Origin of the sequence: Actinopolyspora xinjiangensis (assembly GCF_900104475.1) — a bacterium.
GTDB lineage: Bacteria > Actinomycetota > Actinomycetes > Mycobacteriales > Pseudonocardiaceae > Actinopolyspora > Actinopolyspora xinjiangensis.
Genome location: NZ_FNJR01000008.1, coordinates 113,298 through 170,968, shown reverse-complemented (window position 1 = coordinate 170,968; position 57,671 = coordinate 113,298). Strand labels below are relative to the sequence as shown.

Annotated in this window: 36 protein-coding genes (1 of these 36 only partly in view); 19 read left to right on the top strand and 17 right to left on the bottom strand. The window is 69.1% G+C overall.

The window, feature by feature from the left end; all coding sequences use genetic code 11:
* Together BLQ75_RS13710 and BLQ75_RS13705 are read right to left on the bottom strand one after the other, a co-directional pair.
* A protein-coding gene (locus tag BLQ75_RS13710) for a DUF6049 family protein (protein WP_092602299.1) crosses the window boundary here: on the bottom strand, positions 1–1,768 show its 5' portion. It extends 665 nt beyond the left edge of the window; only the first 1,768 of its 2,433 coding nucleotides appear in the window; it begins with the start codon at positions 1,766–1,768; its stop codon lies beyond the left edge, outside the window.
* Positions 1,765–2,298 carry an NUDIX hydrolase gene (locus tag BLQ75_RS13705; RefSeq protein WP_092602467.1) on the bottom strand — a complete coding sequence of 178 codons (534 nt, stop codon included), beginning with the start codon at positions 2,296–2,298 and terminating at the stop codon, positions 1,765–1,767. Before BLQ75_RS13705 ends, BLQ75_RS13710 begins: the two co-directional genes overlap by 4 nt.
* A gap of 281 nt (positions 2,299–2,579) precedes the next feature.
* Here BLQ75_RS13705 and BLQ75_RS13700 point away from each other — a divergent pair, with 281 nt between their 5' ends.
* The 3 genes from BLQ75_RS13700 (at position 2,580) to BLQ75_RS13690 (ending at position 5,281) form a co-directional block, all read left to right on the top strand.
* On the top strand, positions 2,580–4,031 hold the full coding sequence (locus BLQ75_RS13700) for a CCA tRNA nucleotidyltransferase (RefSeq protein WP_425286456.1): 1,452 nt from the start codon (positions 2,580–2,582) through the stop codon (positions 4,029–4,031).
* 133 nt (positions 4,032–4,164) lie between these two features.
* Positions 4,165–4,572, top strand: coding sequence for a MarR family winged helix-turn-helix transcriptional regulator (locus BLQ75_RS13695; RefSeq protein ID WP_211481360.1), 408 nt, complete (start codon positions 4,165–4,167; stop codon positions 4,570–4,572).
* Between the two features lie 136 nt (positions 4,573–4,708).
* Complete coding sequence (locus BLQ75_RS13690; RefSeq protein ID WP_092602295.1) at positions 4,709–5,281, top strand: YqgE/AlgH family protein; 573 nt, start codon at positions 4,709–4,711, stop codon at positions 5,279–5,281.
* Positions 5,282–5,310: 29 nt separating this feature from the next.
* Here the strand turns inward: BLQ75_RS13690 and BLQ75_RS13685 are convergent, their stop codons facing one another.
* A complete protein-coding gene (locus BLQ75_RS13685; RefSeq protein ID WP_092602293.1) occupies positions 5,311–5,844 on the bottom strand; it encodes an SdpI family protein in 534 nt (177 codons plus the stop codon).
* A gap of 427 nt (positions 5,845–6,271) precedes the next feature.
* On the opposite strand from BLQ75_RS13685, the gene BLQ75_RS13680 reads away from it, so the two are divergent.
* A complete protein-coding gene (locus BLQ75_RS13680; protein WP_092602291.1) occupies positions 6,272–9,184 on the top strand; it encodes a leucine--tRNA ligase in 2,913 nt (970 codons plus the stop codon).
* A 464-nt stretch (positions 9,185–9,648) separates the two neighbouring features.
* Entirely contained in the window at positions 9,649–11,523 is a 1,875-nt protein-coding gene (locus BLQ75_RS13675; RefSeq protein WP_092602289.1) for a DUF262 domain-containing protein, read from the top strand.
* Positions 11,524–11,692: 169 nt separating this feature from the next.
* On the opposite strand, the gene BLQ75_RS13670 is transcribed toward BLQ75_RS13675, so the two are convergent.
* The 3 genes from BLQ75_RS13670 to BLQ75_RS13660 form a co-directional block, all read right to left on the bottom strand.
* Positions 11,693–15,727, bottom strand: coding sequence for an Eco57I restriction-modification methylase domain-containing protein (locus BLQ75_RS13670; RefSeq protein ID WP_092602286.1), 4,035 nt, complete (start codon positions 15,725–15,727; stop codon positions 11,693–11,695).
* On the bottom strand, positions 15,724–18,564 hold the full coding sequence (locus tag BLQ75_RS13665; protein WP_092602284.1) for a helicase-related protein: 2,841 nt from the start codon (positions 18,562–18,564) through the stop codon (positions 15,724–15,726). Before BLQ75_RS13665 ends, BLQ75_RS13670 begins: the two co-directional genes overlap by 4 nt.
* Before the next feature lie 76 nt (positions 18,565–18,640).
* Positions 18,641–23,857 (bottom strand): DEAD/DEAH box helicase, encoded by a 5,217-nt coding sequence (locus BLQ75_RS13660; RefSeq protein ID WP_092602282.1) that lies wholly within the window; start codon positions 23,855–23,857, stop codon positions 18,641–18,643.
* Positions 23,858–24,244: 387 nt separating this feature from the next.
* Here BLQ75_RS13660 and BLQ75_RS23485 point away from each other — a divergent pair, with 387 nt between their 5' ends.
* Together BLQ75_RS23485 and BLQ75_RS13650 are read left to right on the top strand one after the other, a co-directional pair.
* Positions 24,245–24,742: a calcium-binding protein gene (locus tag BLQ75_RS23485; RefSeq protein WP_170837483.1), complete on the top strand. Its 498-nt coding sequence runs from the start codon at positions 24,245–24,247 to the stop codon at positions 24,740–24,742.
* 403 nt (positions 24,743–25,145) lie between these two features.
* On the top strand, positions 25,146–27,110 hold the full coding sequence (locus BLQ75_RS13650) for an acyl-CoA dehydrogenase family protein (protein WP_092602278.1): 1,965 nt from the start codon (positions 25,146–25,148) through the stop codon (positions 27,108–27,110).
* Between the two features lie 148 nt (positions 27,111–27,258).
* Here BLQ75_RS13650 and BLQ75_RS13645 read toward each other — a convergent pair whose 3' ends face one another.
* Complete coding sequence (locus BLQ75_RS13645; protein ID WP_092602276.1) at positions 27,259–28,017, bottom strand: TetR/AcrR family transcriptional regulator; 759 nt, start codon at positions 28,015–28,017, stop codon at positions 27,259–27,261.
* Between the two features lie 150 nt (positions 28,018–28,167).
* On the opposite strand from BLQ75_RS13645, the gene BLQ75_RS23480 reads away from it, so the two are divergent.
* The 5 genes from BLQ75_RS23480 to ptsP all read left to right on the top strand — a co-directional run bounded on the left by BLQ75_RS23480 (position 28,168) and on the right by ptsP (position 33,572).
* Positions 28,168–28,344, top strand: a complete 177-nt coding sequence (locus BLQ75_RS23480; RefSeq protein WP_170837465.1) for a hypothetical protein — start codon at positions 28,168–28,170, stop codon at positions 28,342–28,344.
* A gap of 215 nt (positions 28,345–28,559) precedes the next feature.
* Entirely contained in the window at positions 28,560–28,955 is a 396-nt protein-coding gene (locus BLQ75_RS13640) for a glutaredoxin family protein (protein WP_092602463.1), read from the top strand.
* Positions 28,956–28,992: 37 nt separating this feature from the next.
* Positions 28,993–29,562, top strand: coding sequence for an IS607 family transposase (locus BLQ75_RS13635; protein WP_092602274.1), 570 nt, complete (start codon positions 28,993–28,995; stop codon positions 29,560–29,562).
* Positions 29,559–30,938, top strand: a complete 1,380-nt coding sequence (gene tnpB, locus BLQ75_RS13630) for an IS607 family element RNA-guided endonuclease TnpB (protein ID WP_092602272.1) — start codon at positions 29,559–29,561, stop codon at positions 30,936–30,938. Before BLQ75_RS13635 ends, tnpB begins: the two co-directional genes overlap by 4 nt.
* Before the next feature lie 996 nt (positions 30,939–31,934).
* Positions 31,935–33,572 carry a phosphoenolpyruvate--protein phosphotransferase gene (ptsP, locus tag BLQ75_RS13625; RefSeq protein WP_092602270.1) on the top strand — a complete coding sequence of 546 codons (1,638 nt, stop codon included), beginning with the start codon at positions 31,935–31,937 and terminating at the stop codon, positions 33,570–33,572.
* 672 nt (positions 33,573–34,244) lie between these two features.
* Here the strand turns inward: ptsP and BLQ75_RS13620 are convergent.
* Together BLQ75_RS13620 and macS are read right to left on the bottom strand one after the other, a co-directional pair.
* A complete protein-coding gene (locus BLQ75_RS13620) occupies positions 34,245–34,922 on the bottom strand; it encodes a response regulator (RefSeq protein WP_092602268.1) in 678 nt (225 codons plus the stop codon).
* A gap of 227 nt (positions 34,923–35,149) precedes the next feature.
* Entirely contained in the window at positions 35,150–36,394 is a 1,245-nt protein-coding gene (gene macS, locus BLQ75_RS13615; RefSeq protein ID WP_092602266.1) for a MacS family sensor histidine kinase, read from the bottom strand.
* A gap of 497 nt (positions 36,395–36,891) precedes the next feature.
* Between macS and BLQ75_RS13610 the strand changes: the two genes are divergently transcribed.
* Entirely contained in the window at positions 36,892–38,088 is a 1,197-nt protein-coding gene (locus BLQ75_RS13610; protein ID WP_092602264.1) for a GGDEF domain-containing protein, read from the top strand.
* Positions 38,089–38,190: 102 nt separating this feature from the next.
* Here BLQ75_RS13610 and BLQ75_RS13605 read toward each other — a convergent pair whose 3' ends face one another.
* On the bottom strand, positions 38,191–39,333 hold the full coding sequence (locus BLQ75_RS13605; protein WP_092602262.1) for an AI-2E family transporter: 1,143 nt from the start codon (positions 39,331–39,333) through the stop codon (positions 38,191–38,193).
* A 328-nt stretch (positions 39,334–39,661) separates the two neighbouring features.
* Between BLQ75_RS13605 and BLQ75_RS13595 the strand changes: the two genes are divergently transcribed.
* On the top strand, positions 39,662–40,828 hold the full coding sequence (locus tag BLQ75_RS13595) for a hypothetical protein (RefSeq protein WP_092602258.1): 1,167 nt from the start codon (positions 39,662–39,664) through the stop codon (positions 40,826–40,828).
* Positions 40,829–41,048: 220 nt separating this feature from the next.
* Positions 41,049–42,530 (top strand): hypothetical protein, encoded by a 1,482-nt coding sequence (locus BLQ75_RS13590; protein WP_139182982.1) that lies wholly within the window; start codon positions 41,049–41,051, stop codon positions 42,528–42,530.
* Positions 42,531–42,744: 214 nt separating this feature from the next.
* Here BLQ75_RS13590 and BLQ75_RS13585 read toward each other — a convergent pair whose 3' ends face one another.
* Positions 42,745–44,061 (bottom strand): glycosyltransferase 87 family protein, encoded by a 1,317-nt coding sequence (locus tag BLQ75_RS13585; RefSeq protein ID WP_211481359.1) that lies wholly within the window; start codon positions 44,059–44,061, stop codon positions 42,745–42,747.
* Between the two features lie 543 nt (positions 44,062–44,604).
* Between BLQ75_RS13585 and BLQ75_RS13580 the strand changes: the two genes are divergently transcribed.
* Positions 44,605–45,396 (top strand): GGDEF domain-containing protein, encoded by a 792-nt coding sequence (locus BLQ75_RS13580; RefSeq protein ID WP_170837481.1) that lies wholly within the window; start codon positions 44,605–44,607, stop codon positions 45,394–45,396.
* Positions 45,397–45,566: 170 nt separating this feature from the next.
* On the opposite strand, the gene BLQ75_RS13575 is transcribed toward BLQ75_RS13580, so the two are convergent.
* A complete protein-coding gene (locus tag BLQ75_RS13575) occupies positions 45,567–47,741 on the bottom strand; it encodes a putative bifunctional diguanylate cyclase/phosphodiesterase (protein ID WP_170837480.1) in 2,175 nt (724 codons plus the stop codon).
* A 355-nt stretch (positions 47,742–48,096) separates the two neighbouring features.
* Between BLQ75_RS13575 and BLQ75_RS13570 the strand changes: the two genes are divergently transcribed.
* Positions 48,097–48,915 (top strand): lysozyme, encoded by an 819-nt coding sequence (locus BLQ75_RS13570; protein ID WP_092602250.1) that lies wholly within the window; start codon positions 48,097–48,099, stop codon positions 48,913–48,915.
* A 114-nt stretch (positions 48,916–49,029) separates the two neighbouring features.
* Here BLQ75_RS13570 and purL read toward each other — a convergent pair whose 3' ends face one another.
* From purL to BLQ75_RS13545, 5 genes are all read right to left on the bottom strand, one after another.
* Entirely contained in the window at positions 49,030–51,363 is a 2,334-nt protein-coding gene (purL, locus tag BLQ75_RS13565; RefSeq protein WP_092602248.1) for a phosphoribosylformylglycinamidine synthase subunit PurL, read from the bottom strand.
* A complete protein-coding gene (gene purQ, locus BLQ75_RS13560; protein ID WP_092602246.1) occupies positions 51,360–52,046 on the bottom strand; it encodes a phosphoribosylformylglycinamidine synthase subunit PurQ in 687 nt (228 codons plus the stop codon). Before purQ ends, purL begins: the two co-directional genes overlap by 4 nt.
* The gene (gene purS, locus BLQ75_RS13555; RefSeq protein WP_043569682.1) at positions 52,043–52,282 is read right to left on the bottom strand and encodes a phosphoribosylformylglycinamidine synthase subunit PurS; all 240 of its coding nucleotides are present in this window, start codon (positions 52,280–52,282) and stop codon (positions 52,043–52,045) included. Before purS ends, purQ begins: the two co-directional genes overlap by 4 nt.
* Positions 52,283–52,409: 127 nt before the next feature.
* Entirely contained in the window at positions 52,410–53,273 is an 864-nt protein-coding gene (locus BLQ75_RS13550; RefSeq protein WP_092602244.1) for a MaoC family dehydratase, read from the bottom strand.
* A 310-nt stretch (positions 53,274–53,583) separates the two neighbouring features.
* Entirely contained in the window at positions 53,584–54,921 is a 1,338-nt protein-coding gene (locus BLQ75_RS13545) for a 3-oxoacyl-ACP reductase (RefSeq protein ID WP_092602459.1), read from the bottom strand.
* A 315-nt stretch (positions 54,922–55,236) separates the two neighbouring features.
* Here BLQ75_RS13545 and BLQ75_RS13540 point away from each other — a divergent pair, with 315 nt between their 5' ends.
* Positions 55,237–56,514: an acetyl-CoA C-acetyltransferase gene (locus BLQ75_RS13540; RefSeq protein WP_092602242.1), complete on the top strand. Its 1,278-nt coding sequence runs from the start codon at positions 55,237–55,239 to the stop codon at positions 56,512–56,514.
* A gap of 709 nt (positions 56,515–57,223) precedes the next feature.
* Positions 57,224–57,439 carry a hypothetical protein gene (locus BLQ75_RS13535; protein ID WP_092602240.1) on the top strand — a complete coding sequence of 72 codons (216 nt, stop codon included), beginning with the start codon at positions 57,224–57,226 and terminating at the stop codon, positions 57,437–57,439.
* Positions 57,440–57,671: the final 232 nt, after the last annotated feature.

Here is a 57,671-nt window from a genome sequence, read left to right as displayed (position 1 = left end):
ACGCTCCCCGCAGCAGACCGTTGCGCAGCGGGGTGGTCACGCTGGCCGGGGCGACGTTCTTCGCGGGCTCACGCGCGGCCGCGCGGTAGAGCTCGCCCACCCGGTAGTTCTGGGCCGCCAGCTTCCGGAGAATCCGCTGCGGGATCTCGTCGGCGGCGCTGCCCGCCGGATAGGTGATCGCCGCCCGCGGGGGGCTCTCGGTGTCGCCGGTGGTTTTCTCCCCCGCGCCGACCGAGCCCTCTTGCCCGGCCGAGCCGTCGGAACGGGGCAGGGCGGTCGGCTGTACGAAACCGGCCTGGCGCAGTGTCCTCAGTCCGGTGAGGAAGTCGCGCAACTCGCCCTCGTCAGGGTTCCACCGGCGGGGAGGAGCCACGATCGTGGTGCCGGGCACCGCCGCGGCCCGGGAGCGGAACGTCAGGCTCGCCAACCCGTCCATCACCGAGGGCGTGGCGTCCCCCAGTGGGGCGAGCCGGGTGGAGTTGGCCGCGCTCCGCGCGCGCATCGGGTTGAGCGCGTCGGTCAGCAGGGGGTCGATCACTCTGGCTGTCGGCGTGTGGTCCGGGGCTCCGGTGCGCAGCTCCACCGGTCGCAGCGAACCGTCGGTACTCGCCAGCGAGTCGGGGTGCATCAGCACCGTGTCCACCGTTGTGCTCGCCAGCTGGGTGGCGGCCGATTCGTCCAGCGCGCCGTCCACCGGCCAGAGGACGTCCTCGCGGACGTCGGTCCCCAGTTCGCGGCTCACCGCTTCAGATCCGTCGAGTGCTCCCTCGATCAGGTCGGGCAGCCCGGCTCGCCCGAGCGCCACCACGTCCGCGTCGCTGTAGGGCAGCGAGATCACACAGCGCCCCTCGGTCACCGTGCGCAGCTTGTCCAGCCATTCGCGGGCCGCTTGTGAACCGGTGCCCCGTACCGTGCCGCCGTCGTCCTGCCGCACGCGGTAGCCCTCGACCATGGCTCTGGCCGTGACGACGAGGTCCGGGTCCACCGCGAAGCACAGCCCTCTGCTCAGCGGCTCGTCGGCGGGAACCTCCTCGGAGACCGCCTGGACCAGGCCGAACAACCTGCCTCCCGGGGCGAGGGACTCGGCGAGCCGGTCGTCGGTGAGGATGGTGGGTCTGCCCGGCAACCGCTGCTGGACCATGCGCGGGTAGTCGACCAGCGGGATCAGGGTGGTCACGGGGGTGGGTTCCTGCGGTGCCTCCGGGGAACCGCCGGGTGGTGACAGCACCGGAAGCATGAACCGCGTGGAGCCGACCCGGGCCCGTCGCCCCTGGGCGAGATCACCGTTGACGTTGAGCAGCAGCGGATAGATCCCCGGTGCCTCGATCCGTAACGATCGATAGTCGGTGCCAGTCAGCTTCACCCGGAGTTCGAACTCCGTGCGCGCACCGGGCGGCAGCGTCGTGGCCACCGGTTCGAACCTGGTCCGCGCGGCGGCGGTCACAGCGCGATCCCGCAACGCCTTGATCACGCTGGCGTGGGTGGCGCGTGCCTTGCCGCGCTGCAACCGCATCTCGAGGTCGCGAAGTGTGCGGTCGCCTGTGTTGTGGACGGTTCCGCTGATCGTCAGTTCGTTCGGCGAGCTCCCCCGCACCATCAGGGGGGTGACCGAGGAAACGGCTATCTCGACCCGGTCGGCGGTGCGTGCCGCGGCAGCCGGGGTGGCCGGGGGGACGAGGGCCAGCAACAGCGAGCTGACCGCCGCGAGGAGGGCGAGACGTAACCAGGTCCCCGTCGGCCTGAGGGCGTGACCGGCGCGCCGAGTCATCCGTGCTCCGTCCCGATGCCGAACTCCGCGTCGCCCGGGCCGGGCCCGAACATCGCGATCGCGTGCTGGACGAGCCTGCGCTCGTCGTCGTAGGCCAGAGCCCTGTCCAGCTCACCAAGCGGCATCCAAGCCACCTCGGTGACCTCCACGTCCTCGTCGGAGAGGTCGCCGCCCACGGCAACCAGCAGGAAGTGGTGCACGGTCTTGTGCACCCGCCGGTTGTCGGCGACGAACCAGTAGTCGATCGTCCCGATCGGTCGGATTACCCGTCCGATGATGCCTGTCTCCTCGGAGACCTCCCGCACGGCGGTCTCCTCCGGCGTTTCGCCGGTCTCGATGTGGCCCTTTGGCAGCGACCACAGCAACCGTCCCCGTCGGTCCGACCGGCCGATGACGGCGGCGTTGTCCCACCCGCTGTCGACGACCAACCCACCGGCCGAGGTCTCGTCCACCGTCCGCAGTCCGCGCCGCCGCCGCGGACCCCGACGCTTCGATCGGGAGCCGCCGGAGCGACCGGGCGGAGGGGGCATGTAGCCGATGGTAATGCGACCGGACGGGTAACCGTCGTTCTCGGAACCCGTCGTGGCGCGGTCCATCCGCCGTGGTGCCTACTCACCCGTCCGGACTACTGATGACGCGATCATAATAATGATCATGACTTCGAGCACACTCCGGTTCGGCGCTGATCACCCGCGTGCGGTGACCGCCGTGGTCGCTTCGTCCGGGGCCGATACCCTGGACGGCCGTGTCCCCTTCCGTTTACGACGCCGCCGGCTCCCAGGACTCCGCCGCGCAGGCCGACACCCCGGACGTGAGTGCCGCGCGGACGGCACAGCACAACGTGGTGCGGGAGTTGTCACGGCTGGCACCGACCGCCCGCGAACTCGCCGAGCTGTTCGCCGCCGAGGGATGCTCCCTGTACATCGTCGGCGGCAGTGTGCGCGACGCCCTGCTGGGGCGACTCGGCGGTGACCTCGACTTCACCACCGAGGCGCGCCCGGAGCGGGTGCGGCGGCTGCTGGCGGACTGGGCCGAGACCGTGTGGGACACCGGGATCGAGTTCGGCACTCTGGGCGCCTACCGGCACGGCGTCACGGTGGAGATCACGACGTTCCGGGCGGACACCTACGACCGCTCCAGCCGCAACCCCGAGGTGGTCTTCGGCGACTCGATCTCCGGTGACCTGCTGCGCCGGGACTTCACCGTCAACGCGATGGCCGTCGAGCTCTCCACCGGTGAGTTCGTCGATCCGCACGGCGGACTGCGCGACGCCGTGGAGCAGCGACTGGACACCCCCGCCCCGCCGGAGGAGTCCTTCGCGGACGACCCGCTGCGGATGCTGCGGGCCGCCAGGTTCGCGGCGCAGCTGGGGTTCGAGCCGACCGAGCGGGTGCTCGACGCGATGCGCCGGATGGCCGCCGAGATCGAGCGCATCACCCCGGAGCGGGTGCAGGCCGAGCTCTCCAAGCTGCTCTGTGGCAGGCACCCCAGGCGGGGAGTGGAACTGCTGGTCGACACCGGCCTGGCCGACCACGTGCTGCCCGAGTTGCCCGCGATGCGGCTGGAGATCGACGAACACCATCAGCACAAGGACGTTTATTTTCACTCACTGGTAGTACTGGATCAGGCGGTCGACCTGGAACGGGCCGACGACCCGGACGGTGAGCCGGACCTGGTGCTGCGACTGGCCGCGCTGCTGCACGACATCGGCAAGCCGGCCACGCGCCGCTTCGAGCCGGGAGGTGGGGTGAGCTTTCACCACCACGAGGTCGTCGGCGCCAAGATGACCCGCAAGCGGCTCCGCGCGCTGCGGTACTCCAAGGAGATCGTTTCCGACGTCTCCGACCTGGTCTACCTGCACCTGCGCTTCCACGGCTACGGCGAGGGGAACTGGACCGACTCGGCGGTCCGCCGCTACGTCAACGACGCGGGGCACCTGCTGCCGAAGCTGCACAAGCTCGTCCGCGCCGACTGCACCACCCGCAACAAGCGCAAGGCACGGGCGCTGCAGCGCTCCTACGACGACCTGGAAGCACGGATCCAGCGCATCGCCGAGGAGGAGGATCTGGCCAGAGTCCGGCCCGACCTGGACGGCAACGAGATCATCCGGCTGCTGGGTATCGAACCCGGGCCGCTCGTCGGGCAGGCGTGGCGTCACCTGAAGGAGGTCCGGCTGGACCAGGGGCCGCTGGAGCGCGAGGACGCGATCGCCGAGCTACACCGCTGGGCCCGCGAGCAGGGGATCGAGCCTCCGGAACAGTAGACGGCATTATTAGTCGGCACGAGTACTCGGTAATCGTGCTCACTGCTACCGTCGAGTTCTCGCGGAATCGTCGCTTCGACGGGCGGCACTAGGATTCGGACCACACCGGTAACCGACCCGGAAGTGACCCCAAGTGGAGCTCGACAAACCCGTCTTCCACCTGATGCGCCGGGTGATGCAGGAGCACGCCGCGTACTGGCAGACCCACCTGCCCCGGCTGACCAAGGTCCAGTACGCGGTGCTCAGCGAGACCGAACGGACTCCCGGCATCGAGCAGAGCCAGCTCGGCCACCACGCGGCCATCGACAAGGCCACTCTGGCCTCGTTGCTGACGCGCATGGAACAGCGCGGTCTGATCAGCCGTACCGTCGACCCGGCGGATCGGCGCCGCCGCCTCGTGGAGCTGACCGACCAGGGGCGCACCGAACTGCGCGCCAGTGCTCCGGTGGCCGAAGCAGTGGACAGCGAGCTGCTCGACAGGATCAGCGACTCGGAGCGCCGGGAGCTGCACCGTATCCTGGGCAAAATGTCCGCCGACTGATCGGAACCCGTTCCGGCCGCCTCACCCGGCATCGGCCGGGCACCGGAGCGTGCGGACGCGCCCGGCGAGCGGTGTTCCCGCACTCCCCTAGGTGACGGAGCTCCCGCACACCTCCCGCTAGTGAGATCATGGGTGAGTGGGATCCGACGCGGATGTGAAACCGGGGACGCTGCTGGTCGCGGCGCCCACTCTGCAGGACGACAACTTCCGCCGGGCGGTGGTCTTCGTCATTCACCATCACGAGGAGGGGACCCTCGGCGTGGTGCTCAACCGGCCCAGCGAGATACCGGTGCACGACGTGCTGCCCAAGTGGAGTGAACTCGCCAGTGAACCGCCGTCGCTCTTCGTCGGCGGACCCGTCGAGCAGCGCACAGCTATCTGCCTCGCCGCGCTGCGGACCGGTGTGGACGCCGAGGAGTTCACCGGCGTGGTCGGCGTGAACGGGCCGGTGGGGCTGGTGGACCTCGACGGTGATCCGGACGAGCTGGCCGGCCAAGCGCGGGGGATGCGCTTCTTCGCGGGCTACGCCGGCTGGGGCAGGCAACAACTGGCCGGTGAGATCGAGCGGGGCGACTGGCACGTGTTCCCCGCCCTGCCGGAAGACGTGATCGCGCCGCCCGACGCGAACCTCTGGGCCAGGGTGCTGCGCAGGCAGGGGCCACCGCTGGCGTTTCTGGCCACACATCCCGGGGACGTCCAGCTCAACTGACCGGGCGCTCCGGAGCGGTGGAGGTGGACTCACGCTCCGCCCGAGGCGGCGGGACTCCCGTTACCACCGGGCCCGCCGGGTGGCGCGGTCGCCGTGGCCGCGAAACATCCGCCCGCGGCCGAGCACAGTCCGGCGGCGGCACAGCCGCCCCCGCCACTCGCCGGGGGGACGTCCTTCCCGGACGCGGTGGAGCAGACGGCACAGCCCGACGGTTCGGGTGCGGCGGCCGCCGCGCGTCCGCCGAGCACTCCTCCCGCCACGAGCAGCACCAGGGCGCCGAACACACCGATCCCCGTGATCAGCCAACCCGTGCCGGTGCCTCCCAGCACGGCCAGGCAGCCTCCCACCACCACGGCGATCGCGCCCGAGGCGAGGATCGGCGGGGCGGCCACCCGGTTGGCGAGGCGGAAGGTCTCGTCGTCCCGCAGCGCCGCCGGAGTCCGCACTCCCACGTAGCGGTTGCGGGGCAGGGTGCCGCGCAACCCGAGCCAACCGAGGGCCAGCGCGGCGCACCCGGCGGCGATCACGACGGCACACACGATGATCAACGATGCAAGTGCCACCCCGCCAGCCTACGACTCGGTCCTCGTGGTCTCCGGGCAGCACCGCCGAGGGGTGGGTGGGAGCACATCGCGAGCGGGTAGGTCGCCTCACACGGGAGGCGGTGCTCTGCTCTCGCGGCCCGCGGCCCGCGGCCCTCGCCGCGACCGCGAGACGGGGGCGTCTCGCGGCGTTTCCCGGTGCCACCCGGCGCTCCTCCGGGGTTCCCACCCCGGACACCGCGCTTTACGCTCCGGTTATGCTGTGGGTCGTGGCCACCGCCCGACTGCTTACGAAGCCGCGCTGAGGCGAGTCGATCCTCGGCGCGGCAACCCCTCATGCCCGGTCAGGGATGAGGGGTTTTTAGTTTCCGGGGCGGCACACCGACGGGTCGCCCGGAGCGTTACCCGGCGATTCGCCGGCGACGGACTAGGGAAGGAAACGCACACGATGAGTGGCGCGGAACGGAACTCACAGGGCACGGACGGTGCGGGCGACGACACGCCCCCGTTCCGGTACACCGCGGGCATCGCGGGGGAGATCGAGCGCACCTGGCAGCGGCGCTGGGAGGAGCTCGGCAGCTACCACGCCGCCAACCCGGTGGGGCCGTTGCGCGGGGAGGACGCCGCGTCCGAGAAGCTGTTCGTGCAGGACATGTTCCCCTACCCCTCGGGGGCCGGACTGCACGTGGGGCACCCCCTCGGTTTCATCGGCAGTGACGTCTACGCGCGCTACCACCGGATGCTGGGGCGCAACGTGCTGCACACCATGGGGTTCGACGCCTTCGGGCTCCCCGCCGAGCAGTACGCGGTGCAGACCGGTACGCACCCCCGGACCACCACCGAGAACAACATCGAGCGCTACCTGACGCAGATCCGCAGGCTCGGGCTCGGCCACGACGAGCGCCGCCGGGTCGCCACCACCGACGTCGAGTTCTACAAGTGGACGCAGTGGATCTTCCTGCGGATCTTCCACGCCTGGTACGACACCGAAGCCGATCAGGGCAGGGGGCGTGCTCGCCCGATCAGCGAGCTCGAAGCGGAGTTCGCCTCCGGTGAGCGCGCCACGCCGGAGGGCACCCCGTGGGAGGAGCTCACCCGGCAGCGACAGCGCGAGATCATCGACTCCTACCGGCTGGCCTACCTCTCCGAGGCGCCGGTGAACTGGTGCCCCGGCCTGGGCACCGTGGTCGCCAACGAGGAGGTCACCGCCGAGGGGCTCAGCGAGCGCGGCGACTTCCCGGTGTTCCGCCGCAACCTCAAGCAGTGGATGATGCGGATCACCGCCTACGCCGACCGGCTGGTCGACGATCTGGACCGGCTGGAATGGCCGGACAAGGTCAAGACCATGCAGCGCAACTGGATCGGCCGTTCCCAGGGCGCCGACGTGCGCTTCGCGCTGGAGGGCCGGGACGAGACGGTCGAGGTGTTCACCACCAGGCCGGACACCCTGTTCGGTGCCACCTACATGGTGCTCGCTCCGGAGCACCCGCTGGTCGACGAGATCCTCGCGGCCCCCGAGGGATTCGGCGAGTGGCAGTCCGGAACCGACCCGCGCTGGACCGGCGGGTACTCGGGTCCGGCCGAGGCGGTCGCCGAGTACCGGCGGTTCGCCGCGGCGAAGTCCGAACTGGACCGGCAGGAGAACAAGGACAAGACCGGCGTGTTCACCGGTCTGCACGCGGTCAACCCGGTCAACGGTGAGCGCGTCCCGGTGTTCACCGCCGACTACGTGCTGCTGAGCTACGGGACCGGCGCGATCATGGCCGTTCCCGCCCAGGACCAGCGGGACTGGGAGTTCGCCACCGAGTTCGGGCTGCCCATCGTGCGCACCGTCGAGCCCCCCGCCGATTTCGACGGCGAGGCATACACCGGCGACGGCCCCGCGATCAACTCCTCCTCGGAGACCACGGGGCTGAGCCTCGACGGCCTCTCCGTCGACGACGCCAAGCGCAAGGTCGTCTCCTGGCTGGAGCAGCACGGCCACGGCAAGGGAAGCGTGCAGTACAAGCTGCGCGACTGGCTGTTCGCGCGGCAGCGCTACTGGGGCGAGCCGTTCCCGATCGTCTACGACACCGACGGAACCCCCCTGGGACTGCCGGAGGACCAGCTGCCGGTGGAGCTGCCGGAGGTGGCCGAGTACTCCCCGCGCACCTACGACCCCGACGACGCGGACAGCAGGCCCGAGCCGCCGCTGTCCAAGGCCACCGACTGGGCCGAGGTGGAGCTCGACCTCGGCGACGGGCTCAAGCACTACCACCGCGACACCAACGTGATGCCCCAGTGGGCCGGTTCGTGCTGGTACCAGCTGCGCTACATCGACCCGGACAACGAGGAGCGGTTCGTCGATCCGGAGAACGAGCGGTACTGGATGGGGCCGCGCCCCGACCGGCACGGCGCGAACGATCCGGGTGGCCTGGACCTCTACGTCGGCGGGGTGGAGCACGCCGTGCTGCACCTGCTCTACGCCCGGTTCTGGCAGAAGGTGCTCTACGACCTGGGGTACGTCTCGGCCGAGGAGCCGTACCGGCGGTTGTACAACCAGGGCTACATCCAGGCCTATGCCTACACCGACTCGCGCGGGGTCTACGTGCCCGCCGAGGAGGTCGTCGAGCGGGACGGCAGGTACTTCCACGGCGACGAGGAGGTCAACCGCGAGTACGGCAAGATGGGCAAGAGCCTGAAGAACTCGGTGTCTCCCGAGGAGATGGCCGACGCCTACGGCGTGGACACGCTGCGGCTCTACGAGATGTCCATGGGTCCGTTGGACGCCTCCCGGCCGTGGGCCACCAAGGACGTGGTCGGCTCGCACCGGTTCCTGCAGCGGCTGTGGCGCAACGTCGTCGACGAGTGGACCGGGCTGTCGCGGGTCACCGAGGAGGAGCCCGACGTCGAGATGCTGCGTGCGCTGCACAAGACCATCGCCGGGGTCCGTGAGGACTACGACGGGTTGCAGTTCAACACCGCCGTGGCCAAGCTGATCGAGCTCAACAACCGGGTGACCAAGACCTACTCGGGCGCGGCCGGTCCGCCGCGCGCGGTGATGGAGCCGATGGTGCTGCTGGTTGCTCCACTGACCCCGCACCTGGCCGAGGAGCTGTGGTACCGGCTGGGGCACGAGCGGAGTCTGGTGCACGGACCGTTCCCGGAGGCGGACGAGCAGTACCTGGTCGATGACACGATCGAGTACCCGATCCAGTTCAACGGCAAGGTGCGCTCCAGGATGACCGTATCGGCGACCGCGGAGCAGGACGAGATCCGAGCCGCCGCGCTGGCCGACAGCAGGGTCGTCGAACTGCTGGGCGGTGCGGAGCCGCGCAAGGTGATCGTCGTCCCCGGGCGGCTGGTCAACGTGGTCGGCTGACCGTTCGGCTGATTGGCCGGTTGAGATCCGGTTCCGGTGTCCGGTCGCGCGGGCGGGGTGAGTCCGCTGTGGACCGGTGAGAGCGCGTGCGGCCCCGGTTCCGCCGTTTCGGCGGGGCCGGGGCCGTTCTCGTGCGCGGTGGGGTGCGGCCGTACGGGACGCCAAGGTTCGTGGGGTCGGGTATCTCGCGGTTTCCGGTTCGCCGCCGGAGGTTGGGCGTCGGTCGGCGGTGTCGTACTCGGTGGTGTCGGGAGTGTGGCGGGATCGTCCCGGAGCGCCGCCCGTGTGGTCGGGTCGCTGATACTTTCGAACGACGTTGGTTTCCCGAAGTCCGATCGAGGTCGTCCCCCCGCTGAGACGGAAAGTCCCGCGACTCCCCGTCGCGAGGGCCGAGGCGGCGAAGAGGATCACGACGCAGCGGCCGCCGACCGGACGACGCGCCTGCCTGCCGACGAGGGAGAAGCATGAGCATCACGCCGCACTACCGCACGATCAGAGAGCTGCTGCAGTCCCGTTCCTTCGCGATCGACGAGTACCAGCGGGAGTACAAGTGGGATCGGGAGAACCTCGAAGAACTGGTGAGCGATCTGCAGAACAGGTTCTCGACGTTCTACCGCACCGGCGACACACCGCGGGACGCCAGTGGTTACGGCGACTACTTCCTCGGTTCGATCATCGTGACCAAGCGCGGCAACAAGAGCTACCTGGTCGATGGCCAGCAGCGGGTCACGTCCCTGACGTTGCTGCTCATCCACCTGTACCGGCAGGCACAGGAGCGCGGTCTCAGGGTGACTTCCACGGTGGAGCCGTTGATCTTCTCCGACGACTACGGCGAACCGAAGTTCAACCTCGACATCGCCGAGCGCGTTCCGGTGCTCAAGGCGTTGTTCGAGGGTGAGGACTACGACGCCGAGGGCAAGGACGAGTCGATCCAGACGATCGTCGCCCGGTACAACGACCTCGTGTCGATCGATCCGGCGGGCGAGCTCGGTGACGGACTGGAACCGTTCGTCTACTGGCTGATCGGCAATGTCGGCCTGATCGAGATCGTGACCGAGACCGACGCGCACGCGTACTCGATCTTCGAGACTATGAACGACCGGGGGAAACCACTGAGCCCGGTGGACATGCTGAAGGCGTATCTGCTGGGGGCGGTGGAGGACGCGGACGAGCGGGCGAACGCGAACCGCGTCTGGAAGAGGACTCTGCTGGACCTGACTTCCTGGGAACCCGATCCCGACGCCGAACGCGACGCCACCTTCGTCAAGGCGTGGCTGCGTGCCAAGTACGCCGAGTCGATCCGGGAGCGTCGTGCGGGTGCCATCGACCGCGACTGGGAACTGATCGGCTCCACGTTCCACCGCTGGGTCCGGGACAACACCGACCGCGTCGGCATAGGCGACGCGAAGCGCAACCTAGCCCTGATGACCAGCGATATGCCGTTCTTCGCACGGGCTTACCGGAAGGTGTTGGAGGCCTCGCGCGACTACACCCCCGGCCTCGAGCCGGTGTTCTACAACGCGCACAACGAGTTCACCTGGCAGAACACCGTCCTCCTCGCACCGCTGCGGGTCGGTGACGACGACGAGACCGTGCGCCGCAAGCTCGCGGCGACCGCGACCTACCTCGACATCTGGGTGATGCGCCGTGCCGCCAACTACATCCGGATCAATTATTCGAGCGTTAACTACGCCATGTGGTTGCTGTGCCGCGACATCCGGGGTATGTCGTTGCCGGAGCTGATCGACACCCTGCGTTCGAAGCTGGATCAGGACGAGGCCGACGTGTCGTTCGACGGGAGTTCGAGCCGCTACCGGCACGGCATCGCGGGACTCGGGCTGAACCAGTTCAGCAAGCGCTACATCTACCACCTGCTGGCCCGGTTGACTGCCTACACCGAGCGGGAGGCGGGGAAGCCCGACCGCTTCGCCGAACTGGTGGACCGGAACCTGAGGAACCCGTGGGACATCGAGCACATCTGGCCCGACGACTACGAGCTCTACGCCGAGGAGTTCCCGACTCGCGAGGACTTCGACCTGTGGCGTAACCATGTCGCAGGTCTGGTGCTGCTGCCCGCCGATGTGAACCGCAGCTACCAGGACAAGCCGTTCGAGCGGAAGGCGCCGCACTACGCGAAGCAGAACCTCTACGCGGCGAGCCTGACCAGCGCGGCCTACCAGCATCAGCCCCGGTTCAACTCCTTCGTGGAGCGGTCCGGCCTGCCGTTCCGGCCTTACGAACGGTTCGGCAAGGCCGAGCACGAGGAGCGGAGCAAGCTGGTCCGGGCCCTGGTCGATCGAATCTGGGATCCGGCCCGCCTGGAGGACTACCGGCCCTGAGCGGTGTCTGAAGAATGCGCGGGCCGGTCCGCTCGGCTGATTCCCGAAGCTCACCCGATGCGGTGGTTCCGGTCGCGGGCAGAACCGGGACGGCCCGATCCGGAGGGAAATCCGGGGGCCGTCCCGGTTCGTCCGGGCGGCTCGTGCGGGGCACGGCGGCCGTGGCGGCTCAGTGGGCGCGGGCCGGGTGGCGCGGGCCCCGACCCGGCGGTGGGTCCAGCACGGTCTCGTAGGGCTCGCCGGTTCGGATGGCCTCGGCCATCGCGTCGTAGATCTCCAGGATCAACCGCTTGGTGCGGAACTCGCCGTGGGCCTGCTCGTCCTTGCGGCGCACGATCGGAAAGGTCTCCATGATGTAGTCCACATCGTCCCGCTCGACGCCGTACAGGTGGAAGTACGCCGCGTCCAGCTCGGCACGCAGCAGTTCGCGCCGCTGCTCGTCCCACCGGAACGGCGGGCCCTCATCACCCAGGTCCGCGGCGAACGGCGCCATGTCCCAGGCGGTGTAGGTGAGTTCGAGGACGTTTCTACTCACCCAGGAGCACACGTCCGTCTTCTGATTCCAAGGCGAATATTCGTGGTAGTCAGACGGAGGAAGTACAGGGAGTTGCTGGTACACAAAATAGTTGAGGTGTGTTCCTCCGACTTTAAGTCTAGCCGGATAGTCCAGTGCAAACGCGGTTAAGTTTGCTTGCAGGCAAGCAATAGTGCGAGCGTCTTCCTGGTTTGCGAGCATGATGGGAAGGTTGTTTCCCACCGCTCTCAGTGGGAAAGAGGTAGCGATGGTGGTCCGTTCGTCGGTACTGCGGCAGATGTCGCGCCAGCCGAGGAGCCAGCCGCGGTCCCACTTGCCAGCCAGACGCTTGTCCACCTCCTGGCGGGCCACCCAGTAACGCGGCATGGGAGCGAACTCGGGATCCCGCTTCTCCGCGAGCTCCACGTCGCGCGTCGAATCACCCTCGTAGGTCGCCCAGCGGTGGTCGTAGTGGTGGATCATCTTGGCTTCGTAGAGCGGCAGCATCCGGTCTTCGCCGCGCACGAAGACGTTGCCGTCGAGCTGCCAACCGTCGGCTTCCAGCTCCTCGCGGGTGTGGAACAGGTGCGAGTCGTTGGACATGTGGAACATGGTCGAGAACGACACCCCCCAGGGGTTGCCCTCCGGGGAGTTCTCGTCGACCAGCACCGGAACCCGCTTGTAGATGCCCAGGGTGATCTCGGCGTCCCTGCGGGAGCGGAACACCGGCAGCGTGCCCGTGTTCGGATTCAGCAGCGTGATCTCGTCCGGCTTCAGCGCGAACCGCACATCCGGCTTGTCCAGATCCGCCACCTCGTGGGCGAAGAAGGCGAAGTCCGCGGCCTCCTCCCGCACCTGCCGCCCGCTCATCGTCAGCAGGCAGAACTTGAATCGGCTGTCCACATCGGCGAAGAGCTTGTTGCGATTCTCGAAGTCGTACAGCGAGGCGATGCCGGCGCTTTCCACCAGATCCCGGAAGAAGTACTGGGTGGTGGCATCGGTGGCGATCCCGGTGGGCAGCACCACCCCGGTACGCCCCCGCCCCGAGATGATCGTCCGGTCGTTCTCCGCGAACACCTGGTAGGTGTTCACGTCCCCGCGCCCGGTCAGCGGATAGCGCCCGGAATCGCGCAACAACCGGCTCGTACCGTCCGCGCGGCGACACGCGGCGAGATACTCCTCGTGGAGCTTGCGATCGGCGAGCTCGGAGCTCTCGGCCAGCGCGTCGATGAGCTTCTTGCGCTGATTGGCGTTCGGGGCCTTGGCGATCTCCGCGTCACGCGGCGCGAAGAACTCCTGCTCCTGCAGCTTCACCCGATCCCACGGCGGATTGCCCAGCACGCAGGAGAAGCCGCCGCTCCAGCCGGTCTCCGGATTGTCCGGGGCCTCCCGCTCCGGCACGCGGAAGATGTGCGGGAACTCCAGATGCCAGTGGAAGAAGCCGTACTCGGCGGCCAGCCGCCGCACCTCCTCGGCGGTGGCCGAAGTGAGCAGGTTCTGCTCCTGTTCGCCGAGCCCTTGCAGCTTTCCCTGGGTGACCACTCGATCCCAGGTTTCGGAGGTCTTGTGCTGCACGAACGCGGCACACCAGGCGTCGGCGGGCAGCTTGTCCCGCTCGCGGTGCCGCTTTTCCAGGTTCTCCAGCCGCCGCCGCTGCTCGCGCACCTGCCCGAGCTCGTCCGGCACCGCCGAGGTGACCCGCGAGGTCTCCCGTGCCAGCTCGGTGTTGCGCAGCGGCACACCGCTGCTGAACAGATCGACGTGCCCCGAGTGGTCCTTCTTGTTCTGATTCAGCAGATTCTTGACGATCTGCTTGTCATCGCCGTCCAGCGCCTTGAACGCCGCGTTGGGCACCCCCTCGGCCAGCAACCTCGGCGTGGTTCCCAACAGCGAGTTGCCCACCCGGATGTTGGCGTCCAGGAACGACAGCGGCTTGCCCGGCTCCATCGCCGCCAGCCACAACGCCACCTTGGCCAACTCGGCGGCCATCGGATTCACGTCCACCCCGTGGATGCACCGGGCCACCACCCGGCGCAGCGCCCGCCGCACCACGTCCGGCGAAGGTTCGTCCTCCTCGCTTTCCACCGCCGCCAGTCGCTTGGCGATCCGCCGCGCTGCCGCCACCAGGAAGTGCCCCGAACCACAAGCCGGATCGCACACCGTCACGTTCAACAGCGCCTCAGCCGGGTCGGCCGCCTGCTGCGCCTCGTCCAGCACCGGATCCAACGTGCTGTCCAGCAGCCGCTGGATCAGCGCGTCCGGCGTGTAGTAGGAACCGGTGGTCTTGCGTTCGTTACCGGCGGCGGCCTCCAGCGTGAACGTGTTGTCCGCCGGATCGTGCTGCGGATGCAGCTCCAGCAGCGACTCGTAGACGCTGCCCAACTCCTCGGCCCCCAGATTGCGGAAATCCACCATCCTGCGGACATCGCCGTCCCGATCCTGGAACAGCGACAGCGAACGAACCACCGCCAACAGGTCCTCATTGGCCAGCGCGGCGCGCGGCAACCCGGCCGCGCCGCCTACGGCGGCCGAACCCTCGATCGGCTCGTCGTTGCCGTCGAGATCGAACAGCCCACCCAGGCCGTACAACCCCAGTTCGGGCCTGCCGCCCTCGCGCCCCAACCCGTCGAAGACCAGCCGCACCTGCTGCCAACGATCCCCGTGCCGATCGCCGCGCCGCCTGCGGGCCAGCTCGCGCAGCCGTGCCGAGGAGAAGAACTCCTGATAGCGCTGCCGCACGGTCGTATCGGCATCGGGATCCAGCAGCGCACCGCGGTCCTCGGCGACGAACCAGAACAGCATCCGGTAGGCCAGCCGCAGCAGTGCGTGGTTGTAGCTCATTCGGGAGAGCTCGCCGGAAGCCAGCTTGGAACGCAGCAACCTGTTGTCCGGATGGCGCAGCAGTCCGGTCCCCAACGTCTCCAGAGCGTGCTCCACGCCCTCGCGCAGCCGCTCACGCACCCGGCTGCCCTGCTCCTCGGCGAGCTCGCGCCAACGCTCCAGCCAGCAGGACGCCGGGCCGACAGCCGCGTCGCGCACCTCGAAGCGGGACTGGTGAACCAGCAGGTAAAGCAGCACGAAATCGCTGAACAGCTCACCGTCGAACATGGCCTCCAGATCGAACTCCACGTAGGCGGAGCCGACCAGCGAAGTGGAGTCCCGCAGCAGCCGCAGCCGCCGACCGTTGGACAACACCGCCCACAGGTGCTCGTCCGAGGCGTTCAACAGCTCCTGCACCATCGACTGCGGAGCGGAAGCGGCCGCACCCGCCTGGCCTTTGGTGCGGCGGTCCAGATCCACCCCCCAGCCGAGCAGATGCAGCGGCACGTTCTCCCAGCTGTGGCTGACCGGGAACGCGCGCTCGCCCACGGTCAACCCGCCGCTGGGGGTACTGGGCACCCTGCCGAACTCCAACTCGCGCAGCAGCACCAGCAGCCAGCGCTCCCTGGTGATGCCGGTGGTCGGCGCGTTCTCCCCCGCGCGGTCCAGCTCGGCCTTGAACGCGGACCAGACGCCGGTGAGGTACTCCCACTTGCGGGAGGCGTCCCGGCGCACCGACTCGCCCGGCAGCAGGTGGTAGTCGGTCGGGTCGACGCCGGGAAGATCGGTCCCCTCGACCATCCGGCCGAACAGATCGGCGGGTAGCAGCCCGCCCGCGACGCGTACGGAAGTGAACGAGGGCGAACTCACTGGGCGCCTCCTGACGTATCCGGGAGGTAGACGTAAACGCCGAGCACATCGGCGGGTTTGTGGGCGGTGACGGTGACCTGGCGGCGCACCCGCCTGCCCGCGGCCTCGCGTACCCGCAGGTGCGACTCACGCAGCCGCGCGGCGAGCTCGTCGGCCTTCTCGTCCAGGGTGGGTTCCAGCCCCGGAAGCCCGTCCAACGAGCGGCGCAGGAACTCCCTGGCCTGATCCGGCGGGATGTTGCCGCTGGGCTCGGCCGCGAGCAGCTCGGAGACCTCCTGCTCGGTGAGCCACTCGGGCTCGTCCGGGCGACCCCGGAAAGCCAGCACCTGCGCGTCCTCGGCCACCAGCGGACGCGGCCCGTCCCTGCCCGGCAGGGTGAGATGGAACCGGAACCGCGTCAGCAGCATGGTGGTCCGCTTGGCCACGGCACGGGTGCGCTGCACTCCGCAGCGGCTCGCGGGCCGCTTGTCCGCTGCCAGCAGCGGATCGAGCGCGGAATCCAGCACGTAACGGGCGATGGCGGCCACGTTCGGATCGGTGCGATCCAGGTGTGCGTCACCCGGGGGGATCGGCACGTCCTCGTGGAAAACCAGCGGTTCGCGACGCCCGCGGGACAGGTTCTCACGCAGCCCCACCGGCAGCGGTCCGGTGGTGGCGGTGAACCCGTCGGCGGTGTCGGTCACGCTCGAATCGAGCTCCCGCAGCGACCGCCACACCAGCCGCCGCACTTCCCCGCGGTCGCCCAGCCCGGCGCGGATCTCGGCGAGCTCGCGGGAGACTTCCTCCGGACGGATGGTGCGTTGGGCGTACTTGGTGGGGGACTGGCGTTCCTGCTCGACCGCGCTGTCCCACCGCTGGTTCAGCCCGGCGCGGCTGTCCTCGGCGATGCCCTCCAGCGTGAGCTGCTCCGGATCGCCCCGCCGCAGCAGCACACCCTCCAGCAGCGCCTCCACCACCTGGTCGGTGCCGTCCGGAACCGGGACGGACACCCCCAGCGCCTTGCGGATGCGCTCGTGCTTGCGGATCAGCACGTCCAGCACCACCCCGTCGACACCGTTGTCGCTGCCGTACAAGGTGACCGCGCGCACCACGTCGCGGCGCTGGCCGAACCGGTCCACTCGGCCCTCGCGCTGCTCGTGGCGGGTGGGGTTCCACGCGAGGTCGTAGTGCACCACCGCGTCGAACACCTCCTGCAGGTTCACGCCCTCCGAGAGGCAGTCGGTGGCGATCAGCACCGGACGGTGCTCACCGTGCGCCAGCCGCTCCACCCGCGCCTCACGCTCCTCCGGAGGCAGCGTGCCGGTCACGCAGCGCACGTCCGTCTTGGCCGGAAGCAGCGGGGCGAGATACTCGGCCACGTACTCGGCGGTGTCGATGAACCGGCAGAACACGATGGGGGTGTAGCCCTCGGCGAGCAGCGAACGCACCGTGCTCAGCACCGCAGCGAGCTTGCTGTCCCGTTCGGGTCCCTGGAGCTTCTCGGCCGTGCGGGCCATGTCCAGCAGCCGCCGCCGGTGGGGATCATCGGACTCGTCGGTGTCGTCGGCACCGGGCGTGATGTCGGCGGCCTCCAGCCCCGCGTCCTCGTGGGCCACGTCCAGCACGGCCGTGCGCCCCAGCGCATCCGCCTCGTCCGGGGTGTTCGCGTCGGCGTTGCGAGCCCTGGTGCGCAGCGTGGCCGCGGCGGCCCGCGGCGAAGAGGCCAGGGCACGCAGCAGCGCCAGCGCCGACCAGTACCGCACCCGCTGCCGCACGTTCCCGGAACCGCTGTCGTGTACCACCTCGCGGGCGTAATCCAACACCCGGTCGAACAGCGCGCGGTACTCCCCGGTCAGCGAGTAGGGCTCCTCCCTGGACTGCCGATCGCTGGGGAACGGGGTCTCCTCGTCCAGGAAACGGCGGATGTCACCACGGCGGCGCTGTACGAAATACCGAGCCAGCCGCTCCCGGTTCTCCGGTGACTCCAGATCGAGCTCGGCCAGCTCCGGATCCAGCAGCCCGATCAGGTTGCGAAACCGCTCCTCCTTGCCGCTGTGCGGGGTGGCCGTGGCCAGCACCAGATGCCGCGAGCTGTCCGCCGCCAGCCCTCGCACCAGCTCGTAGCGCTGGGTGGTGCCGGTGTTGCCCTGGCCGTCATCGGTCACGCAGGTGTGCGCCTCGTCGACGATCACCAGATCCGGGCAGGAACGCACGAACTCGTCCCTGCGGCGCTGGGACTTGACGAAATCGGTGGACACCACCACGTTCGGGTACTTGCCGAACAGCGATTCGGTGGTCAGCAGACCGCGTTCCAGCCGGGTGACCGTGCTGGGCAGCACCAGCTCCGCCTCGATGCCCATCTTCTCGTGCAGCTCGCGCTGCCACTGCTCCGCCAGCGCCGGACTGCACAGCACCGCCACCCCGCGTGCCTCGCCCTGGGCCAATAGCTCGGCGGCGATCATCCCGGCCTCGACCGTTTTGCCGATACCCACATCATCGGCGATCAGCAGCCGAGTGACCTCCTGGCGCAGCGCCATCAACAGCGGAACCAGCTGGTAGGGCCGCGGTTCCACCGCCAGCGAAGCCAGCGAACGCAACGGCCCGGCCGTCGAGTGGAACCCGGCGCGCAAGGCGGTGCGCAGCAGCCCCGCGCTGGCCGCGTCCCCGGCCTCCTCCGGCGTGGGGTACGGGAAACTGGCGGGCTCGACCGTCTCCAGCTCGGGAAGCACCGCCGTGCGGTCGGTGTCCGAACCTCCCAGCGGGCGCAGCACCAGGAAGTCCGGCTCGGACTCCGGCAGCACCACCCACTCGCGGCCCCGCGCGGACACGAGCGAGCCCGCATCGAAGGTCGTGGTCACGCGATTCCTCCTGTCGATCTGCCCGCACGGGTCGACCCACCCCGTGCGGAAGTTTCGGAACGCGGTCGCGGCGGCACTACCGGTGCTCGCCGAACACGCTCGGATGGCGCCGCACCGTCTCGGCCCAGTCCTCGTCGTGGCGCACCCGCACGACGTGCCAGCCCAGGTCGAACAGGCGTTCCTCGGCTTCCTCGTCCCGCTCGGCGGTACGCCCGTTGTCGTGCACCGGGCCGTCCACGAAGACCGCGACGCTGCCGCTGGACAGATGGTAGACGAAATCCGGTCGGGTCTCGGCCGCCTCCACCAGGGGCTGTGCCTCGTCCGGCACCCGCAGCTCCCGCTGATCCAGCCAGTGCAGGAACTCCCGTTCCAGCTCGCTGTCGCAGGCCTCCACGAGCCGACGCAGCTGCTCGGTGCGGTCGCGTCCCCCGGACCCGCGCGTCACCCACGCGGCGCGCAGCTTGCGCAGCTGGTCCCGGATCGCGTGGCGGTCGATGTCGCTGTGCACTCCCTGGTTGGAGTAGGACAGCAGGCAGTCGTAGCAGGCCAGCTCGCAGGCCTCCGGGAAGTACTCGGAAGTGCCCAGATCCGCCCCGGTCTCCGGGTCGAAGTGCATCAGCTTCAGCGCCGTCTCGGCGACCCTGGACAACGCGTTCGGCTCGTCCACCAGCCGCCGCAGCACCCCGGCGCCGCCCTCGGCGCTTTCCACCAGCAGCGCACGCCCCCGGTGCTCGTCGTCCGGCAGCAACTCGGCATCCAACTCCGAGTCCTCCAGCTGGAACGTTCGCTCGATGCCGCGTTCCAGGGCCACCATCAGGCTGGTGGCGGTCTTGCGCCGCACCTCGACGGGCAGCCGCAGCACCAGGATGTTGCGGTGATCCTCCACGTAGGGGATGACCTTCTGCCTGGTCACGGCGTCGTCGGTGGAGGACAGCTCGTTCTCGTCGGGAGTTCGCTCGGCCTTCTTGCTGTCGGACAACCACTTGCCGGTGACCGGGTCCAGCCAGTACCCGGTGTCGCTGCGGTCCTTGCGCCGCGCCCGGCCGTAGTTGGTCACCCGGACCGTGGCCGTGTCCCCGTAGGACAGTTCCAGCGCCCGCTCGTTCCCGATGCCCGCGACGGCGTCGATGCGACCGGGCTGGCCACCGTGCTCGTTGAAGCGGTACGAAGTGTGCAGCTCGAAACCGGCGCGCCTGCGCTCCTCCTCGTCGGAGGAGATGCGCTCCCGCCTGCGGGTGTAGACGGTCTGCAACCGCAGCAGCCCCGAAGTGACCGCCCCGAGCTGCCTTCCGCAGGCGTCGCAGACGTCCGTGCCGACATCGCGCTCGTGCAGGTAGCCGCAGCCTCCGCAGAAGCGGGCCTGCCTGGTGTCCAGGGCGTTGCTGCCCGCGCTGGTCGGCGGGGTTTGCACACTGGTCACCTGGTAGCGCGCGCCCTCGTGGTATATGAGCGCACCCGGGCCGAACTCGCGGACCGCGAGGAAGCGCGGACGCTGGAGGTACTCGCCGCCGGTGCTCGCGCCGTGCCTGCCCGGGATGTAGGCCGCCAGCGGCAACCGCGGGAAGGAATACCCCGGCAGGAACCCCTCGGATGCGAGGTAGCGGTACGGGGAGAAGTCGCTCTGCCCGGCGTCGCCCTCCTCGTTGAGCAGCAGCCGTAGCTGGGTCTCCGCGTCCCGCCGCCGCGAGGCGGCGTTGTTGCGCTTCTTCTTGTTCGCCGACTGGTCCCCGACGATCTCGTGCTGCTTCGCCCGCTCGTGCAGCGCCGAACGGTACAGGTCACGCCACCGGTCGCAGGCCCGGTCGAAATTGCGCGGGGCATCCCGCACCACCTGCTGGATCCAGTTGTCGTGCCACCACGAGGTGGTGCGTAGCTGAGGCAGCAGATCCGCGACCAGCCGCTGGGCCTGGGCCACGGCCCGTCGCTGCGCCCCGCCGTCCGAGATAGTCGAGCGCACCTCGTCGAGTAGCTCCAGCGAGGGCTCGTCGCCGTCGAGATCCAGCAACCCCCCGAGCGAGCCCTGCATCCCCTGCCCGGTCTCGGCGAGCCAGATGGCGTGTACGTGGGAACGCAGCAGCTCCTCGTTGGTGAGGTCCAGCCGGGGCGGGGCGACCGAGCCCGCCACCATCTGCTTGCTGTTCCGGAAGTAGTACTGGTCGTGCGCGTTGCCCGGGGCGCAGTAGGTCACCACCAGCGCGGGCTGGCCCGAACGTCCGGCACGACCACTGCGCTGGGCGTAGTTCGCCGGGGTCGGCGGAACGTTGCGCATGCCCACCGCGTTGAGGCTGGCGATGTCGATGCCCAGCTCCATGGTCGGCGAGCAGTACAGCAGCTGCAGCTTGCCGCTGCGGAACTCCTTCTCGCGCTCCTCGCGGAGATCCGCGGGCACCTGGGCGGTGTGCTCCCGGGCCCGCAGGCCCTCGAAGGTGGCGGACTCGCCGCTGTAGAGATCCCGGAAGAACGGGTTGACCCGCGGGCCCCGACCGTCCCGGGTGTTCCGGCGCAGCGGATCGCTCGCCCCGCTGTGCCCGTCGCCCAGCTGCCAGAGGATCCTGCCCGACTTCAACCGGTACCCCGGCACCCCCGACTCCTTCGGGGAGACCGCCTGCAGGAGCACACCGGCGTTGTGCAGCTGTTCCAGCAGGTCCTCGATGACCCGCTGCGCACCGTCCACGTCCAACCGCTCCGCCAGCCCGGGGAACTGATTGTCCCTGCGGAGGAAGCGGCCGAACGCGCCGCGGCCGGACAGGTACAGCTCCTCCCGCTTGTTCCTCCGGGCGCTGGGACCGGGGTAGGCGGTGCCGACGACCGGAGGGTTCTCGTTCTCGGAAAGCGCCCACGGGTCGGACAGGTTCTGGTCGCTGAGCCGTTTGATCTTCTCGAAGCCCTGCTCGGTGAGCGGAGGAGCATCCACCGCCAGCACGCGACGCAACTCGTCCAGCAGGATCCGGCACAGCGACGCGCGGTGCTCCGGGGTGTCCTCCCGCAGCGCCGGATGGCAATCGCTCCAGCGTTCCTCCTGCGCGGCCAGCTCGTCCACCCCGTCGTAGTCGACGCGCAGCAGCCCGGTCTGCTCCAGATTCGGCATGGTCACCCGCCAGCCGCGCTCCAGATCCAGATACAACCGGTACTCGAGCACCGCGCGCAGGGCGCCCCAGGCCTTCTGGCGCAGCTTGGGCGGGGCCTGCGGATCCTCGGCGAAGTCCGACAGCTCCACCCCCAGGGTTTCGCTGACCCGGTGGGCGACCTCGTCGTAGGTGATCACGCCGTCCTCGGCCTCGACCAGCGCGCGGTACAGCGCAGCACGCAGCTGGGTGACCTGGGCGAAATCGTTGAGGTGGCCGGCCTGCAGGCTGGCGTCCTGCCGATTGTCCACGAAGGTCAGCAGCTTGCGCGACTCTTCGCGGAACTCGGGGTCGTCGACCTGCCGCAGGCTGCGCACCACGCTGGAACTGACCACCGACATCGCCGAGCTGCGCCCCTCCGCGCTCAACGTGGCCAGCTTGGCGAAGTCCTGGTTGCGGGTCTGCTCGTAGGTGACCTTGCAGCGCAGGCAGAACTGGAACGGGCTGGGCACGTAGGCGGCGCGCAACCCCTGGTCCCGCGTGGTCTCGGTGCCGTCGACATCCACGTGCACGCTGTGCGGCAGGTACTTCTCGCGGCTGCTGATCAGCGTGGGGACGCCGTCCGCGGAGGTGGTCAGCCAGGAATCCGGCACCCTGCTGTCGGCGAGCACCCGGTCGCGGGTCTCCGGCCAGGTGTGTTCCGGATCATCGGTGATGAAGAGGTAGCCGCTGGCCGCGTCCCCGCCGCCTGCGTCGTTGTGCTGCCTGCTCCGGTACCGGACGGTGCCGTCGTCGTCCTTCTCCCTGGCGACGCTCAGGTATTCCTGGCCGCACTCGCGGCAGAACGCCAGCGACACCAGCGCCTTATCGGGAGCCTCCGGAACCACCTGCTGGTAACGGCTGGTGATGTAGCGCTGCTCGGGAGATTCGATGCTGACGTAGACGTTGTCGCCTTTGGACAGGAACTGGTGGATCCGGAAGGCGAAGGCGGGACGCCCGGTTTCCGGATCACGCACTCGGGTGACCTGCTCCAGCGTGTCCCGAATGGCCCGCCCGCAGCTTTCCTCGTCGAGACCGGTGTCCTTGGCCAGGCGGGAGACGGCTTCGGTGACCGTCCGCGGATCCCGGCGCGTCAGGCGCTTCGTGCCCCACTCCTCTTCCACGCCGAAGAAGGACTCCAGCCAGCCCACGAGCGGGTCGTTGACCACCGACTCGTAGTTCGCCGCGGGGAGTAACGAGTTCGCCACCCGCGCGCGCAGCTCCAAGCGTTCCGGATTCGTCTCGCGCGTGGCGCGCCGCAGCGTCTCGGTGATGATCCGTTCGGGAGAAATGTCCGTGCTGAACAGCCGGGAAGCGACCTCGGCCACGTCCGCGCGCTGCCGCTGGTGGTCCTCTTCGGTGGACATGGTCGCCGAGGTGCCCACGCACTGCAGGTTCTCGGCCGAGCAGGAGTCCCGCAGCCTGCGGGTCAGCAACGCGACGTCGGCGCCCTGCCTGCCCCGGTAGGTGTGCAGCTCGTCCAGCACCAGGAAGCGTAGCCCCCGCGCGGCCTGGGTGAGATGCTTCCGCTCGTTGGGGCGGGTGAGCAGCAGCTCCAACATCATGTAGTTGGTGAGCAGAATGTCCGGCGGGTTCTCGAAGACCCTGCGGCGCTCTTCGTCGGAGTTCTGACCGGTGTACTGCTCGAAAGTGACCGGCTCCCCGTTCTCCGGGTAGCCGTGCTTGAGGAACTTCGCCAGCTCCTCGCGCTGGCTGTTGACCAGCGCGTTCATCGGGTAGACCACGATCGCCTTGATGCCGCTCCTGGCGCCCTCGTTGTCGCGCATCCGCAGCACCCGGTCGACCACCGGGATTATGTAGCCGAGGCTCTTGCCGGAGCCGGTTCCGGTGGTGAGTACGTAACTGTCCCCCTCGGCCGCGGTTCGGATGGCGTCCAGCTGGTGCTGGTGCAGCCGCAGCTCCCGCTCGCCCGGATCGTCGACGGAGTTCTTGATCCGGAAGATGTTCGCGCACTCCGGATGCAGCGTGCCGTCGCGCACCAGATCGGAGATCGAACCACCGTGCGCGAAGTTCGGGTTCAACGACAGCCACGGGTCGGGCCACTGCTCCCCCGAGTCCATGCGGCGCGTGACGTGCTCGTTGAGTCGCCGGTCCCGCGGGTTCACGAAACTCGATGTGTACTGGCGGTAGTCCTGGATGAGTTTCTCACGAACCCCGAAGACGTCCATGCCTGTCAGTCCTGTTCCGAAACGACCCCGTCGCCGTCGTCCCGAGAGATGTGTCCGGACGAGGCGAGACCCCAGCGTAGTGAGGCCATTACCTTCCGCGGGGTTCCTATCACGGTGGTCCGACATCGGGGCCGCGTTCGAGGAATCGTCGTTGAACCGTTGCCTGCCCGATCGAGGGGGATGTGGTTACGGCCGGTGTCGCTCGTGTGTCACTCGTGCGGGGTGGTGGAGGTCGAGCGCGCCGGTTCGCGAACTTTTTTCGATCTCGACTCAACCCGCTCCGGATCTTGTGCGTCACCGGGGGTGAAATACGGAAAGCGACGAACCGTGCGATCGGTCCCGGGGCTAGCGGAGAGCCGATCGCACGGCCGAAAGGAGCGAACCGCTTTGCGCACCACTCGCACGAGAACCGGCCTGACCGGACTGGTTGGCACCGGAATCGCCGCGGCTGCTCTGGTGGTCGGCGCGCCGTTGGCCGCGGCCGCGCCTGCCCAGGACCAGCCTACCCTCTCGACGGCTGCGGACGAGCAGAACCACGTGGAGGGAACCGCCGGTCCGGACGGGCTGCACGGCACGTCTGGTGAGGACGTGATCAAGGGGCGTGGCGGTTTCGACGTCATCTTCGGCAAGGCCGCCCACGACAGCCTCTTCGGCAACTCCGGCAATGACGTCATCCGGGGTGGCAACGGTGACGACTTCCTGCACGGTGGACCTGGTGAGGACTACCTCTACGCCGGTCCCGGCGACGACATCGTGATGTCCGACGAGCTCGGCTCCGACGACGAGGCCGACGTCATCGACTGCGGCCCCGGTGTCGACCGGTACAACGCCGACCTCGACGACGAGGTCGTCAACTGCGAGATCCCCTACTACGGCAGGGGCTGACGCCTGAGTTCGTCGTGTCGTCCAGGAGCGCGGGCCGAGGCGACGCCCCGGCCCGCGCTCGCCGCTCAACGGTCCTGATCAACCGATCCGGGGGATCGACAAACGACCGGAAATCGCCGAGCGAGCCTCACCTCCGCCGTTGCCGCTGCCGCTGCGGACCGGGCGTCGTGTGCCGTTGGGCCGCTGCCTCGGGCGGCCCCGGAACCTCGACGCGCCGCGCCCGAGCCGGGGAACCGGGCTCGAACGGCGGGCGGCCCGGAACGCTCGTCGGCGGCGACACGGGGACCGCCGGGTGGCGGGAGCTCGGGGTCGCCGCGCTCAGCGCCTCCGGAAGCGCCAGACTGGTTCGGCACTCCCGCCACGGGGAACCCGGAGGGCGGTAGCCGGACGAGCTGGAGGACGTATGCGGACCCCGAGCATCCCCGCGGAGTTCGATCCCGCGAAGCTGCGCGAGTCACTGGACGGTCGCTGGGGCGAGATCCGTGAGCGGGTCCGCGGCTTCTTGGAGGCCGAGCCCCTGCCCACCGGTGACGGTCTGGACACCGAGTCGCACCGGGCGCACACCTTCGAACAGCTGCGGCGGTTGGCCGGCAGCGAGATCGTCCGCATCGGTTTTCCCGTCGAGTACGGCGGTTCCGGTGATCGTGGCGGTTCGGTGGTAGCCATGGAGATGCTGGCGGGCAATCTCTCGCTGATGGTCAAATCGGGAGTCCAATGGGGACTGTTCGGTGGGGCGGTCACCGCGCTCGGCACCGAACGTCACCACCGGGAGCACCTTCGGGCCGTAATGGACTTGTCGGAGCCCGGCTGTTTCGCGATGACCGAGACCGGGCACGGCTCGGACGTGCAGCACCTCGGCACCACGGCCGTCTACGAGCCGGAAACGGCCGAGTTCGTGGTGCACACCCCGGACGAGTCCGCCCGCAAGGACTACATCGGCAACGCCGCCCGCGACGGGCGCACCGCGGTTGTCTTCGCGCAGCTGCACACCCCCACCTCCGACGGCGGCACGGAGAACCACGGGGTGCACGCCCTGCTCGTGCCCATCCGCGACGGCGACGGGAACCCGATGCCGGGTGTGCGATTGTCCGACTGCGGCCGCAAGGCCGGACTCAACGGGGTGGACAACGGCAGGATCGCCTTCGACCGGGTGAGGGTTCCACGGCAAGCGCTGTTGAACCGCTACGGCGACGTCGCCGAGGACGGCAGCTACAGCAGCCCGATAGAAGGAGTCAACAAGCGCTTCTTCACCATGCTCGGCACCCTGATCACCGGCCGGGTCTCGGTGGCGGGCACTGCGGGGGCGGCGACCAAGCTCTCGCTGGAGATCGCGCTGCGTTACGGCGACACCCGGCGTCAGTTCACCAATCCCCGGACCGGAGCCGAGAAACCGGTGCTGGACTACCTGGCGCACCAGCGAAAACTGCTGCCCGCGCTGGCCACCTCCTTCGCGCTGCACTTCGCGCAGGAGGAGCTGGTCACCACGCTGCACGACCTGCATCGAGCTTCGACCGCCGACGATCCCGAGGGCCGCGCCCAGCGCGAGCTGGAGTCCCGCGCCGCCGGGCTCAAGGCGGTGACCACCTGGCACGCCACTCGAACCATCCAGGACTGCCGCGAGGCCTGCGGCGGCTCCGGCTATCTGGCCGAGAACCAGCTCGCCGGATTGAAGGCCGACACCGACGTGTTCACCACCTTCGAGGGCGACAACACGGTGTTGCTGCAGCTCGTGGCCAAGGGGCTGCTGACCGGTTACCGCGAGAGCTTCGACGAGCTCGGCACGCTGGGCATGGCGCGTTACGTCGCCGATCAGTTCGTGGGGACCGTGATCGAGCGGACCGCCGCCCGCTCGCTGATCCAGCGCCTGGTGGACGCCTCCCCCGTCCGGGACGACGAGGACGCGCTGTTCGACCGGGGGTGGCAACTGCGAATGTTCGAGGACCGTGAACGGCACGTGCTGGACGGGGTGGCCCGCAGACTGCGGCGCGCCGGTTCCGGGGACGCCGATCCGTTCGAGGTGTTCAACGACGCGCAGGACCACGTGCTGCGCGCCGCGCGGGTGCACATCGACCGCGTCGTGCTGGAGGCGTTCGTGGCCGGGATCGAGCGCTGCGCCGATTCCGCCGGGGCGGTGCTGCTGGAACGGTTGTGCGATCTGTACGTGCTGTCCAACATCGAGGCCGATCGCGGCTGGTTCCTGGAGCACGAGCGGATCAGCGCGCGCCGTTCCAAGTCCGTCACCGAGGCCGTCAACGCGTTGTGCCGGGGCTTGCGGCCGCACGCTGTCGAACTGGTCGCCGCGTTCGGCACGCCCCGCCAGTGGCTGAGCGCGCCGATAGCCACCGGTGAGCAGCCCGGAACGCGCTGAGCGGCCCGGGCACTTCCGGGCCTCGCCGCACCGGGCGGGGCGTCGGCGTGAAGGGGCTGAGGAGCGGGGCGACCGGCCGGCGACCGAGGGCGGACGTCCCGCTCCGCGACTGGCACGGGACAGCCCCGAAACCGCGGGCGGGAATTTGTCAGCGGAGCCCGGACTCCCGGCCGAGCTCCTCCAACACGGACTCGAACAACCGGTCGGCATGGCTGACGTCGAAGGGGAACTTCTCGAACACCTCCAGAGCCACCTGGCCGTAGAGCCTGGCCCACCAGCGCAGCAGCATGTAGACGGCCTCGGCGCTGACCGCTTCGGGGGGCATCTCGATGCCGTGCGTGTTGAAGGCGGTGGCCAGGTCGCGCTGGCTGTCCGCGAGTCCCTCGCGTAGTTCGTCGGGGACCGAAGGGGGTGGTGAGTTGGTCACGCCCTCCGCCATGAGCGGTCCGACCACGCTCAGGAACACGCTCCCCAGCTCGTCGCCGCGCGTGGTGGACTCGGCCGGGTCGTGCGGTGAGTCCCGCTGCTCGGCGCCCGGCCTCCCGCCTCCGGTGTTCGCCGGGGTGGCGAACACCAGCGCGAACTCCCGTGGGTGGGCCAGCGCCCAGCGCCGGAAACCACGGCAGACCGCGAACACCTTGCTCAGGTGCTCGTCGTCGACATCGCGCATCGTCTCGTTCAACTCCGTGGACAGATCGCCGCAGATGTCCTCGGCGAGCCGGGCCAGCAGGTCCTCGCGGGAGTCGTAGTAGCGGTACAGCGCCGGTGCGGTGATTCCGAGCTCGCGTGCGATCGCGCGCAGCGTCACCGCTTCCTGTCCCTCGCGGACCAGCAGTTCGCGGGCGTGCCTGCGGATGTCGAGTTCCGTGGCCGCGCGCAGCTGTTCACGTCGAGTGACTTCGTTCATGGGTCACTCCATGGGGTGCTTTTCGGGGTCCGTCGCCACAGGGGGATTCAGTAAACCTCGTTAACTCGGGAGTCGCCGGGTCGTCGCCACTGTACGGCCCGGACCGCACGGTCGGAGGTCCGTGTTGTTCTCCTCCTGGAGAGCTCTCGCATGCCGGCGCGGACCGCCTGCTGGTCGGGATGCGGCGGTGCTCGCTCGTTGGGCCTGTCGCACCTGATCGCGCTGTTTGCCCGGTTCGACACGTTCGCGGTCAACGTGGCGAGCCAGCTCGAGCCCGAACCGGCCATCGACTACGGCCTGTTCCTCGTCGGTCGGTTCCGGGAGTAGCTGGAATCGGTGCGTTGACCGGTGTGAGTACCCTGAGCCGGATGCGCCGTGGTGAGTCCCGGGGAGGGCGGTGCCGGGGAATGGGGTCGCACCGGCGACTTCGACGAGCGGGGCGGGCCGGGAACGGATGTCGCGTCGTCCGCGGCCGTGGTGGGAGCGGGGACAGCCGCCGAACCGCGCCGGGGGCGACGGCGAGTGCGATGGAGGTGGCGATGATGTCTCGACAGGACGATGAGGCCCCCCGGGCGGGGGAAACGGCCGGATCGGACCACGTGCCGGGTGCGGAGGGGAGCGTGCTCGTCTACACCCGTCCGGGATGCCCGTTCTGCGTCTCGCTGCGTGCCGGACTGCGCAGGCACGGGGTGCGTTTCGAGGAGAGCGACATCTGGCAGGACGAGCGGGCCGCCGCCACGGTCCGGGAACTGGCCGACGGCAACGAGACGGTGCCCACCGTGGTGATCGGCCCCTGGTCGTGGTCGGCGGTCAACCCCTCGGCGGAGGCGGTACGCGCGGCGGCCGCCGAACACGCGCCCGGTGCGTTGCCGGACAGCGAGCCCGGGCTCGTGGACGGCGCGCTGCGTGCGATGGGGTTGCGTGCTGTTCCATCGTGAATAGAAAAATATGGAATTTCGTGTTGAAATGTCAAGCATGAAGTTGAGTGAGTGGGCGCGCGGGCAGGGCGTCACGTACCGAACCGCATGGAACTGGTTCCGTGCGGGAACCCTGCCTGTGCCCGCACGTCAACTCGACACCGGCACGATCCTGGTCGAACCTCCCACCACTGAGGATGGGCGAACCGTGGCGTACTGCCGGGTGTCCAGCGCGGACCAGCATGACGATCTTGACCGGCAAGTTGGTCGGGTTGCTCAGGAGTGCGCCCGACGTGGGATTGCGCTCGATTCGACCATCACCGAGATCGGGTCCGGATTGAACGGCAACCGGAACAAGCTGGCGAAGCTGCTGGCCGACCCGACTGCGACCACGATCGTGGTGGAGCACCGTGAACGGCTGGCCAGGTTCGGGGTGGAACACCTCGAAGCCGCGTTGTCCGCCCAGTCCCGCCGGATCGTCGTGCTCAACGACGCCGACGTGGAAGACGACCTGGTGCGCGACGTGACCGAGGTGCTCACCAGCATGTGCGCCCGGTTGTACGGTCGCCGGTCTGCGGCCAAGCGCGCGAAAGCAGCGATGAAGGCGGCGGAGGTGACACCCCGATGAGCAGCACGGTGGTGCAGGCGTACCAGTTCGCTCTCGATCCCACGCCGCAGCAGCGAGCCATGTTGTCGTCGCACTGTGGCGCGGCGCGGTTCGCCTACAACTGGGCGCTCGCGCAGGTCAAGGCCGTGATGAACCAGCGGGACACCGAACGATCCTACGATGTGGCCGAGGACGACCTCACGCCGACGATGAACTGGTCGGCCTACGGCCTACGGAAAGCCTGGAACGCGACCAAAAACGAAGCGGCCCCGTGGTGGGGCGAGAACTCCAAGGAAGCGTACTCGTCCGGGCTGGTGAACCTCGCGACCGCGCTGGACAACTGGCACAAGTCCCGAACCGGAAAACGCGCCGGTCGCAGGGTCGGGTTCCCCCAGTTCAAGTCCAAGCGTCACCGGTCTTCGTGCCGGTTCACCACCGGATCGTTCGGGCTGTCCGATTCAGACCGCCGCCATGCCAAGCTTCCGCGTATTGGCACGGTGCGTACCCACGAGTCCACCCGCAAACTCGCCCGCCACGTCGAACGCGGAACCGCCCGTATCCGGTCGGCCACCGTGTCGTTTCAGCGCGGCCGGTGGCACGTGTCGTTCTCGGTGGAGATCACCAAGACCGAGCCCGCACCCGCCACACGCGGAGGAACCGTGGGTATCGACCTCGGAGTGAAAGAACTCGCGGTGCTGTCCACCGGGGAAACCATCGCCAACCCCAAACACCTCGACCGTACGCAACGCCAACTTCGCCGCCTACAACGGCAAGCCGCCAGGCGCGTAGGGCCGGATAAACGCACGAAGCGACCCCCATCGAACAGGTGGCGCAAGACCCAGCGGCACGTATCGAGACTGCACGCGCGGGTGTCCAACGCCCGCCGCGACGGGCTGCACAAACTCTCCACCCGACTCGTGCGCGAGTACGACACGATCGCGGTGGAAAACCTCAACGTCGAGGGCATGAAACGCAACCGTCGGTTGGCTCGCCACATCGGCGACGTGGGGATGGGCGAGCTACGGCGCCAACTCGACTACAAAACCACCTGGCACGGCCGCGCCATGATCCTGGCCGACCGGTTCTACCCCAGCTCGAAAACCTGCTCGGACTGTGGCGTGGTGAAAGCCGAACTGCGCCTGTCAGAGCGGACCTTCACCTGCGATCACTGCGGCCACACCGCTGATCGCGACCTCAATGCGGCCCGCAACCTCGCGGGCCTGACGGCGTCCACGGCGAGTTGCGTCGGGACGGAAAACACGCCCGCTGGAAACCCACGTAAGACCAGCCACGCTGGCGACGGGTATCGCCACGGGAAGACCCAGCGCCACACCGACGCTGGGCCAACCATGGTGGAGCAATCCGCCAAGTCACCAGAACAACTTTCCATATTCTAGTGAACGGTTGCGTGGTTCCGGTTCCTGAGTCTTCCACCGCGTTGGCGGGAAGCCGGTGAGGCGTTCCGATGCGGTGCGGCTTCCGTCCGCGCACGGCGGCGGTACCCCGCTCCGGAACGGTCTGTCCGTCCTGTCCGGACCGGAAGGTTCCGGGGCGGAAAGGGACGCCGTACCACTTCGACGGACGCCCGGCTCGTTCGCGGTGGTTCTCAAATCCCGGTGGGCGGGTTCGACGACCGTGGTCGAAGGCCGGGGTCGGCCGTACGGGGGGCTTCACGACCGGCCCCGGCTGTTGCGATCGCCGATGGCGCGATATCGACGAGCTGCAACCATTCCAGTGTGACGCCAACGAAGCCGGAAATGATGCGACTTCGTGCCCAATAACCCCCGATTGGGGGTGTATCAGGCGGCGGGATTCGGTTCGAAATCCGCGAATCGTGCGAAAGTGCTCAACCGGTTCCGACAGGACGGCGCCCCGTTCCCGGGTGCCGTCCCCGAGAGTCGAAGTGGTGTCTGGGTAACCGTCCGCCGGGGTCGGGGAGCCGAACCGCGAGCATCCGCCGAGTGCTCGTCGTGTTCCTCACGGCACTCCGGGGGGTGCTCGCGGTGGCTGCCTTCGGGATCGTCTCCGGGGGAACGGCGCTGGTGTCCACCGGCTCGCCCAGTACCGCTCGGCAAGTGCGGTCGGCCGTGCCCACCACGTGTGCCGGGGTGGGCTCGATGGTTCGCGAGTGCGTCACATTTCGTTGTGTCATGTCTCCAGCCTGCTGGTCAGTACGAGGGATGGGGATCCGTGCGGCTACTCAGGAGTTACCTATTGTCGATGATCGGTTGCTCCGTTCGAGTGAAGTAAGTTCCCTTCCGTGCCCGGTGCTGTTCGCTCCGGCTTGAGGGAGGTCCGGTTTCGTCCGGGGCGGTTTCGTGGTGCCGTGTGCCTGTGGGCGGCGCGAGGTTCGGCGTCGCGGGAACTCCCGTTCGAGAGGTATGGTCTAGACCATGTTGAGATTGAGTGGTGTCGGTGTCAGCGATGGTCGAGCCGCGGGCCCGGTCGTCCGGGTCGCCGAGCCGTTGCCGGAACCCCCCGCTTCCCCCGCGGTGACGGATCCGTCAGCCGAGGCCGCGCGCATCTCACCCGCCGCCGAGACAGTGGCCAACGGTCTGTTCGCGCGCGCCGCCGGGGTCGAGGGCGACGCCAAGGCGGTGCTGGAGACCACCGCCGCCATGGCGATGGACCCCTCGCTGAGTTCCCGCGCCGAGCAGCTGGTCAACCAGCGCGGACTGCCCGCCCCCCGCGCTGTGCTGGAGGCCGCCAACGAGTTCGCCGAATCGCTGCGAGCCACCGGTGGGTACCTGGCCGAGCGGGTGCGTGACGTGCACGACGTGCGGGACAGGATCATCGCCGAGCTGCTCGGGGTGCGGCCTCCCGGCGTACCCACCCTGCTGGAACCCAGCGTGCTGCTGGCCCGCGACCTGGCTCCGGCGGACACCGCCGACCTCGATCCGGATCTGGTGCTCGCCCTGGTGACCGAGGAGGGCGGCCCCACCAGCCACACCGCCATCCTCGCCCGCTCGCTCGGCATCCCCGCCGTGGTCGCGGTACGCGGGCTGCTGGCGGAGACCTCGGCGGTCGCGGCGGAGGTGGACGGGGACGGTGGCACCGTCTCGCTGTCGGAGGAGCCGGTCGAGGTGCGTTCCCCCGAACGGATCGACACGACCGGGTGGACCGGCGACGGCGGAACCTCGGACGGGGAGCGGGTCAAGATCCTGGCCAACGTGGGCGCGGCGGCGGACACCACGGCCGCCGTCTCCGCGGGGGCGGAGGGGGTCGGGTTGTTCCGCACCGAGTTCTGCTACCTCGCGGCGCAGGACGAACCGGACGTCGCCACGCAGCGCGCCGCCTACGCGGAGGTGCTCGAACCCTTCGCGGGCAAACCGGTGGTGGTGCGGACGCTGGACGCGGGGGCCGACAAGCCGTTGGGCTTCCTGGACACCGGTGCCGAGCCGAACCCGGCCCTGGGGGTGCGCGGTCTGCGGGTGGCGTTCGACCGGCCGGACGTGCTCGACCGGCAGCTGGAGGCCATCGCCGCGGCCGCCGAGGACTCGGGAGCCGAGGTCTCGGTGATGGCCCCGATGGTGGCTACCCCGGAGGAGGCGGCCTGGTTCACCGAGCGGGCCAGGACGGCGGGAATCACGCGGGCGGGGGTGATGGTCGAGATCCCCGCGGCAGCGTTGATCGCCTCCGAGCTGCTCGAGGCGGTCGATTTCGTCAGTGTCGGTACCAACGACCTGGCGCAGTACGTGTTCGCCGCCGATCGGCAGCTCGGTGCGCTGGCGGGGCTGAACGATCCCTGGCAGCCGGCCCTGCTGCGGTTGATCGCGATGATCGGCAGGGCAGGTGCCGAGACGGGCAAGCCGGTCGGAGTGTGCGGTGAGGCGGCTGCCGATCCGCTGTTGGGCCGGGTGCTCGTGGGGCTCGGCGTGCGCAGCCTCTCCATGGTCGCCACGGCCGTTCCCGCCGTGGGATCCGCGCTGGCTGGGGTGTCGCTGCGGGCCTGTGAGCGGGCGGCCAGGGACGCGTTGGCCGCGCCGGACGTCGCCACGGCCAAGGCCGCGGCGCGTGCGGCGTTCGAGTAGGTCCGGAGGGGCCGGTACGACTCGTCCGATCCGGGGCCGGTTCGATCGCCGAAGCGGCTCTCGGAACGGGAATCGTTGCCGGGGCGGGCGCCACCAGCGCCGACAGGTGGAGTCCGTCCCGAACACTCGCGACCACAGTGGGTAGTGCTTCGCGGCACCGGAGGGCGACCTCGGTGAACCTGAGCGGCTCCTGTCGGTCCGGCCGCTCGAACCGCACGGCCTTCATCGCGTCGACGAACGCGGCCCACCGGGCGTCGGTGGTGGTGAAGTCCCCGCCCGAGGGAATCTCGACGTCGCGCACCGCCGCGCCCCGCACGAACCGGCCGGTTTCGGCACGTTCGGTGACCCGAACGCGGCGGGTGGATCCGCGCCGGTTCTCGGGGCTGTGCTACATCGTCACGGTGCTGTGGCCACGTCATCGGCGACACCGGCGAGGAGCTCGGCCACTTCTCCGGTCCCCGGCGTCGTCCCCGGGCTCCGGGAGAAGGGGGCCGATCGGCCGGCTCGCGGGGTGCCTCGGCGGAGTTCGAACCAGCGGTAGCCGCTCCCACGAGGTGGATGCCCCTACCGGTGACCTGGGAATCGGCGCAAGCTCCGGCCTTCAGGCCGGAGTGAGCTGATCGGAACCGGTTGCCTCCGTCCCCGGACGGGGCAACGGGAGCATGTCGTGCGTCACTCGGATGATGCCTCGCCCTCCTGGTCCAGGCCGTGCTCGATCGCGTAGCGGGCGAGTTCCACGCGATTGTGCAACTGCAGTTTGCGCAGTGTGGACTGCACGTGGTTCTCGACCGTGCGATGCGAGATCACCAGCTTGTTCGCGATCTGGCGCGCGGTGAGGCCCTTGGCGACCTGGCGCAGCACGTCCGTTTCCCGGTCGGTCAGCCGCGGTGGTTCGGGGTCCGAGTCGCCGGGGGTCACCGCCATGCGCCGGTACTCCCCGAGCACCAGACCCGCCAGACCGGCGGTGAACACCGCGTCCCCCACGGCGGTGCGCCGCACCGCGTCCACCAGCTCGTCAACGGAGGCCGACTTCACCAGGTACCCGGAGGCCCCGGCCTTGACCGCCTCCAGCACGTCCGCGTGCTCCCCGCTGGCGGAGAGCACCAGCACTCTGGTTCCGGGAATCTCCTGGGTGATCTGGCGTGTGGCCTCCACGCCCGAGGTGTCTCCCAGATTGAGGTCCATCAGCACCACGTCGGGGTGCACGGTTCGCGAGATGCGCAGTGCCGAGACGGCATCGCCGGTGGTCGCGCTTATCCGGAACCCCCGTTCGGTCAGATCACGCGCCACCCCGTCTCGCCAGATCGGGTGGTCGTCGACCACCATTACCGAAATCTCCGAGCCAGTCATGCTCTCGCTCCTCACTGATGCCTTCCCGCCGTCTCGGCGAGCCGGAGCGGGGTTCCGGCGCGCCGGGCAGCGCGACCACCCTCGCGGCTCGCACCGTCTCGGGTCCTGCTCTGCCACGCTCCCACGAGGAGCCCGGGTGCGTACCGGGAACGCCCGTTCGACGTGGGTTTCCCGGAGCGAGTGCTCGTGGGGGCGAGTGCTCCGCCGTGGCGGGCGGAGGAGTGCGGTCAGTGCTTCTCCCGCGCCCGTTCACCACTGTGCGCGTGGTCGTTCTCCCGTCCGTCGGCGCGAGTGAGGCGGATCTCCCACTCGGTGCCCTCACCCACCGAAGTGTCCAGCGCGATACTTCCACCGAGGCTCTCCACTCGGCCACGGATCGACTGCGCGACACCCATTCTTCCCGCCGCTGCCGCTTCCTCCAGCCTTCCGTCCGGGATTCCCGGGCCGTTGTCCCGGATGCTGAGTACGATCTCGGAGCCCAGGTCCTCCAACAGCACCCAGGTGTGCGTCTCCGGTCCGGTGTGGTCCTCGACGTTCTGGACGGCTTCGCGGGTGACCGAGAACAACGCGGAGACCGTCTCCGCCGGCAGCGTGACCTCGGTGGCCGGTACCGAGACGTTCACCCTCGTTCCGGCGAGTACCCGCAGCCGTGCGGCCAGGTCGGTGCTCGTCTCGCCCCGTTCGGCCGGACCGGTGGAGATCAGATTGCGCAGCGCCGTTTCCTGCTCCCCGGCGAGGGCGGCGAGTTCGGCGGCTTCGCCGCCGAGTTCGCCGCCTCTCCTGCGCACTCGCGCCAGCACCTGCAGCACGCTGTCGTGGATGTCCCGCGCCAGCCGTTCGCGTTCGGCCGTGGCCGCCTCGGTGCGCAGTGCCCTCGCGAGACGTCGCGTGGAATGTTCGGCGGTCTCGGAGGCGAGGCCCAGCAGCAGGCCGATCGCCAGGTGCAGCACCGTGTCCATCCACATGTTGGCGTCGATGTAGCCGCGCATGGCGAAGTTGGCGGCCGCCGCGACGGCGCCGCTGGCGAATCCTCCAGGGATGCCGAACCGTACCGCCGCGACGGTGACCATGGAGGCGTGCCAGATGGTGACCACCGTCGGCAGTCCCTGGTCCATCTGGTGCTCGGTCAGCACGAAGTAGCAGAGTCCGAACAGCGTCATCGTGACGGCCTGGTCCACCAGCACCAGCGTTCTCGTGCGTCCGGAAGGCTTGCTGTACCGCCAGATGGTGTAGGTGGTCCAGCACACCATCGCCGCCATGATCACCGATGCCCCCACCGGACTGCGGTACTCGGGAAGCAGGACGCAGAACCAGGTGAAGGCGTAGATCAGGGCCAGCACGCGCAGCCCGTTGTGCGCGCGCCACAGCGGGATTCGGCCGTCCGGGACGGGTTCCGCCTGTTCGTCGGGGGTGTTGCCGTGCGGCGGGGTGGCTTGTTCGGAACCGCCGGTCGTGGTGAGTGTTCGCCACATCCTCGACCATCTGGTCCGGTCTCGGAGTCCGTCCGTGCTGTCGTTACCCGTGCTGCCCACTCTTCGGCGTTCCTTTCCGGCGAACTTGCCAGGGCCATACCTATCGACGAGAGCGCGGGGCACTTCGTTCCAGTCTTCGGTGTCTCGGTCGTGGGCTCTCGTGACGGTTCGCGTCCCGCGACGCGATCTCACCTCCGCACGGTCCGACGAGCTGACGAGCCAGTTATGAATCTTATTCGTCTTGGAGTGGGGTCGGCGAACCGATTCTCTTCCGGAATCGGTGATCCACGTGCTCGTGGTGATTCGGTCGTCGGTCCCGTGAGGAACGCCCCGGACCTCCCGGCGTGCCCGTTGGAACCTCTCGGGGGGCAACGGCATCCGAAAGGGGTGGGTGGTTCACGACGAGAGCTACGTCACGAAGTATCGGAATCACAGGTTGTGACTTCAGGCTCGGTCGGATCTGTGCGACGCTCCCGCTCGGGAGGAGTGAGAGATTCATGGGGGACTGGCCACTGTGGAGGCTCAGGCCCGCGGCACTGGTCTACGTGCTCGCGGTGCAGGCCGTGGCGGTGTCACTGGTGTTCGTGGTCATCCTGACCACCGCTCCTCCGGCCGCCGACACGCTGCACCGTTTCGGAACGCTCGCGTTCACCGCGGGTCTCGTGATCGTCGGGACCTCGTTGTCCATCCAGCTGCGCGAGGAGGTGCGCCGGGATCCCTGGACGATCCACATCTGCTACCTCGTGAGCGGGCTGCTGACGCTGCCACCGAACCTGCTCGTGCTGCTGTTGCTGGGACCGGCGCTGCACGGCGTCCTCGACGTGCGGGACCAGCCGCACCGCTGGATGTTCGTCACGGCCGCCACCGTCTCGGCCACCTTCGCGGCCCGTGCCGTGCTCGGGTGGCACGATCCCCAGTGGACTCCGGTGTTGCTGCTGTCCGCCTCGGTGACCCTGCTGTCGCTGCGCGCGGTGATCGTGGCGGTCGGGCTCAGACTCCGCAGGCCGAGGGCGTCCAGGTCCGACGTTCTGGGAGACCCGATCGACGTGCTGCTGGGCATCGTCGCCGTCACCCTCGGCATGCTGCTGGCCGTGGCGATGGAGTTCCACCCGGCCAGCGCCCTGCTCGCCGCGCCGCCGATGGCGCTGCTGGACATGGCCGGTCAGCTACCGCAATGGCGCCGCTCGGCGCAGCGGGACGGCAAGACCGGGCTCGTCAACGCGGTGCACTGGGACAAGCTGGCGCGCGCCGAGCTGAGCCGGGCCCGTTCCCGGAAACAACGGGCGGCCGTCCTGCTGCTCGATCTCGACCACTTCAAGCGCGTGAACGACGAGCTCGGACACCTCGCGGGAGACGCGGCCCTGGCCTCGATGGCGTTGATGCTGCGCGGCAGCGTCCGCAAGGGCGACCTGGTCGGACGGTTCGGTGGTGAGGAGTTCGTGGTGCTGCTTCCCGAGGCCGACATCCGGGCCGCGTCCGAGGTGGCCTACCGCATCCGCGGCTCCACCGCCTCGTTGTCCGTGCCCGCCCAGGACATGCGAGGAGCCCACCGCGTGCTCGACGACCTGACCGTCAGCATCGGGGTCGCCGCCACCGAACGGGTGGGCTACGAGTTGGAGGACCTGCTGGTGGCGGCCGACGCCGCGTTGCTGAGCGCCAAGGCCGGTGGGCGTAACGCCGTCAGCCTCGCCTAGAGGTTGCGTCCGCTCGGACGCCCGGCTCTCCGGGTGTTCTCCGGTGTGGAGCCTCCCGCGCGGTGGTTCGTTGGGGAATCCGCCGCGCGGTGGGAGGAGCGTTCACTCCGCGGCTTCCCCGGTCGCGGACTGGGAGTTCGACTCCGCCTCCGACTCCGGCTCGGAGTCCTCCGTCCTTCCGCTATCCACCAGTGCCCGCACGGCGGAGCTGAGCACGGCCAGCACCGGCACGGCCAGCAGCGTCCCGATGATGTTCGCGACGATCGCCCCCACGCTGATCGCCAGCACCACGGCGAGCGGGTGCAGCCGCACCGCGCGCCCTATCAGCAGTGGTTGCAGCACATTGCCCTCGAGCTGCTGCACGCCCAGGACCACGCCCAGCGTCAGCAGCGCCGCGATCGGTCCCTTCGCGACCAGGGCGACGAGTATCGCCACCGCTCCCGAGGCGATCGCTCCGACGATCGGTATGAAGGCCGCGAGGAAAACCAGCGCCGCGAGCGGCACCACCAGCGGAACACCTATGATCGCCAGTCCGATGCCGATTCCCAGCGCGTCCCCGACCGCCACCAATCCGGTAGCCCGGATGTAGCCGACCAGGGAGTCGAATCCCCGCGTTCCCGCCAGGTCGAGCCGGGAACGCAGCGGTTCCGGCAACGGCCCCAGCAGGAACAGCCAGATCCGCCTGCCGTCGTGCAGGAAGAAGATCAGGGTGAACAGCATCAGCAGCATCCCGGTCAGGAAGCTGCCGAAGGTGGTGGCCGTGGCCAGTGCTCCGTTGGTGATCCGCTGCTGGTTGTTCTCCAGCCAGTTCCCCGCCTGGTCCAGGTAATCGTTGATCTGCCCCTCGCTGAGGTGCAGCGGGCCGGTGGCGGCCCAATCCCGGATGGTGTTCAGGCTCGCCGTCAGCTGTTCCCTGAGGTCCGGCAGTCCCGCGATGAACGCGTTGATGACGAACGTGAGGATGCCGCCGACCGCGGCCAGCCCCCCGACCAGCACGACGCCGGTGGCCACCCCGCGCGGTACGCGCAGCTTGACGAGCGCCGAGACGGCCGGCGCGAGCAGGGCGGACAGCAGCAGGGCGACCGCTACCGGGATGACCACCACGGAAAGCCTGCCGACCAGCCATCCGAGGGCGTACAGCATGCCGAGGACGACCAACGTGCGCCAGCCGATGGCGGCCGCTACCCGCAGCGAGGTCGGAACCTTGGCCGCCTCGTCCGACTCCGTGACCTTGAAGGCACTCACACCGCAACCGTATCCGCATCCGGTGGATCACAGTGGTGATTCACTGCCTCGAGTGGCGGAAGTCCGGGCTCGTGGTCTCGCTCGAACCCCGATCTGTCACACGATGTGACGAACTGAGTGCCGCGCGAATGCGAAAAGGGGGGAGTCTTTGGAAGAGTGATCGTCGGCAATCCGCCGGGCGTGGTTCGACCCGGTCGCCCGCCGAGCCGACGGGACTTCGTCGTCCGGCTTCGGGGTGGCCGAGTAGGACTCGGAGACGGAACGGTCGGTCGTTCCGATCCGTGGCGCGTCGTGGCGGGAACGCTGTTCGAAGGAGGCCGCGGAGTTCATGTCCGGTGGCGAGCAGTGGTCGACGGTCGACCGCCAACGGCGGTGGCTGTCGCGTGCGCTGGTCGTCGTCGGAGGGACCGTGGCCGGTATATCCGCCGCCTGGCTGTTCGGCTCCGCGTCGGCGGTCGCGTCGGCGGAGCACTCCGAGGGCGGCACGCTCCGCCAGGTCGGAGCGCTGATACGTCCTGTGGGCGAGGGCTCCGGGGACGCCGTCCCCGGGGACGCGGAGCACGACGGTGCTGCCCGTTCGAGTGTCACCGGCCGTTCGAGTGACACCGGAACGGCGGCCGAGCCCGCCGACGGAGCTTCGGGGCCGGTGTCGACGCTCTCCCGTGCGCTGGGTACGGACGGAACCGCCCGTAAGACCACTGTGGATTCCAAGGCGTCCGGTGACGACGAGGACTCCGGAAGTCGGACGACGGAGCGGTCGGACGCGTCCGTGTCCGGGGGATCCGCGCCCGAGAACGACTCCAACGAGGGGCCGGTCCGCACGGTGCTGGAGTCCGGCGGACTCGCCGGGACCACCGACCGGCTCTCCGGTTCCGTTTCCGACGGGCTGCGTGACGTTCGGCGTGGCGTCGATCCGTTGCTGCGCCCCGTCGAGCGGGTGGCGGGAACCGTGGTTTCCGGTGCCACTGGCGAGGACTCGCTGTCCGGGGCCGTCGAGTCCGGTCTGGGCGGGTTGCGGGACTCGCTGCGCGAAACCGTCTCCGCCTCGGGCAGGGAGACCGGTGCGGGCGAGTCCGGAAGTACCGGCATACCCGGAGAACCGCTGACTCGTCCTGCGGGAACGCGTCTCGCGCCGCCCCAGGTCGAGATCACATCGCAGGATTCCACCGCGCGGGACGCGGACGCCGATTCCCGCACCACCTCCGTGTTCACCGTCTCGGAGCGGAGCCGGACCTGGCTCGGCGAGGAGTCACGCCACGAACGCGACGGTTCGCCCTCGAAGACACCCGGCGGGAAGCCGCCCTTCCCGTCCGGTGACTGCGGCTGCGCCACGGACACCACTACTTCCGGCAGCGGCTCGCACAACGGTTACGGCCTCGGTGACTCGCTCCCCGCTTCCAGGGGCGCTGTCCCCTCACTCGGCGCCATAACGCGCGCCAACGTCTACGACCCCGCGGACTCCGAAGGTCCGCAGCCGGGTACGACCCCCGACTGATTCTCGTTTCGCCACGGCGGTTCGTCCCGGACGGTTCGAGTGATCACCACTCACCGTCTTTCCGGGAAGTGTTGCCACCCGCCGTGATGACCGCCCCCTGAGGGTTCCCGGAACCGTGGTCCGGTTCCGCTCGATCAGGACATTCGGCAATCGCAGTTTTCTCGAAACTTGCGTTCAGGGGCACCCCTGTATCGCGGGAAAGGAATCGGAGGAGAGTTCCATGCAGACTTGGGCAAGGCGAGGCATGCAAGCGGCCCTGGTGACCGGCGGGATGATCGCGGCCGGTACCGGTGTCGCCTCGGCGTCCGGAAACTGCCCAGAACGTCCCACTTCGCCACTCGGTGACCCGCTGACCCCAGCCGAGGCGGCCGGGGACGGCACTCCCAGCCGCAGCGGACTGTGCTTCGCGGGCGAGCTGTTCCCCGAAGGGGACGGCGGCTGGCACGAGACGGTTTCGAACGCCACGGCGGACACCCTGGTGGGAGTCGTCGAACCCATCCGGGACGTCCAGCCCGAAGGGGACAACGAAGCGACCCAGCGAATCCCCCGCATCACGGACGTTCCCTCCCCCGGCCTCGAGGAAACCGCCGAGTTCACCACCGAACAGCAGTGGATTCCGCCCAGGGCCGGGCCCGCCGAGGGATTCCCGACCGAACCCGCCCGCCCTGGACTGTCCACCAAGCTGCCCGAGCTGTCCTGGCGAACCGACGTGGGGCGTGCGGGCAACGTGCGGTCCGAGGCTCCGTTCACGGCCCAGCCTCGGGAACGTTCGCGGGGAAGGCACGCGGCGCAGGAGTCCAGGCCCGCCGATGGCTTCCACCGATCGTTGAGCTGGTCCGGCCCGATCGGCCACGTGGTCGAGACGTTCGTCGAAGGCGCGCGTCACGTCGACGAGAGCACCGCGACGATCCTGCCCGCGCTGGTCACCCCGGCGCACGACCCGGCTGTCGCCCCGGAACTGGCCGCTCCTCGGGGAGGCGTGTCCGGCACGGCCTCCAGCGAGGCCCCCGGAGTTCGTTCGGGACTGCTCGCCACCGACTCGATCGACCTCACCCGTTCCGGGCTCGACACGGGACCCGATCTGCGCACGGTGCCGCGCGAGTCGCTGCGTTCGGCACTCTCGGCTCGGACCGGCGGCGAGCACCACCGGGGTGAGGAGTCCGCACCACTCCAGCTGCCCGACGAGGCGCTCCAGCGGGCCGAGGAGGTTCCCGCGCTGGTCGCCCCGGAGCTACTGGTGAGCGAGGTGCCCTCGACGGACGGCGACCCCGGCGTGGCTGAACCGCTGCGGGAGTTCAACGCGTTCGGCGGCAACGTCGAGACGGGCAGCTTCTCCCGTATCGCCCGCGAGTTGACCGTCGACGGCACCGCCGCCCTGGCGGAGCACGGCTCCGAGCCGTCCGAGGTGGCCTTCACCGATACCCCCGAGCTCTCGCCCGTGGTGGTGCGGGTGGTGGACGAGTTGACGACCGCACTGCCGGAGCGCGAGCAGGTGGCCGCCAACCCGTTCCGCGAGCGGCCCAGTGCCCGGGGCGCCGCTCCGGCGGTGGGGATGGCGCTGCCGGTGCTCAGCGGCGCCTCGAAGACCGATGTACTCGACGGGCACACCTATCCGCTGCCCGCACTGGACACCGAGGGCATGCCGAAGGCCGGCGCCGCGAACAACGAGGCGTGGCCGCGGCAGGCGTACAGCCGGGTCTGACCACACCGGAGGTACGCGTTCCGGTGCCCGCGCGGACCGTTTGGCGATTGTCGGTCCTCGCAGGGCGGCACCACCGGGGCCGGGGAGCTGGGAACTCCCCGGCCCCGGTTGTCGTTCGGGGGGCGGACCCGGTGGGAGCGAGGTGCGGTCGGTGCTCCCGCGGGGATGGGCCGCGCTCCCGGTTCCCGTCCCCGCCGCCCGGCGGAGGGGACACTCAGCTCCCGGCACCGCCCGATGTGGCCGAGCCCTCGATCGTCGGGGCATCGGCTTCCTCGGAACCGGCGCGCTCCTCGGACTCGCCGGAGGGCGGGACCGACGCGGGTGGAGCATCCGCCGAACCGCGCTCCCGCAGGCCCAGCCAGGCCCGGTAGAGCAGGAAGCCGACACCCAGGTACACGTAGGCGTTGCCGAGCAGGTGCTCGAAGAGGTTCCAGGTGAGTTCCTTGCCGTCCCCCTGCGGAACCAGCCAGTGCGGCCCGATCAGGTACAGCTCCGCCGCGACCCCGAGCGAGATCAGCAGGGGCCAGTTCCGACGGGTGTAGCCCCGTCCGAACAGCAGCATCAGCCCGGGCACTATCCACACCCAGTGGTGCGACCAGGAGATCGGCGAGACCAGCAGGCCGAACACGGCATTGATCACCAGTGCGGTCGAGTGGTCCCGGGGCCGCCCGTCACGCGGACGCAACGCGGACAGCATCCCGAAGATCGCCAATCCCGCCATCAGCACGATCAATGCGCCGAGGCAGAGGGTCAGCCAGGGTTCCGGCACGGTCAGCTTGCTCAGCAGCGAGCGCAGCGAGACGTTGCCCGCGTAGATCGAGGCGTCCCCGGTGAACTGTGGTCCGAACGACACGTCACTGCTGGCGAAGACCTCGTGCAGCCAGAACTCGCGTGCGTCGTCGAAGGCGAGCAGGAAGCCCAGCGCCACGGTCGCGAGGAAGGTCAGCAGGGTGGTCACGATCGCCCGCAGGTCTCTGCGCAGCAGGAAGAACAGCAGGAACACGGCCGGTGTGAGTTTGAGCCCGGCGGCGATGCCCAGCAGCAGTCCCCTGGGGTAGGGCAGCGGGCGTCGGCCGTCCACGCGCCACAGGCAGTCGACCGCCACCAACGCCATCAGCACCAGGTTGATCTGCGCGTAGGTGAGGGTTTCGCGCACCGGTTCGGCGAGGGTCGCCAGCGGCAGCACCGCCGCGGCGACCAGCAGGGCACGACGTCGGTTCGCGGGGGCGAAGTCCGCGGCCCGGAGCGTCACGTACAGGGTCGCCAGCAGCGCGACATGGCTGACGAGCATGATCATGGCGACGGCCGCCGGTTTGGGCACCAGAGCCAGCGGGACGAACACGAAGGCGGCGAACGGCGGGTAGATGAACGGCAGGTGCAGCCCCACGCTGGTAGGGGGGAGATCGTGGTAGAGCGGTTGCCCGTTGAGCCAGGCGCGCGCTCCGATCTGGTAGACCTCGCCGTCGATGTGAGCGTGGGGATCGATGGCCGAGACCAGGACGAGCGCGAAGAACTCACACAGAGCGATCACGCAGAGTATTTTTCGGTGTCGGTACACCATTCCGGCAAGTGATCCCCGTTCGGGGAATTGTGTCGTCGGCCGCACGCTGCCACCGTCCTGTTGGTCCTGCTGGTTCAACCGGGTCCGAGAACCCCGCCCGTCAGTGTCCCGCCGCTCGGGAACCTCTCGGCTCCGGCTCGGTCGGGCCGGTTGGTTCCGTCGGCAACTCGGCTCGTTCCGGCAGGGAGGGACGGGTTCTCGGACAGCGGTCGAGGTGCCAATCAGATTAGGAGGTCGAGCCGTTCGGCCGGTGGCCCGCCACGGTTCGTCTCGCCGTTTCCGAAATGTTGCGAAATCATCACACTTTGTTTTCAAAAACCGGAAGTGTTGACGCTACGTGAGTAACACAGCGAAAAAACACCATGTCGTGTGGTAGTGGAGCTCTTGAATTCGATCCCGTTGCGAGGGGAGGCTCAAATTCACTGCTCCATCTGGTGGGGAGGGTAGCTCCGAATGAGTGTTGTCTATGCCACTGGCGTATCCCAGTTCACTGGGGTGTGGGATGAACTCATCATGGGTCTGACCGCCGGATTCATGCTCACCGACGAGCGGGGTCAGGTGTTGGCCACCAACGACGCGGCCGCGGAGCTGCTGCGGCTGGATCGCACGGATCTGCTCACCGGCTCGCGCCCGGCGGACTGGGCGATGCGGGACAGCACCGGGGCGCGACTGCCCGACTGGACCGATCTGACCAGCCAGGTGCTGCGTACCGGCACCCGTATGTCCACGCCCGTGGTGATCACGCGGCACGGCGAACCGACCGGCCACCTCTGGATGGACTACCAGCCGACCCGGAGCTGCTCGCAGCAACGAGTGCTGATGTTCCTCCAGCCGGTGGAGGCCGAAGTCTCACACTCCCGGGGGTTGACCGATCCGCTGACGGGGCTGCCGGGACGGGTGCTGCTGCTGGACAGGCTCGACCAGGCGTTGGCGCGGGCCCGGTGCCGGGGAACCCTGACAACGTTGGTGCTCGTGGACGTGCGCAGGCTCGAACAGTTCAACGTCGAGTACGGTTTCGCGCAGGGCGACGAGTTGCTGACCATGATGGCGGGACGGCTGCGGCAGAGCGTCGCCGACGAGCACACCGTCGCCCGTTTCGGCGGGGACGAGTTCGCCGTGGTCGTGGAACACCCCAGTGGGACCGGTGACGAGATCGCGGAGGGTGCGCGCGGTGCGGTGGTTCGCCCGATGCGGTTGCAGCGCAGGCAGGTCCGCCCGAGCGTCCGGGTCTCCTGGGTGACCAGTGACGGCAACGCTTCGGTGCACTCGGTGATCAACCGCGCGGAGCGACAGCTGAAGGACTGATCCTCCGGAGGAGGCCGCCCTGCCCGATGGGCGCTCGTGGTGGCGTGCCCCCTCCCGGAAGCCGGAGCGAGGATGTCCCCTCTCGGTTCACTCGGACGGGCGTTAAGCCCGGAAATCGGGACTCGAACGGCAGGCACTCGGCGAGAGGAATCCGCCGTCCCGGGACGGCCTCACCGAGCCTTCGCGGTCAGCAGCTCCCGTACCGAGTCCGGGGGTCCCGGTTTGGCGAAGAACCATCCCTGCCCGGTCTCACAGCCGATCTCGCTCATCCGCTTGGCCTGCGCGTGGGTTTCCACGCCCTCGGCCGTGACGGTCAGCCCCAACGTGTGCGCCAGGTCCACCAGGGTGCTCACGATCCGGGCGTCCACCGGGTCGATGTGCTCGCTGTCGGCCAATCCCTCCATGAAGGAACCGGCGATCTTGAGCTCGTGCACCGGCAGGTGCCGCAGGTAGGCGAGGTTGGAGTACCCGGTGCCGAAGTCGTCGATCGCGATGCGCACTCCCATCCGCGAGAGGGTGCGCAGGGCTTCGAGCGGTTCGTCCGCCGTGCCCATGATCGCGCTCTCGGTCAGCTCCAGCTGCAGCTTGGCGGGATCCAGGCCGGTCTGTTCCAGGATCTCGGTGACGTCCGAGACGAGGTTGGGATCCCGTGACTGTCGGACGGCCAGGTTCACGCTCATGAAAGGCGCGTCCCGGCCGAACTCGTCCTGCCATGCCTTCGCCTGCTCGCACGCCCTGCGCAGCACCCACCGCCCCAGCGAGACGATCATCCCGGTCTCCTCGGCGAGACCGATGAACCGGTCGGGCCCCAGCCTGCCCAGCTCCGGGTGCCACCACCGCACCAGCGCCTCCACCCCGGAGACGCCGTACTCGCCGAGTTCCACCAGCGGTTGGTAGTCGACGTAGAACTCCTCGCGCTCCAGAGCAGCCGGCATGGTGGCCGAGAGCCGGAACTGCGCGACCTCGCTGGCGTTGCGCTCGGTGTCGAACAGCGCCCACCGGTTCTTCCCCTCGGCCTTCGCCCAGTACAGCGTGACGTCGGCGTCGCGCATCAGCTCGGCGGGCGTCTGCCCCGCCGTGGGGCGTTCCAGGATTCCGATGCTGGCCGAGACGGCGAGTTCCTGGTTGCCGACCCGGATCGGGGAGGACAGGGTCTCCAGCACGTGGTCGGCCACGTCGATGGCCTGCTGCGTGCCTCGGGAGCCCTGGATGAGGATCACGAACTCGTCCCCGCCCATCCGCGCGACCAGCCGGTCCTCCCCCTGTACGGCGGTGGCGAGACGTTCCGCCACGGTCACCAGCAGGTCGTCGCCCACGTGGTGCCCGAGACTGTCGTTGATGACCTTGAAACCGTCCAGGTCCATGTAGCACAGCGCGACCCGGTCGGTCTCGTCGGTGGTCTCCGAGTCCTCCCGCAGGGCCTCGGTGAGCCGTTCCAGGAACAGGGCGCGGTTGGGCAGTCCGGTGAGCGGATCGTGCAGTGCCTGATGCCGCAGGCGATCCTGCAGCATCTTGCGGTCGGTGACGTCCTCCATCATCGCTACCTGGTAGAGCGGCATGCCGTCCTCACCGCGCACCAGTGACACGATCAGTTCCGTCCACGACTTGCTGCCGTCCGGCCGGGTGAAGTGCTTCTCGACGCGATACTGCTCCCGCTCACCGCGGACGAGTTCCTCGTAGACCCGCCAGACCGTGTCGTTGTCCTCGGGGTCCACCAGGTCGTAGACCATGAGCCCGCGCAGCTCCTCCGAGGTGCGTCCCAGGATTCGCCGCAGCGAGGCGTTGGCCTCCATGATCCGCCCCTCCGTGTCGGCGATCCCGATGCCGATGGCGGCCTCGGCGAAGATCGCCCGGAACCTCGCCTCGCTGGTGCGCAGCGCCTGCTCGACGGAGTCGCGCGCGTCCAGCACGGCCTGGCGGATGGCCTCCTGCTCGTCCAGGGTGCGTTTGCGGGCCGCCTGCATGAATCCCGCCGAGATCGCGGACTGCACGGCCGAGACCCTGGTGCGCATCTCGCCGCTCTCCGGGATGCCGAACGTCGACAGCATCCGCTCCCCGACGTTCTGGATCGTTCTCGCCAGGGATTCGGCCCCGGTGAAGTGTACGGAGACCAGCTCGGCACCCACCTGGCGAGCACCGTCGGTGTCCTGGGGCTCGCTCAGCAGCGCTTCGACCAGCCGGTCGGTGTAGCCCTCCAGCAGCTCCTCGACCTCCGCGCCGGTCATCGGCACGTAACTGGTCCCCACGAGCGCACGGGTCCAGGCGGCGGCGAAGTCCCGCCTGCGCTGGCTGTCCACAGCCGTCACGTCGTGAGCGCTCGAAACAGGCGCTGTCCAGCCGGTCATGCCTGCGGCGCCCTCCGCTTCTCGTAGTCGCCCGCGCCAGATACGGGGGAGCATACGGCTGATGCGGCCCGTTGGTCGAACGCGGAACCTGCCCTCACCCAGGGTAGCTACCCGCTGTGAATTGGCGGGAAGTGCTGATGAAGATCGAATCGGCTGATCATGTCACTCGAACGGGTCGAGTTTCGCGAAACGCACGGCGTCCGATTTGCCTCATTGTGGTGAAAAGGTAACACGATATCCAGTGGTGCGGTGGGATGATCGCAGTCTTTCACGCACGACCGGAGTTCCACAACGGCGGTTACCCCGGGGCCGGCGCCGAGTCCCCGAACCGCAGGACGAGCACGAGGGGATACGCATGCACCGTTCGAGGGGAAGTGGTCGCGCCAGGGCGCTGACCTTCGCGTTATCAGCGCTGTTCGGCACGGTACTGCTCCTGGGGACCTCCGCGCAGGCGGTGGACACCTCAACGCAGCGGCGAGAACGAGCGGGCCACGCGATGGGCTCGCAGATCCGCGAGCGCGAGGGCGGCGATCCCTCGGCCGCCCCTGTCACCGCGCGCAACCCCTCGGTCAGGGGGATGGACGTGAGCGGACACCAGAACTGGGTGAACTGGCGCCACTGGTGGAACGAGGGAATGCGGTTCGCCTACGTGAAGGCCACCGAGGGAACCGGCTACACCAGCCCGGACTTCAACCACCAGTACACCGGCTCGTACAAGGTGGGCATGATCCGGGGCGCCTACCACTTCGCGCTGCCCGACCGCTCCAGCGGAGCCGCCCAGGCGCGCTACTTCGTGAACAACGGCGGCGGCTGGTCGGCGGACGGCCGAACCCTGCCGGGGGCGCTGGACATCGAGTACAACCCGTACGGCCCCATCTGCTACGGCAAGAGCCGGGGCGCCATGGCGGACTGGATCCGGGACTTCAGCGACACCTACCAACGCCTGACCGGGAGGTATCCCGCCATTTACACCAGCACCAGCTGGTGGAACGAGTGCGTGCGCGCGGACTTCGGGAGCACCAATCCGCTGTGGGTCGCCCGCTACAACGACTACATCGGACCGCTGCCGCACGGCTGGGGCTTCCACACCTTCTGGCAGTACACCTCGTCACCGCTGGACAAGAACCTGTTCAACGGCTCCTACGAGCAACTGAGACGGCTGGCGCGTGGGTGAGGCGTCCCGACGCGCCGCGTGACGACGGTGGCGGGTGGGGCGGCCCGGCGAGCGGGTGCCGCCGACACACCTCGGTGCCGACAGCACCCGCCGGGACGGAAACGAGCGCGTCGTTCAGCCGAACAGACGGGGAAGCGTGCCCTCCCAGGCCTCCCGCAGTTCGGACAGCGGGATCTCGCCGATCCCCTGGATCTCCAGTGCTCCCGACTCGGTGTCCACCACGCCGGTCTTCGAGCACGGCAGCCCCCGGGCGGCGCACAGCTCGGTGAACTTCAGTTCCGCACCGCGCGGCACCGACACCAGAACCCGGCCGGCGGACTCGGAGAACAGCCACACGAACGGGTCAGCCTCCTCCGGCAGCACGATCCGTGCCCCGGTCTCGCCGATCAGCGACATCTCCACCAGGGCCTGGGCGAGTCCGCCCTCGGAGAGGTCGTGCGCGGCGGAGATCAGCCCGTCCCGCGAACCGATTCCCAGCACGTCGGCCAGCAGCCGCTCCCGTTCCAGGTCCACCCGCGGCGGGGTGCCGCCGAGGTGGTCGTGCGCCACCCTGCTCCACTCGGACCCGCCGAACTCCTCACGGGTCTCGCCGAGCAGCAGCAGCGACTCACCGGAGGCGGCCCCGATACCGGTCGGAATCCGCTTGGTCACGTCGTCGATGACCCCGAGCACCCCGGCGACCGGCGTCGGCAGGATCGGACTGCTGCCGGTCTGGTTGTAGAAGCTCACGTTGCCGCCGGTGACCGGGACACCCAGTTCGGCGGCAGCGTCGGCGAGCCCCCGCACGGACTGCTGGAACTGCCACATCACGGCGGGGTCCTCGGCCGAGCCGAAATTGAGGCAGTTGGTGACCGCCACCGGCTTCGAGCCCGTCACCGCGACGTTGCGGTAGGCCTCGGCCAGCGCCAGCCGAGCCCCCTCGTAGGGGTCGAGCCTGGTGTAGCGGGCGTTGCAGTCGGTCGCGACGGCGATGCCGCGTCCCGTCTCCTCGTCCACCCGCAGCACCCCGCCGTCGGAGGGCTGGGCCAGCACGGTGTTGCCGCGCACGTAGTGGTCGTACTGGCCGGTCACCCACTCGCGGGAACACAGGTTCGGCGAGGCCGCCATCCGCAGCAGTGTCTCGCGCAGCTCGTCCGCCGTTCCGGGCCGTGCCAGCGTGTTCGGGTCGTCCGCCGTGATCAGGTCCTGCTCGGCGGGGCGCCGCACCGGACGCTGGTATACCGGCCCCTCGTCGGCCACGGTGCGCGGCGGAACGTCGACCACGCACTCGCCACGCCAGTCGATCCGCAGGCGGTCGTCCTCGGTCACCTCGCCGATGACCGTCGCGGTCACGTCCCACTTGCGGCAGACCGCCATGAAGGATTCCACGTCCTCGGGACGCACGATCGCGCACATGCGTTCCTGCGACTCGCTGGAGAGGATCTCGGCGGGGTTCATCCCCTCGGCACGCAGCGGTACCGTGTCCAGGTCGATCCGCATACCGCCGTCACCGGCCGCGGCCAGCTCGGAGGTGGCGCAGGAGAGCCCGGCGCCGCCGAGGTCCTGGACACCCACGACGAGGTCCGAACCGTAGAGCTCCAGGCAGCACTCGATGAGCACCTTCTCGGTGAAGGGGTCGCCCACCTGCACGCTCGGCAGTTTCTTGCGGCCACTGCCGGTCTCGTCGCCGCTGAAGGTCTCCGAGGCCAGCACGGACACACCGCCGATGCCGTCCAGACCGGTCCGGGCGCCGAACAGGACCACCTTGTTGCCCGCGCCGGTGGCGTGTGCCAGCTGCAGCTCGTCGGATTTGAGGACCCCGACGCACATGGCGTTGACCAGCGGGTTCCTCGCGTAGGACTCGTCGAAGACGACCTCGCCGCCGATATTGGGCAACCCCAGGCAGTTGCCGTAGCCACCGATTCCCTCGACCACACCGGGCAGCACCCGTCGGGTGTCCTCGGCTTCGGCGGGGCCGAATCGCAGTGGGTCGGCCACGGCGACGGGACGCGCTCCCATCGCCATGATGTCGCGCACGATGCCGCCGACACCGGTCGCGGCACCCTGGTAGGGCTCCACGTAGGAGGGGTGGTTGTGGCTCTCCACCTTGAAGGTGACCGCCCAGCCGTCCCCGATGTCGACGACACCGGCGTTCTCGCCGATGCCTGCCAGCATCTTGGAGCGCATCTCCTCGGTGGTGGTCTCACCGAAGTACTTCAGGTGCGTCTTGGACGACTTGTAGGAGCAGTGCTCGCTCCACATCACCGAGTACATCGCCAATTCCGCCTCGGTGGGGCGCCGTCCGAGTATCTCGCGGATGCGCTCGTACTCGTCGTCGGCGAGGCCGAGCTCGCGGTACGGCTGCGCGAGCTCGGGGGTCCGCGCGGCGTGCTCGACACTGTCCACTTGTTCGGTGCCGCTCGGCGCGGTGGAGTCGTGCGCCGCGGATTCGTGGGTGGATTCGGTCATGCTGCCACCAGGCTGTCGAGGGCGGACAGGAACATGCCGAGGCCGTCGTCGGTGGGCCCCGTGAGTGGATCGATGGCGTGCTCGGGGTGGGGCATGAGGCCCGCGACCCTGCCGCGCTCGTCGGTGATCCCCGCGATGTCGCGCCGCGAACCGTTCGGATTGTCCTCCACGTAGCGGAAGAGCACACGCCCCTCCCCTTCGAGGCGGTCCAGCACCGGTTCCTCGGCCACGTAGCGGCCCTCACCGTGCTTGATCGGGACCAGCAGGTCCGCTCCCGCCTCGTAGCGGGTGGTCCAGGTGCTGGTGTTGTTCTCCACGCGCAGCCACTGGTCCCGGCAGACGTAGTGCAGCCCGGAGTTGCGCGTCAGCACACCGGGCAGCAGCCCGGCCTCGCACAACACCTGGAAGCCGTTGCAGACGCCGAGCACGGGCATGCCCCGGTCGGCGGCGCGCACCACCTCGGTCATGACCGGGGCGAACTTGGCGATGGCACCGCAACGCAGGTAGTCGCCGTAGCTGAACCCGCCGGGGACGATCACGGCGTCCACTCCGTGCAGGTCGGCGTCACCGTGCCACAGCGCCACGTCGGAGGCCCCCGCGCGGCGCACCGCGCGACGGGCGTCACCGTCGTCCAGCGACCCCGGGAAGGTGATGACCCCGATCCTGGCCCCGGCGGCGCTCACGATTCCACCCGGCGCACGGCCCAGTCCTCGATCACTGGATTGGCCAGGAAATTCTCCGCGATTCGGGCGAGCGTGTCGTCGTCGACGTTCTCGTCGACCTCCAGCTCGAACCGCTTTCCCTGGCGGACTTGCGAGACACCTTCGAATCCCTGCCGGGGCAGTGCGTTGGCAACCGCCTGTCCCTGCGGGTCGAGGATCTCCTGCTTCGGCATTACGTCGACAACGACTCGGGCCACGGGCGTCGCTCCCGGAAACTGTGCGGATCCGGCCCACGGGCGCGGGCGCGGATGGTCGGCGTTACGAGCAAAGCGTAACTGGCCTGCGAGTTCCCTTCGGGCAGCCGGGGAGTGCGTGGGATCTGGGTCACTCCGGTTCCGAGCTCCAGCGCCCCTTCAGATGCGGCTTGCCCGAGGCCGAGTGCAACGCGAAGAGTTTCCCCGACCCGCCGGGTCGTTCGGTGAAGTCCACGCGGGAGGGCAGCAGCACCGGTTTGGCGAACTCCACCTCGACCGAGCAGGCCTCGGGCAGCCTGCCCTCGAAAGTGGCGAGGCAGCGGGCCTTGGACCACATGCCGTGGGCGATGGTGCGGGGGAAACCGAACGCCTTGGCCGTGAGCGGGGACAGGTGGATCGGGTTGCGGTCGCCGGAGACGGCCGCGTACCGCCTGCCCAGGTTCGCGGGCAGTCGCCAGGTGGCTGTGGGAGTCCCGGCGGCCACCTCCGAAACCCCCTCCGGTCGCGGGGCGGACTCGTCCGAACCGCTCCGCCGCAGGTAGGTGCTCGTCTCGGTCCAGACGAGCCGGTCGCCGACGCTGGTCTCGGTGATCACGTCGAACTGCCGCCCCTTCGGGTGCCTGCGCGGATTCGCCAGCCGTACCCGCTGGGTCATGGGGTCGGTGACCAGCACGTGGTGGTACCTGGTGATTCGGTTGGCCACGTGCACCAGACCGACCAGTGGGAACGGGAAGTCCCTGTCGGTCATCAGCCGGACGGCCAGCGGGAACGAGGTGATGTGCGGGTAGGTGATCGGCAGTTCGTCGCGCGTGCCGAACCCGCACAGCCGGTTGTACTCGGCCAGGTGATCGCGGTCGACGGTGATCCCGGAGCGGACGTACTCGGTGTCCGGCAGGCCGGCGTCCCGCCCGGCCCGCCGCAGCGGTGCGGTTCCCGCGGCCTTCAGATAGAGCGCGCCCAGGTTCGGCGACTCGGTCAGTTCCTCGGTCGGCATCCTCGTCTCACCTTCCTGCGGTAAGTCTGCCGGGACTCCGTGACCGGGAGCCCTCGGGCGGGTTCGTGTTCTGTCGCGGGAATCGAATCGTGCGGATGTTCGTCCGATGATCGGAGTCCGGTTCCTTCGACGTGCCCGAGCCGAACCCCCACCGCCCTCGCGGTCGGCACCGCCGCGGGTTCTCTCGGGGTGCTCTCGCGAGGACGCCGGAGACGTGGCGTAGTACCTACTCGGTGTCGGGGCACCCGCAGCGAGACGGCTCGTGAGGTTCCGCCACCGGACCACCCACGCAGCCCGTCCCGCACACGTACTAAGCCCCCAGCAGGCTCTGCCCGCAGACACGGACCACGTTCCCGTTCACCCCCGCCGAACCGGGATCGGCGTAGAAGGCGATGGTCTCGGCGACGTCGATCGGCAGTCCGCCCTGCGAGAGGCTGTTCATCCGCCTGCCCGCCTCCCTTACGAACAGCGGAACCGCGGCGGTCATCGCGGTTTCGATGAACCCGGGGGCCACGGCGTTGATCGTCACACCTCGCTCGGCCGCGCGTGGCGCGAGCGCCTGCACGTGGCCGATCACGCCCGCCTTGGAGGTGGCGTAGTTCGCCTGCCCGACGTTGCCCGCGATGCCGCTGATGGAGGCGACGCCGACGAGCCTTCCGCCTCGGCGCAGTGGTGAGGAGTCGGCCAGCAGAGCGGTGTTGATCCGCTCCTGGGCGGCGAGGTTGACGCGCAGCACCGCGTCCCACTGGTCGCGGCTCATCCGTCCGATGGTCTTGTCCCGGGTGATTCCCGCGTTGTGCACCACGATGTCGAGCCCTTCGTGCCGCTGCTCGACGTGCTCGATCAGTCGCTGGGGTGCGTTCTCGGCGGTGATGTCGAGCTGCAGGGTGGAGCCGCCGATGCGGTTGGCGACCTCGGCGAGGTCCTGCCCCTGGGAGGGGACGTCCAGGCACACCACGTGGGCTCCGTCGCGGGCCAGCGTCTCCGCTATCGCGGCGCCGATCCCGCGGGACGCCCCGGTGACCAGCGCGACCTTGTCGCGCAGCGGAAGGGAGCCGTCGGCGGGGGGCGCTTCGGCCGCTCCGACACGGATCACCTGGCCGGACACGAACGCCGACTTCGGGGAGAGCAGGAAGCGCAGCGTGGAGTCGATCGCCCGTTCGCCGCCCCGGGAGACCTGGACCAGTTGGGCCGTGGAACCGCGCTTGAGTTCCTTGCCCGCGGTGCGCACGAATCCTTCCAGCGCGCGTTGCGCGGTGCGTTCGGCGGGGTCGTCGATTTCCTCCGGCGGTGTGCCGAGCACGATCAGTCTGGCGCACCTGCCCACGCGGCGGATCGTGTCGCCGAAGAACTCGTGCAGTTCGCCCAGTGCGAGGCTGTCACCGATTCCGGTGGCGTCGAAGACCAGGGCGGCGTACTCGGTGTTCTCGTCCCGTCTCCGGTGCACCTCGGCGTGCACGGCTTCCAGCGTCTCGGACACGGCTTCGCCGAGCCGGGATCCCTCGGCCTCGCCGGTGAGCACCGGGCCGGACACGACCGGGTCGCCGGGGCGGTACCTGCGCAGCGGAGTGGGGGTGGGCAGGCCGAGACGTTTGGCCAGCTGTCGCCCGTAGCTGGATGTGACCAACTTGCTGTACGGATCCGCCATGACGAGCAACTCCTCCATGCGTGGTTCGGCACTCGACGGATAAGCTACCCGTCGGTAGGTTAAGTTGCCAGTAGTGCTCTGCCAGGTGCGCCCGTCCGGGTGTCCGAGCGTCGGAGCGGGGCGTCCGCCCCCGGGCGTCGGTGAGCACCGGAGGTCGAGCGGTGGCTCCCTCGGAGCCGTGGCCGCCCGCAGGGGTGATCCGGGCGGTTCCGCCGAGCGAGCGCCCCGGCATCCGGGGTGGCAGGGTTCTGCTGGCAGGCCGGAAACCCCTTCCGGGGCCGGCGCTCGTCGACTAGTTGCGCGGAGGAATCGGCCATGTCCACAACTCGCCGGGTCGCCATCGTCGGAGGCAACCGAATCCCGTTCGCCCGTTCCGGTGGTCCCTACGCGCGGGCGTCCAATCAGGACATGCTCACCGCGGCTCTCGACGGCCTGGTGGCCCGTTACGGACTCGCGGGACGCGACGTCGGCGAGTTCGTGGCCGGAGCGGTGCTCAAGCACAGCCGTGACTTCAACCTCGCCCGCGAGGTCGTGCTCGGCTCCGGACTCGATTCCCGCACCCCGGCCCACGACGTGCAGATGGCCTGCGCCACTGGCCTGGAGTCGGTCGTGTCGGTGGCCAACAAGATCGCGCTCGGGCAGCTCGAATCGGGCATAGCGGGTGGCGTGGACTCGGCCAGCGACGCACCGATCGAACTCAACGACGACCTGCGCAGGGTGCTGCTGCGCGCCAACCACGCCAAGGGCGTCGGCGCGAAGCTGCGGGCGCTCACCGGGCTGCGGCCGGGACACGTGGTGCCCGGCATCCCCCGCAACGCCGAACCGCGTACCGGGTTGTCGATGGGGGAACACGCCGCCAGGACGGCCGCCGCCTGGGGTATCGAACGGGCCGAGCAGGACGAGCTGGCCGCCCGCAGCCACCAGCGGCTCGGCGCGGCCTACGAGCGCGGGTTCTTCGACGACCTGATCACGCCGTTCCAGGGGCTCACGCGCGACCAGAATCTGCGGCCGGACTCCTCCCCGGACAAGCTCGCCAAGCTGAAGCCGGTCTTCGGCCGGGGTGAGGGGGCCACGATGACCGCGGGCAACTCCACCCCGCTCTCCGACGGCGCCGCCACCGTGCTGCTCGCCAGCGAGGAGTGGGCGCGGCGGCACCGGTTGCCGGTGCTGGCCTACCTCGGCGACTTCGTCCCAGGAGCGGTGGATTACGTCAGCGGTGACGAGGGGCTGCTGATGGCTCCCGCCTACGCGGTCCCGAGGCTGTTGGACCGGGTGGGGAGCTCGTTGGACGAGTTCGACTTCTACGAGATCCACGAGGCGTTCGCCTCCCAGGTGCTGTGCACCCTCAAAGCCTGGGAGGATCCGGAGTTCTGCGCCGAGCGGCTCGGCAGGGACGAACCGTTGGGCAGGATCGACACCGATCGTCTGAATGTGAACGGATCATCGCTGGCGGCCGGTCATCCCTTCGCCGCGACCGGTGGGCGGATCGTCGCGACCCTGGCCAAGCTGCTGGCCGAGCGGGGCTCCGGACGCGGCCTGGTCTCGATCTGCGCAGCGGGGGGCCAGGGCCTGACCGCTGTAGTCGAACGCTGACCGGCAGTAACCCTTCCGCCTTCCGTTTCCCGCCGAGCCGGTGGTTCTCCTCCGGAGGCCCCGGTTTCCGTGGCCGAGGTCGGGACTGGATTCCGGTCCGAAGTGGAGCGCGGTGTTCGTGTCCGGCGCGAGCTGCGTCGGCGCGCTCGCCGTGCTCGGGTTCGTGACCCGGGTTACATTGGTTGTCCCGGTTGGGAATTCCGTCCGACTCGGTCCTGTTCGTCCCGTGGGCACCTCGGCGGCGATCACGATTTCCGCACCTCGGCGGCAGCGCGATCACCTTCGATTATGACCGTCCGTGCCGTGTCGGGTCCGGTTCGTGTTCACGGTTCGATCCCGATCGATCGACATCCCGTCCCGATCATTAAATGTGATTCACGACACGTCATATCGGAGGTGTAACACTTTGATGTACGGGCACGATGAACGGGGTGACTCCGCGATGCTGTCGGACCCCCGACCTGGCAGCATCGCGGAGTTCGCCACCCCCGTTGTCTGCTTGTCGGTCGAGCGGTAGGCAGACGACTCGAATACGTCCTCGCCCAACGGGTGGGTTCCCACGCGCCGGACGAGGTGTCTCTTCGTCGCGCGAGCGACGAGTCCGATAACGGCATCCCTGCAAGGCAGGGCGATGTCGCGGCCCCATGTAGATCACATTGAGTGATCGGATGATCACTCGAGGTTTCGGACAGCCTGAAGGAGAGGCACCATGAACGTTGCCATCGTGATGATCGGTGCACTGCTGCCGATCCTGGCGGCAAGCGTGTTCTACGTAAGCGACCACCGCACTACACCGCACTTCAACCGTTCCCCGACGACGGACGGAGAGTTCGGCGAACACGAAACCTCCGTGCCCGGTGGGCTCGCCATGGACGCCCCGGTGGATTCCGGGGTGGCTGACAGGGAGACCTCGAAGGCGGCCTGAGCACGACAGGCCCTGAGCCCACGAAGCCCGGTGCGGCTTCTCGAGCCGTCCTCCGGTGGCCGTGTCCGGATGACGGCCGTACGAAACACGATCACGGTTATGGGTGCCGGTGACGAGAGGTCGTGCTCTGTCCCCCGGAGCACGACCACGGTGTCGGACGATTTCCGGCCGGATCGGAAATCCAGAGTTCCTGATTCCCACGAAACACCCGGGCGTGGATTTCTCGTGAAAT

Coding starts and splice junctions, on each gene's coding strand:
- BLQ75_RS13705 (WP_092602467.1), bottom strand. CDS start 2,298: ATGCCCCCTCCGCCCGGTCGCTCCGGCGGCTCCCGATCGAAGCGTCGG.
- BLQ75_RS13680 (WP_092602291.1), top strand. CDS start 6,272: ATGAGTGGCGCGGAACGGAACTCACAGGGCACGGACGGTGCGGGCGAC.
- BLQ75_RS13675 (WP_092602289.1), top strand. CDS start 9,649: ATGAGCATCACGCCGCACTACCGCACGATCAGAGAGCTGCTGCAGTCC.
- BLQ75_RS13660 (WP_092602282.1), bottom strand. CDS start 23,857: ATGGACGTCTTCGGGGTTCGTGAGAAACTCATCCAGGACTACCGCCAG.
- BLQ75_RS13650 (WP_092602278.1), top strand. CDS start 25,146: ATGCGGACCCCGAGCATCCCCGCGGAGTTCGATCCCGCGAAGCTGCGC.
- BLQ75_RS13645 (WP_092602276.1), bottom strand. CDS start 28,017: ATGAACGAAGTCACTCGACGTGAACAGCTGCGCGCGGCCACGGAACTC.
- BLQ75_RS23480 (WP_170837465.1), top strand. CDS start 28,168: ATGCCGGCGCGGACCGCCTGCTGGTCGGGATGCGGCGGTGCTCGCTCG.
- BLQ75_RS13640 (WP_092602463.1), top strand. CDS start 28,560: ATGTCTCGACAGGACGATGAGGCCCCCCGGGCGGGGGAAACGGCCGGA.
- BLQ75_RS13635 (WP_092602274.1), top strand. CDS start 28,993: ATGAAGTTGAGTGAGTGGGCGCGCGGGCAGGGCGTCACGTACCGAACC.
- tnpB (WP_092602272.1), top strand. CDS start 29,559: ATGAGCAGCACGGTGGTGCAGGCGTACCAGTTCGCTCTCGATCCCACG.
- ptsP (WP_092602270.1), top strand. CDS start 31,935: ATGTTGAGATTGAGTGGTGTCGGTGTCAGCGATGGTCGAGCCGCGGGC.
- BLQ75_RS13620 (WP_092602268.1), bottom strand. CDS start 34,922: ATGACTGGCTCGGAGATTTCGGTAATGGTGGTCGACGACCACCCGATC.
- macS (WP_092602266.1), bottom strand. CDS start 36,394: ATGTGGCGAACACTCACCACGACCGGCGGTTCCGAACAAGCCACCCCG.
- BLQ75_RS13610 (WP_092602264.1), top strand. CDS start 36,892: ATGGGGGACTGGCCACTGTGGAGGCTCAGGCCCGCGGCACTGGTCTAC.
- BLQ75_RS13595 (WP_092602258.1), top strand. CDS start 39,662: ATGTCCGGTGGCGAGCAGTGGTCGACGGTCGACCGCCAACGGCGGTGG.
- BLQ75_RS13590 (WP_139182982.1), top strand. CDS start 41,049: ATGCAGACTTGGGCAAGGCGAGGCATGCAAGCGGCCCTGGTGACCGGC.
- BLQ75_RS13580 (WP_170837481.1), top strand. CDS start 44,605: ATGGGTCTGACCGCCGGATTCATGCTCACCGACGAGCGGGGTCAGGTG.
- BLQ75_RS13575 (WP_170837480.1), bottom strand. CDS start 47,741: ATGACCGGCTGGACAGCGCCTGTTTCGAGCGCTCACGACGTGACGGCT.
- BLQ75_RS13570 (WP_092602250.1), top strand. CDS start 48,097: ATGCACCGTTCGAGGGGAAGTGGTCGCGCCAGGGCGCTGACCTTCGCG.
- purL (WP_092602248.1), bottom strand. CDS start 51,363: ATGACCGAATCCACCCACGAATCCGCGGCGCACGACTCCACCGCGCCG.
- BLQ75_RS13550 (WP_092602244.1), bottom strand. CDS start 53,273: ATGCCGACCGAGGAACTGACCGAGTCGCCGAACCTGGGCGCGCTCTAT.
- BLQ75_RS13545 (WP_092602459.1), bottom strand. CDS start 54,921: ATGGCGGATCCGTACAGCAAGTTGGTCACATCCAGCTACGGGCGACAG.
- BLQ75_RS13540 (WP_092602242.1), top strand. CDS start 55,237: ATGTCCACAACTCGCCGGGTCGCCATCGTCGGAGGCAACCGAATCCCG.
- BLQ75_RS13535 (WP_092602240.1), top strand. CDS start 57,224: ATGAACGTTGCCATCGTGATGATCGGTGCACTGCTGCCGATCCTGGCG.